The organism is Clostridium neonatale (assembly GCF_900465025.1).
GTDB classification, from domain to species: domain Bacteria; phylum Bacillota; class Clostridia; order Clostridiales; family Clostridiaceae; genus Clostridium; species Clostridium neonatale.
Genome location: NZ_UICR01000002.1, coordinates 346,029 through 403,699 on the forward strand (window position 1 = coordinate 346,029; position 57,671 = coordinate 403,699).

Below are 57,671 nucleotides of genomic sequence, written 5' to 3' on the forward strand. Positions count from 1 at the left end.
TGCAGTGGGCTCATCCATAATAAAAAGTTTTGGATGATGAGCAAAAGCTATTGAAAGTTCAAATTGTTTTTGCTGTCCTTTAGATAAATCCTGATAACATTTATTTTCATTTAATTTGAATTTTGAAATATAAGTTTTATATACTTGTTCATCCCAGTTAGAGTAAAAATTCTGTATGCCTTTTTTAATATTTTTAAGTTTGCCTTCTTCTAAGAATCCTGAAACACCCCCTATATACGCAATATCTTCTTTTATATATGGATTTTGCTTTATATTATATCCTAATACTCTTACTTCACCTTTATCAGTTTTTACCATGTCTAGTATACATTTTATTGTTGTTGTTTTTCCTGCTCCATTTGGTCCTATAAATCCTGTTATATATCCTTCTTTTATTTCCAATTCCTCTATATCTAAAATAAAATTATCATATGATTTTTTAAGTTTCTTAATATGTATAGCTCCCATATATGTTATACCTCCTCATAAATACTCTTGAAAATTTCTATACATTCCTCTAAAGTCAGTCCAAAAGATTTAGCTGTGATTATGATTTCTTCCAATTTACACTCCATTTCAGATAATGCAGCTTCTTTCAATCTATCTGCATTGGCATTTGAAACAAAAGTTCCTTTTCCTACAACCGTTTCTATATATCCTCCCTTTTCAAGCTCTTCATAAGCTCTTTTAGTTGTAATTATGCTTACCTTAAGTTCTTTTGCTAATGTCCTTATTGATGGAAGAGCTTCCCCTGCATTTAGATTTCCATTTAATATCTGAGTTTTAATTTGATTTTCTATTTGCTCATATAATTTAATTGGTGATGAATTATTAATTATTATATCCAAATTTTCACCTCCGTGTATAAAGTGTATATATATTATATATACACATATTATCACCGCTATATACTTAAGTCAATATATTTCCAAAGTTTTTCTTAAAAATTATATCTTAGTTTATATAAAACAAAAGCTTACGTACTATAAAAAATTAGTCGTATGTAAGCTCACATCTATATATAATGACATATTATTCATTAGATCTCCGTCAATAAAGAAATCTAATGTATGACATAACCACTAGAATTCATTTTACGTTTCTATTGATAATTGGCTTAAAGTGGAATATATTTATGTATATACCCTTTCTATACTTTAAAAACTTAATAAGTATTATAAAATAACTGTCTAAGGGGGATTAAAAATGAAAAAGAAATACTTATTCTTTGATATCGATGGAACATTAACTACTGTTAATCCTGGCGGAATAATTCCAGAATCCACATTAAATACAATAAAAAAATTAGAGAAAAATGGACACTTTGTTGCAATTGCTACTGGACGAGCTCAACATTCTTCTCTTACCTTTGCTAATGAAGTAGGCATTAATAATATTGTAAGTGATGGCGGTCATGGATTGACTTTAGATGGTAAACTTATAGATATAGAACCTCTAAATATCGATTCAGCTTTAGAAGTGATTGATATAATGCTCTCTAATAGTATTAAAACTTACGTTTCAATTGATAATAGCAATCATTTATATACCAATATATGTAATTCAACTTTAAACCACTATTCCACTATAATAAGTGATCCAAACTTTGATTTTCACAAGCAAAAAAAGATATTTAAAATATTTTTAGAAATGACAATAGAGCAAGAAAAACAATTCAAAATACTTGATACTGTAAGCTATGTAAGATACCATCCAGACTCTATAATCATAGAACCTGATGATAAATTTAAAGGAATAACAAGCATGATGAATTACTTAAATGCTCCACTTGAAGACATTGTTGTTTTTGGTGATGGAAAAAATGATTATTCCATGTTTCAAAAAGCGCCTTTTTCAATTGCTATGGGTAATGCCATCGATGAACTTAAAGAAATTGCTTCATTTGTTACAAAATGTAGCAATGATGATGGCATTGAATATGCATGTAAGCATTTTGGCTGGATTGATTAATCTCAATCCAGCCAAAATTCAGTTCATGTATATTTTGTTATCTTATCCAAGCACCATTAGATCCTAATTTATATCCACCTATAGTTGTATTTTTAGCCATTGCTCCTGATGATTGTAAATAATACCATCTGCCATCAGTATCTTTAAACCATCCTGTTTTCATTCTTCCAGCTGAATCTAAATAATACCACTCTCCGCCTATATATTGCCAGCCTGTTGCCTTAGTTCCATTTGAATAAGTATAATACCAAGTATTATTTACTAGCTGCCATCCATATTTAGAAGTTGCTGTTGTTGTATTTGATGTAGTTCCTGGAGTAGTATATACAGTTTGTGCTGATCTATTAACTGCTACTGTATAAGTCTTGCTTTCTCCATCTCCATCTTCATCTTGAACTTTTACTGTTACAGTGTTATTTCCGACATTTAAATTTACAGCTTTCTTATAATTTTCAGATGAGCTTACAGTTGTTCCATTTATGGTTACAGTATTATCACTATCAACAGGTATAGCTTGTACAGTTAAAGAGCTTGTAGTATTTCCTACTCCTACATTATATGTAGTAGTATTTTTATTAAAGCTTATACTTGCTCCTGCTAATGAAAGACTTGATAAAGCTACTTCATTATCATCTTCGTCGTCATCATCACCATTATATTCTACTTTTACTTTATATTCTTTATAATCTGAACTTGAATAGTCTTCATCTTCATCATATTCATCATCATATACTCTTATTTTTAACGTAGTATTTCCTGAATCTAATTTAATTTCATCATCAACTTCATATGCAGTGCTTCCTTTAAAGATTCTAACATAATCATCATCAGCATCTACATCTATTTTAACTTTCCTAGTGTCACTTTCTGCATAATATGTTTCATCTTCTTCTGGTTCATCTTCTAGTTCATCATCATAATCATCATCTTCATAAAGATCTATATCGTCACCATCTTCATCTTCCATTTGTATTTCAGTTAATTCATTATCATCATCATCATCTTCGTCATCATCGTCATTATATTCTATTTTTAATTTATATTGATTATACTCAGAGCTTGAATAAGTATCATCTTCATCATATTCATCTTCATATACTCTTATTGTTAAAGTTGTTGTACCACTAGAATCTAAACTGATACTATCACCAACTTCATATTCAGTGCTTCCTTTAAATATTCTAACGTAATCCTCATCAGCACCATCAACATCTATAGTGATTTTTTTTGTATCACTTTCTCCATAATATGTTTCACCTTCTTCTGGTTCATCATATTCATCATCATAGTCTTTATCTTCATAAAGGTCTATTGTATCTCCATCAGCATCTTCCACGTCTATGTCTGATAACTCATCAGCATCATCTGATGATGCATAAGCTTTTGTTGTAAATAAGTTAGAATTTGTTAGTGGCCCACATGTTGCAAAAGTTCCTGTTGCAAGTGAAAAAGCTATTATTTTTTTTATATTTTTATTCATATTATTACTCTCCTCCATCTTTTGATGTTAAAATAAAATTTCTATATAGTTTTAATTTACCAAATTAACCTTAATTTAAGCTGAATAAATTATATATATATTGGAGTATTAATAAAAAGTTAACAATATAAATAAGGGACGTAGAATCAGAGTTTAGAGGATAACACCCGAAATTCAATATATGATATGCTCGATTGTAGGGAAATTTAAGCTAAAACTTCTAAAGAGATAGGCTGTTCCCAAAACAATTTGCTCCAACAGCAAGTGTTGAACAAATTATTTTGGAACAGCCTATCTCTAAGAAGTTAAAAGCTTAAATTTCTTAATACAATACTGCGCCTAAGCAGAGAACCCAAATCTATGATTTGGTGTGAATCGCTTACCCAGCGAATGAATATGAGTCGGGTATTCATATATTGAATTTCTTTGTTTTCCTCTAAAATCATAGATACAATGCCCATTTTAATTATAATTTATGTTTTTAGGAATATTCCATGCCTAAAATATAGTTTTCCATAAATTGTATTAATTTATAAAACTACTTAGAAACGCCCCGTATATCCAAATAAATAAGAAAAGATCCGAATTGCAGCATAGCTGCTCTTTGGCATATAATGCTTGGCGAGGTATGAGCTTAACAGTATAGACCATCTTCATCTACTGATTAAGATGTTTCCTTAAGCAGAGAACCCAAATCTGTGATTTGGTGTGAATCTCTTATACCTACGAATGTATATGCGTAAATATTTCCTTAAACAGAAAAAATATATGAATAAGTGCATCTTTATCTCCATAGAACCCGCATAAAATAAGCAAATTCTTAAGAATTTATATTCTGATATGTATAAATAACTATTCCATAGTTTAAAAATGTATTTATTTACAGCAATAATTTTGATACTATGAGTCTAGATGAAACAAAGAAATGAAGCTCTTATGTTCGGCGGAGACTTGCATTCAAAAACGAAGCTTTAGAATTTTTGTAGCAAGCGAGCCGAACATGAGAGCTTCATTTCGGTTGTCGTCCTCTAAACTTAGTACGTCCTTCATTTATTTTGTACAATAACCCACATATTTCATTTAAAATTTATTTTTGATAATACATAGGTCATGAATCTGTTTAAGGCTATAAAATTTATATAGTATATTGTTAAAATACTGATAACTACACCCAGTATAGCACCAACTAGCACGTCTGATGGATAGTGAACATATAGGTATAATCTAGAAAATGCAATTAATACAGCCACTATAAATGAAATTATCCCCATCTTAAAATTTGCATTAGCAATTATTGTTGCAGCAGCAAATGAAGACATTGTATGTCCTGATGGAAAAGAGTAATCACGTGGTTTTGAAATAAGAAGATTAATTTTATCATTTACATGACAAGGTCGCATTCTTGCACATAATAACTTTATTATTATATTTCCTATTATAACGCAAAATAATAATGAAAATATTATCATTATACCATCATCATGATATTTATTAGTTATCAAAAATGTAAGTGCTACAGCCAGCCATAACATACCACAGTCACCTAACCGTGTGATTATTGGCATTACCTTATCCATCTTCTCATTTTTTATATTTAATCTTATATATTCTAATATTTTTTCATCTATATTTTGTACAACTCTCACTATAAATCAAATTCCCCAATCTTCTAATATATTTCTTTTTTATTCTACAATGTTAACATACATTTAGTCTAGTCATATCTTGTTAAAAATATATATTATGATTAATTTATACTTTCATACTATATTTAAATAAGAATTTTTATAAATAATCTACCTTAATTAAATATTAGTTTCTATTTATTCTATCCATTCTTTTTGATAATTAATCTCAAAAATAGATAGATAATATATAAAACACAAAACACATCTTAATATTATAATTCTTAAAAATAATTATAACATAAGATGTGTTTTTTTAATAAATTAATGTATTTCTATCATTTCACCTATCAAGTACCTTATCAATCAAGCCATATTCTTTTGCTTCATCTGCTGACATAAAATTATCTCTGTCTGTGTCTGTCTCAATTTGCTCAATGCTTTTTCCTGTGTTTTCTGATAAAATTCTATTTAATCTTCTTTTATTGCTCAAAAGCCAATCAACCATAATTTTCATATCAGTTGCCTGCCCTTTTGAACCTCCAGATGGCTGATGTATCATAATGTCTGCATTTTTAAGTGCATATCGCTTTCCTTTTTCTCCACCTGCAAGTAGAAATGCTCCCATACTGGCTGCCATACCAACACAGATAGTTGAAACATCACATTTTATATACTTCATTGTATCATAAATTGCAAATCCAGCTGTTACTGATCCTCCTGGACTGTTTATATATAAATGTATATCTTTATCTGGATCTTGTGATTCTAAATATAAAAGCTGCGCAACTATTAAATTTGCAATATCATCATTAACTTCTCCACCTAAAAATATTATTCTATCATTTAAAAGCTTAGAATAAATGTCATAACTTCGTTCTCCTCTGCTTGTTTGTTCAACTACATATGGTATTAAACTGCTCATGTTATACCTCCAAAAAATATATTAAACCTTAAAAGTTAAGCTGCCATTTTAAGAGAATCTGATTTATATGGACCATTTTTTCTAATAATCTTGTTATCATATAAATTTTCATGTGATTTATATTGATTTTCATAATAATTAAATACTTCTTCAATATCAATACTTAATTGTTTAGGTTCAAAATTCTTTTTAATTCTATACATCTGTGGTGAGCTTTTATACATTTTTTTAAAGGCCAATGTAAAAGCTTGTTGACTTTCATATCCGGAAATTAATGCTATATCAATAATCGACTCATCAGTATAAACCAGTTTTCTTGCTGCTTCTGTAAGTCTTCTCTTTTGAATATATTTATGGATTGTTTCACCAACTATTTTTGAAAAAATTCTATGCAGATGAAATTTTGAATATCCAGCTTTTTCTGCTATTTTATCTAAGTTTAATTCATCATTAAGATTTTCTTCTATATAGTCAACAACTTTTTTTATTGTTTCCAACTCAAAATTCATGTATTCCACTCCTTCCATATATTTAATTATATCCATATGTATAATTGAAGTTTTAATATATATTGCTATTTTTAAGTTTTGATGCTTTTTTAAGAAATATTCAAAATATAGTTAATTTTAAATATTCTTAAAAAGTTCAAAATTTCATAAAAGCTTGTTTTATAAAATAATTTTTAAGAAAATTTTCCAATACTCAATTTTTAATTATTTAAAATTACTCATCTTTTAGATATACATGTTAACTCCATTTTCTTTAAGATAATTATGATATATTTTATAAAATGGCATTACTTCTGCAACTCTTCTCCAAAAATCTTTAGAATGATTTCTAAAATCCATATGACACATTTCATGAACAACTATATAATCTATAACTTCAAGTGGAGCCATGCTTATTCTCCAGTTAAAGAATATTTCATTTTTAATATTAATACTTGCCCAACGTCTCTTTTGCTCCTTAACCTTTATACCAGCTACTTTATCTGTAAATTTATATGAATATAAATCAATTCTTTGAGCAACAATTTCAAACGTTTTTTCTCTGTACCATTTTTCTAAAGTTTTTCTTAAAATTTCTTCATTATATGTATTTGTTTTAATTTCAAAATAAAAACACTCATTTTCTTTTTTATTAATATTTTCAGAATTATTGCTTTTTATATCAATTTCCACTTTTTTAAATTTTTCATCATAAATAAGTTTTATTGGATATTCTCTTCCTAAATACATAAATGTGCTATTATCTTTAAATTCACGCTTTATAATTTTACTTTCTGATTCTTTTATTTCATTTTTTTTAGTTATTATCCAATCTGCCTTTTTTAAAACAAACTCTAAAATATATTCTTTATTTAATTTCATTGGTGATATTACCTTAACATCACCATTCTTTTCTATTCTAATACAAAGGCTTTTTCTTTTTCTCCGTATTAATTCAAATTCTATAATTTCATTTTTAAATTTTATATTCATTTTTAATATCGCTCCTAAATTTAAGCTTTATAATAATTATATCATGGCTATAAATTTTCATAAAATGTGAACCTATCTAAAAATTTCATAATTATATTCAATTATGAATATTATTCTAAATCTAATCCCCTATAAAAGTATAATAAATATTATTTTTTCCAAAAAAATTCACTAACTACTTTTACTTAAAGTATGTTATACTATAACAGGCTTTTAAAAATTAAAATCTTTCATATGTAAAAGTATGGGCCACTTATTCAAACTTTTTACATATACACTTATAGCATTTAAATTTTACAAAAGCTAAAAATCAAAATTATACGAGATTTAAATTTTACAAAAAAACTAGATTATCTAATAGATAGTCTAGTTTTTTTGATTTAAATTAAAAGAATATTCATCTAATTCAAACTTACTTCATATTATAAATTAAGATACTTTTTATATGTGTTGTTTTAATATAATAAAATTATCAAATAATATAAATTAATTATCTTAATCATGTAATAAATAAAATTGCTCACAATCATATCTTAAGCTTTCTAAATTTAATAAAGGAGTTGATTGTTATGGGTTCTGTAATGAAAGTTAAACCCCTTGGCACTGCTTTTGTAGATAGCAGTCATGCTACTGAGAATTTTTCTGATTTAAAAAAGACACTTGCTGGAAGTTTTCATGAGACACCTTCTAATCTAATAATGTACAAGACATTATTAACATTTGATTTATCTATGGTTTATTTTCCAATTGAATTTGCTCATTTATGTTTATATGTAAAGGATATAAACACTGATTCAAGTTATTATTCAAATAATAACTTATGTTTCTACAAAAACATGAATCCTTTCGATATAAATACAGTTACATGGAATACTACACCTGAAACTTCTGATGTAAATCAAGTTTTAGTAGATGAAAATAGTGTTGGAAGCTATATAAAAATAGATGTATCACGATTTGTTAATAGCTGGATAGATACAGGTAATAATTATGGAATGACAATTGAATCCCATAATTACTATACATCATTAATAAAATTTGCTTCTTTAAGCTCAAATAATCCACCTTGGCTTCTTGTTCAATATAAAGATAGTACCTATTCATACACCCAACCAAATAATAAATATCATAGCAATAGATAGTCTAACTTGAACATCCCAACATAAATAAGGGACGTAGAATCAGAGTTTTGTGGATAACAACCGAAATTCAATATATGATAGGCTCGATTGTAGGGAAATTTCAGCTAAAACTTCTAATGGCAGAGGCTGCACCCAAAAATGTTTGCTCCAAAAAACAAGTTTTTGGACAAACAATTTTGGAACAGCCTCTGCCAAAGAATTTAAAAGCTGAAATTTCCAATACAATACTACGCCTATTCATATATTGAATTTCTTTGTTTTTCTCTAAAATCATATATACCCAATTTATTTTAATTATGATTAATGCTTTTTATATTCTATGCCTTAAGGTATATCTTCTAATCAATGGAGGTAACTTATGAAATTACCTATAAAAATCACCTTAACCAGCATAGAATAAGCAAATTCGTAAGAATATATATTCTGATATTTATAAACTGATACCATTTTTTAAATGATAAAATATTAACTTCTTAAATCATTAACATCTATAAACAACTATTCCTTAATTTAAAAATGTATTTATGTATAGCAACAATAATACCGATACTATGAATTTAGATTAAACAAAGAAATAAAGCTCTTATGTGTGCGGTGTCTTGCATTCAAAAATTGAGCTTTAGAATTCTTCATGTAGACTTGTTCCACAATTGTTTGTCCAATTTTACATTGGAGCAAACATTTGTGGGTGCAAGTCTACATGTTTGAATTCTTAGCTTAATTTTTGTAGCAAGCGAGCACCACATAAGAGCTTTATTTCGGTTATTCACACTAAACTCAGTACGTCTTTTATTTATTCTATGATACAGTGCATCTTTTTATCGGCTTCATCCCAAGGCACAGCATAACCAGCACCATGAGAACAAAAAACAGAATTAGATGTATATTCCTTATCTGAATTTTTATCATAAGATATTTCTTCTATTACTTCTTCAGTATTATGGCAAATATCATATCCATCATAAATATAATTTATACTGCCTTTTCCTTTTGTGTATGCTATAACCTCTAAATAATAATCCATGAAGGTTGATACAGGGCCTCTCCCTTCTATAATTACCTTATCTTCATAAGTTTTAGGTGCATAAAATTCACCACTTAATTTTTGAATGTCAGCAATTGCCCTTCCCATATACTCTAATGGTATTTCTAATATGAACTTATAATATGGTTCAAGGAGAATATTTTCTGCTTTTTCTAAACCTTGCCTTATAGCCCTATATGTTGCTTCTCTAAAATCTCCACCACAAGTATGCTTCAAATGTGCACGCCCATTTATTAATGTTATTTTAATATCTGTAATTGGAGATCCTGTTAAAATACCTTTATTATTTCTTTCAAAAACATGTGTCTTAATTAAATTTTGATGTCCTATATTCAAATTATCTACATGACATTTACTTTCAAATGTTATTTTACTATTTCTTTCTGCTGGCTGTATTTTAAAATGAACTTCTGCATAATGTCTAAGAGGTTCAAAATGACCACTTCCAATAACTTCTGTGTTTATGGTTTCTTTATATAATATTTTACATGGACCAAACTCAACATCTATATTGAACCTGCTAGCCATTAACTCTTTAAGAACTTCAAGCTGTATTTTTCCCATTATATGAACTTGTATTTCTTTAAGAAGTTCACTATATTCTACATTAAGTGCAGGATCTTCACCTTCTAATATTCTAAAAAACTTAAGCACATCTTTAGGATTTAAAGTTTCATCAAATAGAACTTTAGATTTTAATGTCGGTACCATTAAGTAATTTACTTTTCCTTTAAATTCACCAATTTTATCTCCTGGTATAGCATTACTTAAACCTGTTAACGTAAAAATGTCTCCAGCTTTTATTATATCTACTGGCTTAAATTTATTTCCATTATAAATCTTTATGTTATTTACCTTTTCTTCAATTATTTCATCATCATTAGATTTGTTTGAAATATAAGAAATTTCATCTTTAACTTTTAAACTTCCTTTTATACACTTAATAAAAGTATTTCTTGTATTATTAGAATCATATCTTACTTTATAAACAACTCCAGAAAATTTTTCATTTTCATACTCATCATAATTTGTTATTGAAAGTTTATCTATTGCATATAAAAATTCTTCTATGCCTTCATTATTTAAGGCTGATCCTCCAAAAGCTAAGAATGCTCTTCTATCTTTTATAAGTTCTTTTAATTCTTTCTCATAAATATTATTATCATATTCACCATTTAAATATTTCTCTAAAAGTTCTTCATCCTGCTCACTTATAAATTCAATTAATTCTTCATTAAAATTAATGTATTTACCATTATCATGCGTTATATCTATATCTTCTTTAGCTATAAAAAAGATATCCTTAGATAATTCTCTATGTATATCTTTTATGATACGTTCTTTATCATATCCTGCTCTATCCATTTTATTTATAAATATAAAAGTAGGAACATTATTTTTTTCTAGCAGATTCCAAACAGTTTTAGTATGCCCCTGAATTCCTTCAACACCACTTAAAATAATCACTGCATAATCCATAACATTTATTGACCTTTCCATTTCACAAGAAAAATCAATATGGCCTGGAGTATCAATAAGATAATATGTTGAATCATTTAAATTAAAAATTGCTTGCTCTGAAAAAACAGTTATTCCTCTTTCTTTTTCAATTTCATGGTTATCTAAAAATGAATTTTTATGATCAACTCTGCCTTTATTTCTAATGCTTTTTGTAAGATATAGTACCTGCTCACAAAATGTAGTTTTACCGGCATCTACATGTGCTAAAATTCCTATTGTCTTTTTCATAAAAATCTCCTCTTTAAGTTATGTTTAAAATCTTTATTTTTAGTATATCATATTTCAAATTATTTTCTTCTACATTCTAATTTCTAAAGAATAAAAAAATTGCCAAGGCGACTATGCCATAATCTATTTATAAAAAATGAACTAAATAGAATACAATAACTTAAATTCAAGAAAATCCTTTAGCCGTCGATTTTTTAGCGCATTCTGGATTTTCTAAGCTTGCCGAAGAAAAGGCCAGGCGCATATAATTTATTTTTTAACGTATTGAACTATATAAGTTACAGAAAAGCTCTATTCTTAAGACTTTCTCTATGATAAAAATTTTATATTTTCCTATACGTTAAAAAGATGCCTCATCATCTTGAGGCATCTAGGGGAAATAAATATTTAAAGGGTATTATGAAGTTTAGTTATGAGATAATTAATATAATATATTATAAAATTTAACTATAAAATAATTAAATAGTATAAACATTGACTACTTCTTCTAATTTTTCTGAGAGCTTTGATTCTTCTTGTACTTGTAAAATAATATCTTCTACCTGAGTTCCAACTTCATCTACATTTTCAATAATAGCCTGAGATTTACTTGATGTTTCAAGGGCTGTCTTACTTACTACTTCTATTCCTTGACTTATTTGATTTATAACTTCATTTATAGATTTACTAACATCCCTTACATTTTGTGACATTGCAGTTATAAGTGTAGAATCTTCTTCATAGCTTTTTGCAGTTTCTATAAGTAATTTATAATCTCTATTAACATCTACCTCTAAAAATGAAAGCAATCCCTTACTTTGTTCACTTAAATTATCAAAAGCCTGCTTTACATCTTCTATTATTATTTGAATTTTCTTTACGTTATCTCCACTTTCTTCAGCTAGTTTTTTGACTTCTTCTGCAACTACTGCAAATCCCTTACCTGCTTCACCAGCTCTGGCAGCTTCAATTGCTGCATTTAAAGCTAAAAGATTAGTTTGCTCTGATACACCTGCAATAGCTTCTGCCATAATTTTAATTTCATCAACTATTTTCCCTTGTTCTATAGCTTTTGTTACATTATTAATTTTTTCTGAATATATATTCTTTGCATTTTCTACTGCTTGTTCACCTTGAATTCTTACTTTAACAGCTTTTTCCTTTATATTTTCTGCTTCCTTTGCATGATTTTCTGCAACATTACTAAGATTTTCCACTTTATCTTTTATTTCAGAAGTAGATGCATTAACTTCCTCTGATACAGCAGTTAATTGTTCAACTTCATTAGCTATTGTTCTTGTTGCGGAATTCACTACTTCCATTTTGTTATCTATAGTATCAACTAATGAACTTACTTTAGTATTGGATTCAAAAAGTGAAAAAGAACTTTTATGAATATCATTAACCATATTTCTATTTGCTTCTATAGCATTATTTAAACTCTCAATAACTTCTGAAATCTCTTTATCATATTTTCCATTAAGTTTTGCAGTTAAATCACCTGCTTTAATTGCATTAGCAAATTTATTTAATTTTTTTAATGGTCCTACAACAGATTTGCTTATAATTATAGCTAATATTATAGCTATTAAAATAGCAACAATTGAAATAGTAATAGCCTTGCTTGTACAATTGCTAACTGTTTCTTCCACCAAGGTAATTGATTTTCTCATATTTTGTTTTGTCATAGTTTGTACTGCTGCATTATTAATTATACTCTGAATTTCAGTTAATTCTTTTGTGACATTTTTCAATTGCAAAACGCAAACGCTTGCAATTGAGAGCATAAAAATTAGTAATATTAAATAACTCGCAATAATCTTACTCCTAATAGTTAATCTTTTATTTTTCATAAACATCACCTCTCAACGAATTATGTTTAACTACTTGTATAAGAACTTTTTGTAAAACGTTATCATAATTATAAATCACTTATCTAATATTTTCTATACTATTTATGAGCAAATTCACTTTTTGTATATTCTTACAAAAAATGAATTATATTTTTAATATTTTTGCTGTATAGAATAATCTTAATTTAATAAAAAAGATTCCAAAACTTGCTTTTGGAATCTTTTTGGGGACTATAATTTTTTTTAACGCATTGGACCTATCTAAATTAAAGTTCTTGACTCAATTTAGATTTTTCTTATTAAAATCTATTATTTTTTATATAGGTACACTATCAAAGCTATCACCTGCAAGTACAAGTGTATCACCTGCTTTTATCATAGTTGCACCTTTAGGGTGTAGAATTTTACCATCACGCTTTATCATTACTACAAGAACTTCGTCTGGAATATTAGCATCCATTATGGTCTTATTTGCACATTTACTCTCTTCTGTAACCTGTTTCTCAAATAATTGAGTGCTCATTTCATCTTGATAATCATTAAAGGTCTTTAACACTATAGTTTCATCATCAACAAGATCTAATTTTCTTGCTATTGTTGCAATCAACGTACCTTGAATAGAAACTGAGAATAATGCTATAAAAAACACTATATGGAATATGTCACTTTCAAGAAATGCTTTATGAGTAACTGCAAGTATAGCGAAAACTATTGATGCTGCCCCTCTTAGCCCTACCCATGATATAAATAATTGTTGTTTGATTGGTACTTTAAATGGTGTCAAAACAGCAAATGTTGAAATTGGTCTTGCAACAACAATAAGAAATATTGAAATTAAAAATCCTGGCACTGCAACATATTTTAACTGAGAAGGAAAACTTAATAATCCAAGCATAAAGAATAAGGTAATCTGCATAAGCCATGATATACCATCAAAGAACTTTACAAGACTCTTTTTATTATGAATCTTGCTATTTCCCATTATTATTCCAGCAATATATACACTTAAGTATTCATTTCCCCCAAGCCATTCACTTAATGAATAAGATAGAATAGCAATAGCAATCACAAATATTGGATACAATCCTTCAATTTCAAATTTTATATTCTTTAAAATATATGCCCCAATCTTTGAAAGTATAAATCCAACTAGTACACCAAATACTATTTGAAATACAACTGTCTTTAATAAAGATCCACTATTCCCACCTGACATAAGAGTAAGAAGCGTAATTGTAATCAGATAAGCACACGGATCATTACTTCCGCTTTCTACCTCTAAAATAGATGCTAATCCTCCCTTTAAATTCAATTTTTGTGAACGTAATATTGAAAATACGGATGCTGCATCAGTAGATGCAACTACTGCGCCCACAAGTAGCCCTTCTAAAATAGTAACTTTAAGAACTAAAGTACAAAATAATCCTGTTACTACAGATGTAATTATTACACCAACTGTTGACATTAATAATGCTTTTGGAAATTCTGGCTTGGCCATTTTCCAATTAGTACAAAATCCGCCATAAAACATTATGAACAATAATGCAAATGAACCTACTTTTCCTGCAAGATTATAGTCACTGAACTGAATTCCTACAATTCCTTCACTGCCAAACAACATGCCTAAAATCATGAATATTAATAGCGATGGAACTCCAAATTTATATAATGCTTTAGTTGAAAAGATACATATAAGAAGCACTAATGACATTAAAATCATCGTTATTGTCATACTCATAGTCATCTTCTTAATCTTCCTTTCTTTGATAAATTAATATTGCATAATAATTGAATTTTTTATTTTAAATTCTTTCATTTATAATTAATATAACATACTATACATTTTTATGTCAATTTATAAAATGTTAATATTTATATTCTATATATGTATTTTTATTTGATTTATTAGCATTATTTAACTTATTTAAGTTCTAAAAGTACTATACTGCTTTTACTCTTTCTTAGTCTGAAAAAATTATAACTTTTTCTTTTCTTAATTGCATTAATATTTTTCAAATAAATATATTTTCAATATATATCTAGTTATAGACATAAAAAAGAGAGATATTTTATATCCCTCAAAACAATTGCAACATTTTCCTTGCACTCCTGCATTTCCATGTAAATCATGAAAAATCTATTAATATTTTTCAACAAATCATACAAAGTTAACAATATCAAAAAACCTGTCATACCCAATAATAGTATGCTTAAATATATTTTTTGCATTTTCTTCGTATATTAAAGGATCATCCATAGCCGTACTAAAATGCGTCAACAGTAGCTTCTTTACATTTCCACACCTCGCCAATGTTGCTGCTTCTTTAAAAGTCATATGTTTATTTTTTATTGCTTTTGGTAAGTCTTCATCTAAGCCATATGTTCCTTCACATATAAAATAATCACTTTCTCGTATAAAATCAACCATCTCTTCTGTTGGCCTGCTATCTGTTATAATGTTAATTTTAATGCCTTTCCTATCATCGCCTTTAACAAGATGTGGTTCATATAAAATGTTATTATGTAATACGCTTTCACCATTTTGGAGAGTATTCCATAGGAATTTAGGCACATTATTTTCTATAGCCTTTTCTACATTAAACTTAGGTTTTCTTTTTATATAAAAATTATATCCTATACATGGTGCAGAATGATCAACTTCCAACGTTGAAATTACTATATCATTTTTTATATGATCATTATATATATATATTTCTTTTTTTGGGTTTTCAATTACTTCTATTTCATAAGGAAGATATGGCACTATTACTCTTAATCCATTTACTGCTTCAGTTATACCTTTTGGACCAATAATTATAATTTTCTCTTGTCTTCCACTATTACCTATTGTTCCAAGAAGTCCTGGAAGACCAATTATATGATCACCGTGAATATGAGTAATACAAATAACATCTATGCTTTTAAAGCCACTATTACACATTCGCATTGACACTTGTGTTCCTTCACCACAATCGACTAGAATTTTTCTTCCTCTATAAGTCAATAATATCGCTGATAAAAACCTATTAGGCATTGGCATTCCACCACCTGTGCCTAGAAGAGTTAAGTCCACCATATACAACCTCTCCCTTTTAATCTATTGAAAATATCTTATTGTCTCTAGTAAATACTAATTCATTACTCTTAGATAATTCTTCATTGTATTCATATCCTTCAACATCAAATTTCTTTATTTCTTCAATTGTTTCAATTTGATTTTTTATTATAAACGAGCTCATAAGCCCTCTTGCTCTTTTAGCTTTAACTGTTACTATTTTATATTTATCATCTTTTAATTCTTTGAAAGCTATATTTATAACTTCAACGTCCTTAAATTCACTTATTTTTTCAATAGACTTAAAATATTCATTTGATGCTAAGTTTATAATTTTCTTTTCCTTATGACTTTTAAGTTCCTCATATAATCTATTTATAATTTTATCATTCCAAAATTCATAAAGATTTTTATACTCATTAAACTTTAATTTTGTTCCCATTTCTAATCTATAAAAATTAATTCCATCAAATGGTCTAAGCACTCCATATAATCCACTTAATATTCTAAGATGATCATTAGCATAAAAATAATCTTCCACATTGTAGCTTCCTATATCAAGGCCTCTATAGGCTTCACCTTTAAATGCTAGTGAACATTGAATAGCATTATCTAAGCTTTCATCCCATTCTTGAAATTTTTCTTTATTTATAAATGCCAATTTGTTACTTATTTTCATAAGCTTTTCTAAAGAAATAACATCATAAGTCTTTAATTCTTCTACTAAACTTCTTGCTTCTTTTATAAAATATGGACTAGTCATTGGTAAATCATTATTTTTTTTATTAAAATCCAGCGTTTTAGCTGGAGAAAGTACTACTAACATCAGTTTCTCCTATTCTCTCTTTTATATAATTAATATTAATAATTTTCTTATTAATATTATACATTATTAATATTTAATATCAATTAACAATATTTTTTCTTAACACAAATTACTATATTATTTGTAGCCATTGAGTGGAATACTAAAAATGAAATATTTTTAAGGAGATGATATGCATGAAAAATAATAACAGTAGAGATTATTCCAAAAAGAGTTATTTAAGAAATGGTAGTAAAACTCAAGGACAATATTCAAAAAGCAGCTTTAACACTACAATTGAAGCGCCTGGTATAAACGAAAGCGGTGCAGAAGCTAAAAAACGTGGTTTTTAAAGCTTAGATTTTTTAACTCATTTTAAATATATTATGTAATATTAGAGTTTGGTGGATAACAATTCAAATCCAATATATCATATGCTATATTTTAGGAAGACTTAATCTATAAAAGATGTTTTTCCTAGCACTTCATTTAATAATATTAACAAATGAGTTTAAATGAAACAAAGAAATAAAGCTCTCACGTGCTGCAGAGTCTTTGCATTTGGTGTAAATTGCTTAACTCAGCAAGAAACTTGAGAGCTTTATTTCGATTATTTCTCAATAAACTCTGATGTTACATTGTTTTAATTTAATTATTTAACATTTTTAGTAAGTCTTCTACAGTATGTTTGGCTTGCTTAGGTAAACTATCTAAAGCCTTTTGTCTTTGAGCTTCATTATTCATTTGCATTATTCTTAGTACTTCCTGTTGAAGTCCTGGAATCCTATTTAAGTCAGCAACCGCTTTGTTAAATCTATTAGCAAAGTTCGGATCTTGCGCTATTCTTCTTTGGAGTTTCATTATTAATTGATAGCCATTCATTTTCTTATTTGGCCTCCCATAAAACAACATTACTATATATTTTATATTATTCATTTATTTAATAAAGGTTCATGTTGTTTATAGAATAATAAAAGGAACTGCTTTAAAGTAATCCTTCCTTTGAATGCAGTTCCTAAATTGAAAATTGCAATATACATTTTAAATGTATGCTATTCCATATTGTTCTAGCCTCTTGCTAATTTTATTTATTTTATGTGGATAAGCCGTACCCACACTATTTCTTAATATATTTACCTTTAAATTAAGTTTTCTAGCCCCTTCTGCAGTCTTAGCTATGCAGCAGCTTCCATCGACACCTACTAATTCTATGTGTGTAATACCTTTTTCATTAATAAACTTAACTAAATTTTTGTTTTTAAATGCATTTTGAGTTTGTTTTTCAAAATAGTTTTCTGAAACTATTTTTATTTTTGCGTCAATTTTAGCGCCAAAGCTGCCTGAGATTCCATATTTAGCAAACTTCCTGTAAAAAAAGTTATTCGGAAAAACTGTTGTCACATAGATAACCTCATAATTGTTTTCTTCATAAAAAGATATTCTTTCATTAATATTGTTTATCAGGTCATCAACATCATCGTAATCAAATTTCTCCTTATTCCGCTGATCTCCAATGAAATCTTCTTGAGCGTCCATAACTAAAAGTGCTTTATTCATTTATTCCCCCATCTTCCTTTTATCAAAATTATAATTTTAGCTATGTCTATATTTTATATTAGTTTAAAAATTTGTCAACACATTTGGAATTTTACCCCAATTGTGCCGGCTTAAAAATTGCAACTAGATTTTGTATAGAATTATTATTACTAATATATACTTTATTTATAGTCTTAATAGGATGAGAATATGACATTCCTTCATTATATATTTGCCTTATTGCATTTACTATATTTATATCTTCACCTGTTATTGCATTTATATCATATCCCTCTAAATAACTCCATATTGCAATTTGTGTAGCAAAATATGCTTCATTTTCATTTTTCACATTTAGCTCTTCTGGATCTTTGCTCGGATATCCAGCTGCAATAATGCTGCTTATTTCTTTTTCTGCATCTCTATCTAATATAAAAGTATGATTTGCTGGATATCCTTTATCAATTTCCAAACAATATAAAATTATATTTTCATTCTCTGCATATATTCTTTTTGCATTAATATCATATCTTCCGTATTTAACTTGAGCTATTTTGCTTTTTTCAGTATTTACTAATATTTTTTCTGGAAGTTTATTTGTATATGCACCTACAAAAATATTTAATAACATTACTCCTAAAGCTATAATAGTTAAATTTTTTATTTTTCTATTTATTTTCATAAATAAGTCCTCCTAACATATTTGAATAATGTTAGTTTGGACTTTATAGTTTCTTTTATTCATAATATAGTATTTTAAAATATTATTTTATTATAAGCTCTACTGGACAGTGGTCTGACCCCATGACTTCTGTATGTATTTTAGCGCTTTCAAGCCTATCTTCTAAGCACTTTGAAGTTAAGAAATAATCAATTCTCCATCCTGCATTGTTTTTACGGGCATTGAATCTATATGACCACCATGAATAAACACCTTCTGTATCAGGGTAAAAATATCTATAAGTATCAATAAAACCTGCATTTAAAAGATCAGTCATCTTTTCTCTTTCTTCATCTGTGAATCCTGCATTTTTTCTGTTTGATTTTGGATTCTTTAAGTCTATTTCCTTATGAGCTACATTTAAGTCTCCACATACTATTACTGGTTTATTTTCTTCTAATGATTTTAAATATTCTCTAAAGACATCTTCCCATACCATTCTATAATCAAGTCTCTCAAGTGCCGCTTTTGAATTTGGTGTATATACTGTTATAACATAATATTCATCAAACTCAAGAGTTATAACTCTTCCTTCTTTATCATGGTCAGCTATTCCAAGACCATATTTTACACTTAAAGGCTCTTTCTTTGTAAAAATAGCTGTTCCAGAATATCCTTTCTTTTCAGCATAGTTCCAATAACTTTTATATCCTGGTAAATCTAAATCTATCTGACCTTCTTGAAGCTTACTTTCTTGTATACAAAATATATCTGCATCTACTTCTTTAAAAAAGTCTAAAAAGCCTTTTGTTACACATGCTCTTAAACCATTAACATTCCATGAAATTAATTTTTTCATAATTATAAAATCCTCCTAAAGTAAAATAATAAAATAAAATTTATCATAATGATTATATTTAATAATAATTATTATATCACATAAATTATCTTCTTAAATATAATAATTAAGAATAAATAATTATGGGCTATCGCACAAAGTTTTCTACATATAGTAATGAATGATTAAATTTAAATATTATATCTTACTATGCATAATAATTAATGCGACAGACCCTTAAAGTTTTTTAAGAATAATTAAAAGCCTCTTCATTTTTATCTTCTAAAGTTTTTATCATATGGTAAAAAAGATTATTTACTGGTGTACTAATACCCAATTTACTTCCAAGGTTCATTATTGTTCCAGAAAACATTTCAACTTCTGTTTTTCTTCCTGCTTCAATATCTTGAAGTAGTGATGTTCTTGCATTTGGATTAATTTTCTTTAAAACTTCTCTTTGATCAAGTATATCATTTATAGATAAATCAATACCGAGTTTTTGTGCAATTTCAAGCACTTCATTCATGGCGCTTCTCTTACATAGTTTGCATATTCATTGCTGTGCCATGCTCCAAATGGAATTCCTAGAATTGCTGAACTTTGATTTTCAGAAACATTACACATAAACTTTCTCCATATTGCTCTAATCATATCTTTAGGAATCTTATATTTAATACCTGATTTATTAAATAAATCACTTATGGCCTTTACCCTTTCGCTTATAACTTCATTTTTCTTTTCTCCAAATTCCAAACAAGAAATTTTAGGATTATACGTTACAACATTGCCCACTTTAGTAACAGCTGCTCTTGTGACAGTATAAAGCATTTTATCTTCGCCGTATACATTTGCAACAATTTCTTCACTTTCAACTCCATTTAATAATGACATGATGATTGTATTATCACCAATTTGATTTTTAATGTCTTTTAATGCACTTTCCAATTGCATCATTTTAGTTATAACAATAACTAAATCAGCTGGATTTGTTTTTTCTTCTGGTGTGACTACCCTAAAATTATTTAATACCCCATTAATAATAATTCCTTCATTTTCTATACGTTCTTTTCTTTTTCCATCAGCAATTACTCTAAAATTATCATATCCTACTGCTTTCACTAAATTTTCTGCCATATAGCATCCAATAGCTCCAAGTCCTATTAAAGATACTGTTTTTATTTCTTTCACAGGAATCTTCCCCCCTTTTAATCGTAAATATTATATCAATTATAACACCTTATTTATAAAACAAACCATAATCAACCAATATATAGAAATATAATTAATTTGCAAATATAAAAGAGTGGATATGTTAAATAATAATCCACTCTTCTATATTTATAATTTATAGTTTATATTAAATTTTATAAAATTATTACAAATAATACATTTATCTATTTAACTAATTATTCTTATAATTTTGTTATTATATCTTAATTATCATTAGAAACATATCTATTTTTTATATTATTATATGCTGCTTTAAAGTCATCCATAGAAACATTTTCTTTTTCAGATTCTAAAGCATTAACAGCTGCCATAAAGACTATATCCTTTATATCCGCTCCACTTATGCCTTCAAATTCATCTGCTAGTACATCAAATGTTACCTCTTCATTTAATGGCATATTTTCAGGAGTATGTAATTTAAATACCTCTTTTCTTCCTTCTTTATCCGGCATTTTAAATTCTATATTGCTTAATATTCTTCTCTTAAAGGCTTCATCATAATTAGCTAAAAGATTAGTTGTAAATATAACTACTCCTTCAAACTTTTCAAGTTCTACAAGCATAACACTCCTTGTTATGTTAACTCCATAATCTGCCGATTGGCTTATATTAGTTAATCTTTTTCCAAGAAATGAATCTGCTTCTTCAAAAACTAATACAGCATTATCCGTTTTTGCCATATCAAATGCTTTTTTAATATTTTTAGGAGTTTGTCCGACATATTTCGATTCAAGATTTGCATAATTTATGGAATATATCTTTTTATCCATATATTTAGCAACAGCTTCTGCCGCCATACTTTTTCCTGTTCCTGGAGGTCCAAAGAAATTAAATACTATAGATTTTGGAAAATTATTTTTATCTCCAAATCCCCATTCTCCATATAATTTTTCTGCATGCTTTTGTATATTTAAAATGTTCATTATTTGCTTTTTTTCTTTTTCACATAAATATATATCATCTAAACTATATTTAGGAAGGTATACATCAACAAATTCTTCTTTTAATGGAGTTTCTTTTAACTCTTCATTCTTAGGAGTTTTATTAAAATTATTAATTAATTCTTCATCATTTGCTATAAGTATTCTTTTTCCAGTTGGATTATATTTTGAACTGTTATTTTCAACTGCTTTATTAATTTCACTAAAAAGCCTATCTACATTATCAACATCAAGCATAACTTCTCTGTCATCTTCCATCTTAAACTTGGCATCTAATATTGTTATTCTTGCATTTTTATATTTTCTTGTAATTGATTTTGTAAATACCTTTTCCTTTGTTAAACCAAACATATCCTTTTCCTTTCTTTAAGTTATTACCTAATTATATAAGAAATTATTTCATATATAATTAATACCTATTATTATTTCATTAATTTTCTTATATATGAATAATATCACGTAATATGTATATTATCCACTTGTATATTTTTGAAATTTAAACTTAGCACTTTAAATAAAGCGCGTACTGAGTTTACGTGGATAACAACTGAAATTCAATAAATAACTATTACTTAATTTAAAAATGCATTATTTAAAGCAATAATGTTAATACTATGAGTTTATATGAAACAAAGAAATACAGCTCTTATGTTCGGCGGAGACTTGCATTGAAAAATGAAGCTTTAGAATTTTTCATCAATGATTGTTCCAAAATTGTTTGTCCAAGGTATATTAAAGGAAACATCTTCATCGTTAGATGAAGATGGGCTATACTGCTAAGTTCGTACCTCACTAAGCATTATATGCCTTGGAGCAAACAGTTTTGGAACAATCATTTATGTTTAAATTCTTGACTTCATTTTTATAGCAAGCGAGCTGAACATGAGAGCTTCATTTCGGTTGTTATCAACCAAATTCTTAATTAACGTGACCTTCTTAATTTATTATTAGATTTTAATGTATTTTTCTTTTTACTTCTGCCAGAATCCAAACCTTTGCTTTTTGATGATTTGCCTGACTCTAAATTTCTGCCTTTAGTTTTTTTATTATTTTCTTGAAGATTTTTTGACTTATTTCTAACATCATTATTGCTATTATTTTTTCTTTTAGCCAAACTCTTCTGACTGTACTTATTATTTGAATCAAATTTATCTCTTATAAGACACTTTGGTCCATCTCCAATTAAATCTGTTCTTCCTGCTTCAGTTAAAGCTTCATAGACAAGATTATAATATTTAGGATTTCTATATTGAAGAAGAGCCCTCTGCATTGATTTTTCATGTTTAGTTTTTGGAACATACACTTCCTTCATTGTAATTGGATCTATTCCAGTGTAATAAATTGTAGTAGATGGTGTTCCTGGCGTTGGATAAAAATCCTGAACCTGCTCTGGATGATAATTTATATCTCTTAAATATTCAGCCAGTTCAATTGCACATTCAAGAGTGCTTCCTGGATGAGAAGACATTAAATATGGAACTATGTACTGTTTCTTACCAAGCTTCTTGGTTATCTTCTCAAACTTTGCAACAAACTTATCATAAGTATCACCACTTGGCTTACCCATATATTTTAGTACTTCTGCACTTACGTGTTCTGGTGCAACTTTAAGCTGACCACTTACATGATGCTCAACAAGCTCTTTAAAGAATGTATCATCTTTATCAGCCATTATGTAATCATATCTAAGCCCAGAACGAACAAACGCCTTTTTAACTCCTGGAACCTTTCTTATACTTCTAAGTAAATCTAAATATTCACTATGATCTACATCCATGTTCTTACATACAGATGGAGATAAACATTCCTTACCTTTACATGCGCCAAAAGCTAACTGTTTGCTGCATGCTGGCTGTCTAAAGTTTGCTGTTGGTCCTCCAACATCATGAATATATCCTTTAAAATCTTTTAGCTTTGTAATTTGCTCTACTTCTTTTAATATTGATTCCTTACTTCTGCTTTGAACTACTCTTCCTTGATGAAGTGTTATTGCACAGAATTTGCAATCACCAAAGCATCCTCTTGAACTTACAGTACTAAATTGTACTTCTTCAATAGCAGGAACTCCTCCCTTACTTTCATATGATGGATGATATGTTTTCATATATGGAAGATCATAAACTGCATCTAATTCTTCTCTATTTAAAGGCGGCTGAGGTATATTTTGAACCATATACTTATTTCCATGCTTTTGAACAATAATCTTGCCTCTTACACTATCCTGTTCTTCATATTCTATTTTGCTTGCTTTAGCATATTTTATTTTATCAGATACAACTTCCTTATATGATGGCACTTCTATGTAACCTTCATGAATGTCATCTAAACTTTCAGTTAAATAACATGTTCCCCTTACATATGTTATATCTTTTGCACGTACTCCATTTTTTAAGCTTTCTGCTACTTCAACTATTGGTTTTTCTCCCATTCCATAAATTAAAAGATCTGCTGTGCTATCAACAAGCATTGATTTTCTAACTTTATTTTCCCAATAATCATAATGTGCAAATCTTCTAAGACTTGCTTCAACTCCGCCAATTACTATATCTATATCCTTATAAGCTTCTCTTATTTTATTACAATAAACGATTGTTGCCCTATCAGGTCTAAGGCCCATTTTCCCGCCTGGAGAATACATATCTTTTTCTCTAAGCTTTTTGGCTACTGTATAATGATTAACCATTGAATCCATATTACCTGCATTTACTAAAAACGCATACTTTGGTCTGCCTAGTCTTTGGAAATCATAAATATTATTCCAGTCTGGCTGAGGTATAATACCAACCTTATATCCATGAGCTTCTAAAACTCTTGATATAATTGCTGTTCCAAAGCTATGATGATCTATATAGCTGTCTCCTGTAACTATAACAAAGTCACATTCATCCCAGCCTCTTTCTTTCATATCTCTTCTACTTATTGGTAAAAACTTTTTTTCAGTTAACATATTTGCACCTACTTAATTTTCTTGTGTTTTTCTTTAAAGATTATAACACAAATACATAAAAAACTAATATATAAAATACACTTCCAATATATTTTTAAATAAAAAAGGTAGTGATATAATTCTATATCATCTACCGCATTATGAAAGATATACATTAATAAAAAACATGTTCTGGCTTTATTTATTCTTTTTATTTCTAACAGGAATAAATTCTGAAGTTTTATCATTTGGATCTATATATGTATAATCTCCCTCCTCAGTTTTTCTAAGTCCTAAAGATGCCATTTTCTTTTTTGTATTCTTATATTTAGTAGTCATATTTCTATTTCTCCTTTTCGTTTTCAAAATATTTCCAAGGAAATACTTAAAATATTAGTTAATCTTCTTTTCAAATTGAGAATTATATAAATTAGTATAGAAGCCATTGGCTGCCATGAGTTCTTCATGATTTCCCTGCTCTATTATATTTCCATCCTTAACAACTAAAATACGATCTGCATTTTTTATTGTAGATAGCCTATGGGCAATAACAAAACTTGTTCTGCCTCTCATAAGGTTATCCATAGCATTTTGAATTTTAAGCTCTGTCCTTGTATCCACTGAACTTGTAGCTTCATCTAAAATTAGTATTTTGGCATCAGCAAGTATTGCCCTTGCTATTGTTAAAAGCTGCTTTTGACCTTGGGAAATATTTGTACCTTCCTCGTTTAATACCATGTCATATTTTTCAGGAAGAGATTCTATATAATCATCAATTTCAGCACTCTTTGCTGCCTTAATAACTTCTTCATCACTTGCATCTAATCTTCCATATCTTATATTTTCTTTTATACTTCCATTAAAAAGCCATGTATCTTGAAGAACCATACCAAATAATTTTCTAAGTTCACGTCTGTTAAAATCTTTAATATTTATTCCATCAATAAGTATTACTCCACTATTTACATCATAAAATCTCATTAAAAGTTTTATAATCGTGCTTTTTCCCGCGCCAGTTGGTCCAACTATAGCAACCTTTTCACCTTTCTTTATTTGGGTCGTAAAGCCTTTAAGTATTATTTTATTTGGAATATACCCAAACTCAATATTTTCAAATGTAACATTTCCCTTTATATTTTCTATAGACCTCGGATTACTTACAATCTGTTCTTCTTCATCTTCATCTAAAAATTCAAATATTCTTTCTGAACATGCTGCAATTGACTGTAAAAGATTAGATACCTGGGCAATCTGACTTATTGGCTGAGTAAAGTTTCTGCTATACTGAATAAAGGATTGAATATCACCAACGGTTATTTTTCCTTTAATAGTTAAATACCCTCCTAAAATTGCTACTGCCACATATGATAAATTTCCTACAAACAGCATTACTGGCTGCATAAGACCCGATAAAAATTGTGATTTCCATGCACTTTTATAAAGCACTTCATTATCTTCATTAAATCTTTTTATTTCTTTTTCTTCTGCATTAAATAGTTTTACTATATTTTGTCCTCCATAAGTCTCTTCAATTTTGCCATTAACATGGCCTAAATATTCTTGTTGGAGTTTAAAATATTTTTGAGACTTTTTAACTATAAATGAAATTAAAAATAAAGAAATGGGTACAACCAGAAGTACGGCAAAAGTCATAGCCACATTTATAGATAACATCATAAAAAATATTCCTATTATTGTGCTTATAGAGGTTATTATCTGAGTCATGCTTTGGTTTAAACTTTGATTTAAAGTGTCTACATCATTAGTTACTATAGATAAAACTTCACCATGAGTACGCCTATCAAAATAACTCATAGGCATTCTATTTATCTTTTCACTCATTTCTTTTCTCAGCTTATATGTAAACTTTTGAGATATTCCGGTCATTATAAATCCTTGTATAAATGAAAATAGTGCGCTTAAAGCATATAAAATTATAAGTGTTAGAAGTATTTTATTTATCTTACTGAAATCAATACCTGCACCTCCAGATATTTTACTCATAAGGCCGTTAAAAAGTTCTGTTGTAGCATTTCCCATAATTTTAGGGCCTAATATAGAAAATATTGTACTGAAAATAGCAAATACAATAACTAATATAATACCTACTTTATATACACTTAGATATTTCATTAAATCTTTCATAGTTTTTTTAAAATCTTTTGCCTTTACACCTGGGGCATTACCTCTTCCCATACCCATAGGTCCCATTCCCGGCATATGTCCTTGTCTTTTGTTATTATTACTCATCTTCAAGTTCCTCCTTTGAAAGTTGTGATAAAGCTATCTGCCTATATGTTTCACAATTTTTCATAAGTTCTTTATGAGTTCCACGTCCTACTATTTTTCCTTTATCTAAAACAAGTATTAAATCTGCATTTAATACAGTACTTATTCTTTGAGCTACTATAATTGAAGTACTTCCTTTAGTTTCTTCTTTTAATGCTTTTCTAAGGGCAACATCAGTCTTGTAATCAAGTGCTGAGAAACTATCATCAAAAATAAATATTTCAGGATTTTTAGCAATTGCTCTTGCTATAGATAATCTCTGCTTTTGACCACCTGATACATTGCTTCCACCTTGTGAAATAAATGCATCATATTTTTCTTCTTTACTTTCCACAAAGTCTGTAGCCTGAGCAATTCTTACAGCTTTCTTCACTTCATCAGCATGTGCTCTTTCATTTCCATATTTAATATTTTCTTTTATGGTTCCTGAAAATAAAATTGCTTTTTGAGGAACAAATCCTATTTTTTCTCTAAGTTCATGCTGACTTACATTTTTAATATTTACACCATCCACTAATATTTGTCCTTTAGTAACATCAAAAAGTCTTGGAATCAAATTTATAAGTGTAGACTTCCCACTACCAGTACTTCCTATTATAGCTATTGTCTGACCTTTCTTTGCAGTAAATGAAATATCACTTAATGTTTCCTTATCTGAACCTGGATATGTAAAACTCACATTTTTAAATTCAACAGATCCTTTTTTGCTTACATGAAAGTTTTCTGGTCTTTCTGGATCTAGAACAGTATTATCTATGCTTAACACTTCACCTATACGTTTTGCACACACCATAGCTCTTGGAAGCAATACAGAAACCATTGAAATAAGCAGAAATGCCATAACTATCTGCATTGTATATTGTATAAATGCCATAAGATCTCCAACCTGCATTAGGCCTTCATTTATGTTGCCTGAACCTGCATAAACAATAAGTACAGTAATACCATTCATGATAAACATAAGTGCAGGCATCATTACAATCATAATTCTATTAACAAAAAGGTTGGTTTTAGTTAAATCTATATTCACGCCATCAAATCGCTTTTCTTCATGTTCTTCAGTCTGAAATGCTCTTATTACTGGGATACCAGTTAGTATTTCACGGGAAACACCATTTAATTTATCAATTAAAATTTGAACTTTTTTAAATCTTGGCATAGCCATTCCAAAAAGACTTCCAACAACCACAAGAATAGCTACGAGTGCTACTCCAATTACCCAGCTCATGCTTTTATTTGTATTTAAAACTTTAATAAATCCACCTACGCCTAGTATTGGTGCATAAAATACCATTCTTAAAAGCATTACTAAAAGAGTTTGAACTTGCTGAATATCATTTGTTGTACGTGTTATTAATGATGCTGTAGAAAATTTATTGAATTCGTTGCTTGAAAAATTCACAACCTTTCTAAATACATCTTTTCTTAATACTTTTCCAAGCTTTGCTGCTATTCTCGAAGCAAGTAATACTACTAAAACTACACTTATCATAGATAAAAATGCAAGACCAAGCATTTTTACACCAGAAGCTAATATATAATCACTCTGCATAGAATCTATATCTATACCAACTGCTATATATTCATTTCTTACATATTCAACTCCAACTTGAGAAATTAAAGAATGTGGAATACTATTTAATGAACTATTTATTTGATCAATAATAATATTCAATTGTTCTTCTGGCAGCATTTGAAGTAACTCATATATGCTTAATGAATTATTCTCAGTATCTGTTAATAAATTTGATGATATATTATTTCCTATACTTTTTGCAAATTCTGAATCACTTTCCAAAGAATAAATCATAACTACTGGTCTGCTAATTATATTACTTAAGTTATTCTCCTCATTTTTATCTAAATTTTTCTTTATATATAATGGTTCATTTTTTAGTGCTGGATACTGAGAAACATAACTATTATATTCCTTCTCTAATAAATTCTCTTTTGATATTTCCTTATAGCTATTTTCTAAAACCACTTTGTCATCATTTTTTAGAAATAACTTTATTTTATAAAATTGACTTTCTCTAATAACTTCTGGGACTAAATTTTCTATTCCACCTTGCTGTATACCTATATTTACTATTTTTGAAGTATACTCTGGAAGAGAAAGATCACAGGTTGCTTGTATTATTAATAATATAACCACTAAAATTATTGCGCCTATTGATTGTTTTAAATATTTTATCACCTTTGACATAACCTTCATCTTTCCTCTCTTGTATTTATGAACAAAGTTTAATATATATACTATCTTGTGTTAATAAATACAAGTTATTCTTAATATGTTGATGAAAATTATTGTATTCATAGTAATATTTATATTAAATTTTAGAGCTATTCTTATAATTTAAAATTTATAGATATCTGCTTTCTAGAAAATATGATAAAAATAAAAAAATGCTAAAATAATTCCTTATTTCAGCATCTTCTCGTATTATTTTAATTATTAAAGACAGGTAAATTTCCTAAAGCAATTACATCACTGTTACTATCATCATTTCCTTCAGTAAGTATAGAAACCTTGCCTACCACTTCAGCCCCAGCTTCTTTTGTAAGCTCTTTGAGTTCATTTATAGATTCACCAGTAGATACAACATCATCAACTAAAAGCACTTTTTTACCTTTTAAGTATTCTACATCAATTCCATCTAAACATAAAATTTGTTCATCTTTAGTAGTTATGGATTTCACTTTTCTAACTATAGGATTTTGCATATATGATTTAATTGACTTTCTTGCAACTATGTATTTTGGCATATCCATAATTCTTGCAAGCTCCTGTGCAAGTGGAATTCCTTTAGCTTCTGCTGTCACAAAAATATCAGCCTCTGGTAGTTTTTCTTTTAGTTCTTTTGCAGCTGCACAAATAAGTTCTGTATCTCCAAGAACTACAAAAGAAGCTATTGATATTTCATCATTTATTTTTATAACTGGCAATTCTCGTTTAACTCCTGCCACTTCAATTGAATAATGCTTCAAATTAATCTCCCCAATCCATATATCTATATATTAATATTATTAAATAAATCTAATATCCACTTTCTAAGTCTTACTACATCTATCTTAGTGCAAAACTCAGCATTTTTTTCTTTACTATACTTGCCATCAAAATCAACTATCATAAATCCTTTTGTGTATTCACCATCAACTTCTATATCTATAAAAGCTTCTTTACTTTCAAACAAATCCGGATTATCTAAGTATGCAATTGTTGTTAAGTCATGCATTTGAAGATCTCCATTTTCTATACTTCCATCTCTATAATGTTTAAATAATGAATAACACATTTCTCCAGCTTTATTCATATTCTTTAATTCATTTATAGTAGGCACATCTAATGTTGCAGTAGATGTTACATCTAATCCACAAACAACTATCTTTATGCCTGCTTTAAAAACAATTTTAGCTGCTTCAGGATCTGCATATATATTAAATTCAGCAGCTGGAGTAACGTTTCCCCTACCTGATGATCCACCCATTACGACTATTTTTTCAATATTTTCTTTCACTTCTGGGTAAGCAAGAAATAGTGTAGCTACATTAGTTAAAGGACCTATTGTAACTAATGTAATTTTTTCATCACTTTCTTGAATTATTTCACGCATAGCTTCTACAGAATTCTTTTCATATACAGACCTTTTTGGACTTTTGAAGTCATAACCATCCATTCCGCTTTCACCATGAATATGCTCTGCATGCTCACATTCTTTTATTAATGGTCTTGAAGCACCTTTTGAAACTTTAATATCCTTATTAAAAAACTCTACTAATTTTAATGCATTGTTTGTTGTATTTTCAATTCCAACATTTCCTGACACTGTAGATATTAATTTTATGTCTAATCTATCACATGCAAAAGCTGCAGCAAGCGCTACTGCATCATCAATTCCTGGATCTGTATCAATTATTACAGGTATTTTTTTAATCATAAATTTCCTCCTAAAAATAAAAAGCCTTTTTCTTAAATCTAATTATACTATTAACCATATAATTAACAATTGACAACGCACACAAAATGAATGTTGTGCATTGTCAATCTAATTATCAGCTATTATATTAACTTTTATATTATTTTATTAAGTTACCTTGTTCTCCTGAAACCTTAATTTCACCTGCTTTAAGTTTTTCTTGAACTTCGCTTACAACTTTTATTGTTTCATCACTAAGATTTGGATTTTCAGCTGGAATTCCTACGCCATCATTTGTTACGTCAAATGTTAAACTTTCTCCCCCTGGGAATTTACCTTCTTTATATGCCTTAGCCATATCGAAAGTTGCTGTATCCACTTTCTTAATTGCTGATGTTAAAACTATTGATTTACCATCCTCATAAACACCATCATTGTATTGGTCAGAATCAACACCAATTACCCAAACTTCTTCTCCACCATTAGCTCTAGTTTTAGCTTCAGTTATAACTCCAGCACTTACTCCACCAGCTGCTGCAAATATTGCTTTAACACCTCTGTCATACATCTGAGCTGCTATTTGAGTACCACCTGCGACATTAGTGAATGTACCCTCATAAACTACATTTTCAGGTTTTATTGTCGTATTAGTTCCTAAATTTTCATTAGCATATGCAACACCTTGTTGGAATCCCCAGTTAAATCTTTGAACATTAGGGTTTTCCATTCCGCCTATAAATCCAAGATTCCCTTCTTTTAATTGTACTGCTGCTGCAACACCAACTAAGAACCCTGCTTCATGCTCTGAAAACATAATAGAAACTGTATTTTCTCCTACCAAGTAATTTCCATTACCATCATTTGGAGCTCCATCTATAAGTACAAATTTAGCGTCTTTATATTTCTCTTGAGCCTTATATATTGCTGTTTCAAATTTAAATCCCGGTGTTACCATAAATTTAACTCCAGCATCATAAAGATTACCAAACTCTTTTAAATAATCTGCTTCTGTCTCACCAACAGGCTTTAAATATTTGATTTCAGCTCCTAATTCTTCTTTAGCTCTTTCAAGGCCTTCCCAAGTTCCTTGGTTAAATGATTTATCATCTATTGAACCTGTATCAGTAACCATACCTAATTTTACAGAATTAGATGTATCTGATGACTTGTCTCCTTGAGAAGTATTACTATTTGTGCTTCCACATCCTGCAAATAAAGATATAGCTAATACTGATGTAGCTATTAGTGATAAAAGTCTTTTTTTCATTGGTTTTCCTCCTAAAAATTAAAAATCTGCTTTAATGTTAACAATGAATTTTCCCTTTGCTTTTCGAACTTTTATTATTTTTTTATTTATATAGTTCGTGTTTCTCGAATTTATTATATTTTATACCAGTTTTTTTGTCAAGTTTTGATAAAATATTTTTATAAAGTATTCATATATTGGTTTTAGTTAATATCTTTTCTATAATTTAACTATATATGTACGAATATTAAATGTAATCTCATTTCTATAATCTAACTATGCGTATACCAATATTAAATGTAATTTTATATATACTACTTTTATCACTTTTATTAAAGAACTATTGGCCATAACAAAACTTTAAAAAGTAATATATAACTATCATATATATCCCTACATCTGCAATTCATAAAAAAAATCTATAAGTTGACTAATTCTTTAGGCATTCTTTTTCTAATTTTAGGAAAAGGATTAAGCAACTTATTATGAAAATTAACCAAGAATATACATTTTTGAATAACAAAAATAAGCATAAACTGTACACATATACAATTTATGCTTATTCATAATTTAATTAATGCTATATTTAATGTTTATATCTATGTAATATATACTACATTTTAGTTTTTAAATGAATGTATTGGAGCTGGAATTCTTCCACCTCTTGCTGTAAATAATTCTGACGACTTACCATTTACCTTCATAACAGGTGCTCTACCTAAAAGTCCTCCAAATTCAACCATATCTCCAATAACACATCCTGGAGCTGGTATAATTCTTACAGCTGTAGTTTTATTGTTTATAACTCCTATTGCAGCTTCATCTGCAATCATTGCTGAAATTGTAGATGCTGGTGTATCTCCTGGAATTGCAATCATATCAAGTCCAACTGAACATACACAAGTCATCCCTTCTAACTTTTCTAAGTTTAATGATCCACTTATAACTGCATCTATCATACCGGCATCTTCTGATACTGGAATGAATGCACCACTAAGACCACCAACATGGCTACAAGCCATAACACCACCTTTTTTAACTGCATCATTAAGCATAGCAAGGGCTGCTATAGTACCATGTGTTCCAACTTGTTCAAGTCCTATCTCTTCTAATATTTCTGCAACAGAATCTCCAACTGCTGGTGTTGGTGCCAGTGATAGATCAACTATCCCAAAAGGAACTCCAAGTCTTCTTGAAGCTTCATTTGCAACAAGTTCTCCCATTCTAGTAACCTTAAATGCTGTCTTTTTAATCATTTCTGCAACAGCATCAAAAGATTGTCCTCTAACTTGTTCAAGGGCTCTTTTAACAACTCCTGGTCCACTAACCCCAACGTTTATTATTTTTTCTGCTTCTCCTACACCGTGGAAAGCTCCTGCCATAAATGGATTATCTTCAACAGCATTTGCAAATACGACTAGCTTTGCACATCCAAAACCATGCTGATCTTTAGTAAGTTCTGCTGTTCTTTTAATAATTTCTCCCATGTCTCTTACAGCATTCATATTTATTCCTGATTTTGTGCAGCCTACATTTACAGATGCACATACTTTATTTGTAGTAACTAATGCTTCAGGAATTGAATCAATTAAAATCTTATCACCTTTAGTACATCCTTTTTGAACTAAAGCTGAAAATCCCCCCAAAAAGTCTATTCCAAGTGTTTCTGCTGCCCTATCTAAAGTTTGAGCAAATTTAACATAACTTGTATCATTACTTGCTCCTGCAACTATTGACATAGGTGTTATTGAAACTCTTTTATTTACTATTGGAATACCAAATTCAGTTTCAATTTCACGCCCTACTTTAACTAAGTTTTCAGCAGACTTAGTAATTTTATCATATATCTTCGTTCTAGCTTTTTCTCCATCACTGTCTATACAATCAAGTAATGATATACCCATTGTTATAGTTCTTACGTCAAGCTTTTCTTCCTCAATCATTTTTATTGTTTCTAATATGTTGTTAGTATTCATTATAGCCCTCCTATTATAGTGAATGCATTGATTTAAAGATTTCTTCTTTTTGAACCTTTACTTCAACCCCAAGTCTTTCACCCTCAGCATTTAATCCTGCCTTAACTTCTTCGAAGCTTACATTCATTTCCTTAATATCAAGTACCATAATCATTGTAAAGAATCCTTGCATTATAGTTTGATTAACATCTAGAATATTTATTTTATATTCTAACATTTTATTGCTGATACCTGCTATAATACCAACTTTATCTTCTCCAATTACTGTTAATATTGCCTTCATGCCTATCGCTCCATTTCTTTATTTATTATGTAATAATACATTTATTCTATAATTTATATGTTATTTTGTCAATTTTCACCTTATATTATAAAGACTATTCTTTATTGTATTTTTCATGTAATATTTCTTCATAGTGTGATTATTATAATATATGTAATAAAACTTTATTAAAATGTACATAATAAAATATATCTTTCAATTAAAAAGGTAGTGATAATTTTGGCATACAATGCTGACATTTTAGAATCAATAACTAAATTATCAATAGAATTTAATAATAAATTAGATAATTTATATTTTGAATTAAATAGTGTTAAACAAAGCATCTCAGTTTTAAATAATAAACTTTCAGATACAGCTGCATCCATAGATAACACCATAAATAAAATTAACAATATTATAAAAGATACAGACGAATTTAATAAATCAAATCTTTCTCCACAAGAACTTTATATGCTCTCTAGCGATTTAAAATTTTTAGTTCATAAAATGCAAGAAAGTGAAAAATATTTATTTGATCTAAAATATTTTAATGAACACCATAAATAAATTGCGTAAAATCAGAATTTAGTGAGAAATAATCGAAATTGAATATAATTTAAAAAGTCCTGTGATTCCCAATAAATAAGCAAATTCTTAAGAATTTATATTCCGATATTTATAAATTCATAAAATTATACCTTTTAAAAAATGATAAAATATGAACTTTTAAATCTTTAACATGTATAAATAATTGCTTCTTAATTTAAAAATATATTTATTTACAACAATAATGTTGATACTATAAATTTAGATAAAATAAAGAAATAAAGCTCTTATGTGTAGCAAGCGAGCCACACATAAGAGCTTTATTTCAGTTTTTATCCACCAAACTCAGTACGTCCTTTATTTATGTTAATCCCATTCTATAATTAATATTTTTAATTCGCCCTCTTTTAAAGATACTTTATATCCATTTGTAATAAGCCAAGCTGCTAAATCAGTAATCATATTCTTTCTTACTTCATCCCTTTTGCTTATTGCAAAGACTGCGGAAACTTTATTTAAACCTGCTTGTTTACTTTGTTCTATGTTTCTTAAAATAATGTTTTTATTTTCATTTAGGTTCTCTTCATATTCCCCCACCAAATTACCTCCTGTTAAATTTCTAACACTAAATATATCTATTCATTAGTTTAATTACTATATATTATGATTTAGAAATTTAACATATAACTAAAAAAATTATTTTTTATTGGATTAATCTTTATTTTACAAAGTATTCTTCATCTTTACTTAAGTTAATTCCTCTGTGTTCTACTGCCGTTGAAAATACAATTTGTGTTTCTGTGTTTCCGAACTTTTGTATTTCATTAATAAATGCATCTAGTTCTTCTGTTGTATGATATGCCACCTTAATAAGCATAGAATATTTTCCTGTAACGCAGTTACATTCCAGTACATTTGGACATGATTTTATAAATGGATAGAAATCTGTTTTTTGTTTCGGTGACACTTCTAAATTAATAAATGCTTTTATATTATATCCTAGTTTAATTGGATTAATATTCGCTGTATATCCAGTTATAATTCCAGCTTCTTGTAGCTTTTCTATACGTGATGACACTGCTGGTGTAGATAAGAATACCTCTTCTGCTAAGTGTTTGAGCGGAAAACGTGCATTCTTTTGTAATAATTCAATAATCTTTAAATCAATTTTGTCCATGATTAATTCCCCCCTTTTTAATAAAAAAAGCGCATCAATATAAACTATTGATACGCGTCTTTGCGAAATATAAAATTGTGTTTAATGTTCAGATTTAATTTTATAAATAACTTTTCAAAACTTATTTATAAAAATTAACTTTGACACTGTTCTATATTTATATAATAAAGTCTTTACACATTTTTTTCAAGTTTTTTTTACTTATTTATAAAAAAATTAACAGCAATGATTTTTATATAATCCATAACAAATCTATCAAATCTTTATTTTATTAAATGAAATTCCTTAGTTACCATATATATCAGATATATTTTATTTCTATTTTTAAGCAATATCGAATATTAACTATTATTTTAGTATCAATATTCGTTTTTATATTCTAAAGTTATTTTATTTTTTATTTAAAATTATTAAAGTTTATTAAATTATTTTTATGGTTTTATTCATAATTACCTTGAATATATTTACATCAATTTCAAACAATGCTAATCTTCAATTGTCAGATGAAAACAAAATAAATTATTAATTTTTATTTAGATTTAAGAAAATATAAATATTAGTTAGAAAAGAGGATTTATTATGAAAATAAGAAAAGAATATGATTCAATAGGTAGTTTGAATGTCCCAGAAAATGCTTATTATGGAGTTCAATCATTAAGAGCAAGTAAAAATTTTTCTATAACCAATAAAAGACTGCATCCAAAATTTATAATAAGCCTTGCAGAAATAAAAAAAGCTTGTGCCATAACAAACAGAAATGCTAGTCTTCTAGACTCCTCATTAGCAACTGCAATTATAAATGCATGTGATGAAATAATAAGCGGAAAACTTCATGATGAATTTATTGTAGATGCAATTCAAGGAGGTGCCGGAACATCTTCAAACATGAATGCAAATGAAGTTATAGCAAATCGTGCAATTGAACTCCTTGGCGGCTGCAAAGGTGATTATTCAATTATTCATCCAAATGATCATGTGAATATGGCTCAATCTACTAATGATGTTTTTCCAACGGCTGGTAAACTCACAGTTTTAAAATTACTTCCAGATGCAATAAATGAACTTCAACGTTTATATAATGCTTTAGAATTAAAATCCTTGGAATTTAATAATATAATTAAAATGGGGCGTACTCAACTTCAAGATGCTGTTCCAATAAGACTTGGTCAATCATTTCATGCTTTTGCATCAGTTATCAAGCGTGATATTAACAGGCTTACAAAAGCCAAAGAAGAAATGCTTATAGTTAATATTGGTGCTACAGCCATTGGAACTTCAATAAATGTAAGTTCTGAATATTTATATAATATAGAAAATAACTTGAAGAAAGTAACTAGTTTAGATATAAGACAAGCATCTGATTTAATTGATGCAACTCAAAATCTTGATGGATTTGTAAGTGTCTCAGGAATATTAAAGACTTGCGCTGTTGATCTTTCTAAAATAGCCAATGATTTAAGATTATTATCAAGCGGTCCTAAGACTGGAATTGGCGAAATTTCTTTGCCAGCAATGCAAAATGGTTCATCAATTATGCCAGGTAAAATAAATCCTGTTATTCCAGAGGTAGTATCACAAGTTGCTTTCAATATAATAGGAAACGACTTTACAATTACAATGGCAGCTGAATCTGGACAATTAGAATTAAATGCATTTGAACCAGTATTATTCTACAACTTATTTGAATCAATAGAAACATTAACAAATGCTGTAATGACTTTTGTAGATAATTGCGTTTCTGGAATTACCGCTAATGAAGATCGATGTAAGGAACTTTTAGAAATCAGTGTTGGAATTACTACTGCACTTTGTCCTTACATTGGTTATAAGGAATCTTCTCATATTGCAAAAACTGCATTAAAAACTGGAAAGACAGTTAAAGAAATTGTTCTTGAAGAGGAGCTTTTAACAAAAGATCAAATTGAAGAAATATTAGATCCAGTGTCAATGACACAAGTAAAAATATCTTCTGCAGAAAAAGCTATTACAGTAGAAGAAAAATACGCCATATAATGAAGTTGTATTTTAAAGTATTTAGTTACTTTAAAATACCCCTCTAATTAATAAATTGAGGCTATATTAAAACTGACTAATCATTTTAATATAGCCTCAAATTAATATAACTTCAAAAATTTATAAATCAACTTAATTTATTTTACTTTGTATCATATTATATAAATAAATTGATAGTGTTCCTAATATGATCCCTATAATAGCCCCACTTGCCACATCTGACGGATAATGTACATATAAGTATAATCTTGAGAATCCTATTAATGTACTTAAAATAACTGCACATATTCCAGCCTTTTTATTCATATAGTAAAGAACTACAGCAGGCGCAAAAGAACACATGGTGTGTCCAGATGGAAACGAATAATCTAAAGGTTCTTTTATAAGAAGTCCATCAATTAATGGCTTAGAATTAAACGGTCTTATTCTTGCAACTAATGGCTTTAATGTTAAATTACCAACTATAGCGCATAACAATAATGCTATAAACAACATTATTCCATACTTTCTATATCTTTTACTTATCAAAAGACATATACCTATAATAATCCATATTATTGACATGTTTCCAAGAGAAGTTATAAAAACCATGATCTTATCTAATAATGTATTCTTAATGTTTTCCTGTATAAAATTTAAAATAGAAAAATCTATTCGCGTTATGGCATCAAACAAACAATATCACTCTTTCTTATATTCTAGTATGCATAAGTCTAATTTCCATTAACCTCTGTAAGACTTATAAATTTTTCTATGTCATTTTCAATTGTTTTTAATGAAGATCTCCAGAAATCTATATTATTTATATTAATATTCATAGATTTCGCTACATCTTCTAAATTATTCTTTCCAGTAATTGAAAGTAACTTTTCATAATCTGAAGAAAAACTACTTCCTTTTTTTAAGTATTCTGCATATAATCCTCTAGCAAATAATAATCCAAATGCATACGGAAAATTATAATAATTATAATCAGCATCATAATAATGCGGTTTCCATGCCCACATATATGGATGTAAATAATTATTATCAAGACCATCTCCATAAGCTTCTTTTTGAGCTTTAATCATAAGTTCTTTTATTTCTTCAACAGTTAAAGAACTTTCCTTTCTCTTATGAAAAACTGACTTTTCAAATAAAAATCTTGAATATATATCTACTATAACTTGCGTACAATCACTTATTTCTGTTTCCAAAATTGTAAGCGCTTCTTCTTTAGTTGCCTCTTTTAATGCTGCTTTTTTTATTATTGTTTCGCAAAATGTTGAAGCTGTTTCAGCTATTGGCATTGGGTAATCGGAGTTTAATGTACTTTCATCATTTAAACATTCCCCATGAAAACCATGACCAAGCTCATGAGCAAGCGTAACAACATCACCAAAATTTCCTCCAAAGTTAAGTAAAAATCTGCTTTCCTTTAAGAAATGTATGTTTTCACAAAAAGCACCACCAACTTTTCCTTCCTTCGGCATAACATCTATCCAGCTATTATAAATAGCTTTATGTGCAAAATCTCCCAAATTATCACTAAAGGTTCTAAAATTCTTTTCTACAAATTTACATGCTTCTTCATAACTAAACTTCATATCAGCTTTACTAACTGGTGCATATAAATCATAAAAAGGTAATCCATTCTTATATCCTAAAACTTCACCTTTTCTTCTTAAATACTTTCTAAATATAGGTAGATTTTCTTTAATGGCATCAAGCATTGCATTTAATGATTGTTCACTTAAACGAGATTGTTTTAAAGTCATGTAAAGTGGTGATTCATATCCACGTAAATTAGAAATTGCGATTACTTCTCCTTTTATACCATTTAAAGCAGCTGCAACACCTTCTTCAACTTTTTTATATGATGCTATTTCAGCTTCATATGCTTTTTTTCTAATTTCTTCATTATCATCATAAGCCATGTTTAAAACAACTGTTAAAGGAAGACTTTCCTTTTTTCCGTCTTTATCAATATCCACCATTAAATTAGATATTAAATTATCCTTTAGCTTTGACCACGCATTAGATCCAGTGTTTTTCATACTTGCAATTATTTTTTCTTCTCTATTGGTAAGTAAATACTTACTTTCTTCAACTATTTCCTTTAAAATATATTCATGTTCTTTAAGTAATTCTGATTTGTTAATAAGGTCATCTATATTTTTTATATTACTAATATATCTCTTTATCTTTGTCTCACTTTCAACAATTTCAGTTAATTCATTATCTAATATATCACTATACTTTAATGCTTCGGTGTTCTTTGTATTTACGCTTAAGCTCAAGTTTATATATATGCTTAATTTATATGATAAATCTTTAAATGTAGTAAACTTCTTTATATAACTTTCAAGATTATCTATATCACTGTACTTTTCTAATTCACAGCTATAATCATTTATTTCATTTATCATATCCTTTAATTTTAGTATATCTTTTTTGAACTCATCACATTCAAATGATGTATAAAGTTCTTTTAAACTCCAATTTAAATTCATTTTTATTCCTCCAATTTTATATTTTTTAAATTATTTGATTACTATAATTTGCTTACAAAAATTTTCTATATTGTATATTTATTATTATAATTATATAATATAGAAAACACTGTTAAAGAGGGGGCTTATTCTATGTATGAAATGAAAGATGAATTTAAAACAAATATTGAAATTATTGATCAGCAACACGAAAAACTATTTGAAATAACTAATGAAGCTTACATGCTACTAACTAATAATTTTAAACTCGATAAATATGACGAAATATTGGGCATCCTTGAATCTTTAAAGGATTATACACAATTTCATTTTGAAACTGAAGAAAAATATATGGCGAGTATAAATTATAAAAGGCTATTTAGTCATAAAATAGAGCATGATTCTTTCATAAATAAACTAGAGAATCTTGACTTAACTCATATTGATTCAAATCAAGATGTCTCAATTAAAGAACTATTGCAATTTCTTAATGACTGGCTAATAGATCATATACTTCAAAATGATAAACTTATTGGGGAATCTTAGTTTTATATTCTTTATGCTATACGTAGCAAATCAATAAGTAAATTTAAACTATTACTATTTCTTAACTTTTTTATTTTTAACCCTTTACTTTTACAATATACCAGATAAAATGTTTTAAAGAACAAACTTCATAAAAGAACTGGGATTTATAAATCTCAAATCCTTGATGTTTTAAATACCAGTTTCGATCAAAATATAATAATTACATCAAATCCTTATATAAGAGTTACATAAACAACTAAATAAATCCTAGTAACTCTAATATCTTCTCACCTATATTTCTCTCTTTCCCTTTGTAAGGATAACAATGAATATGAATTGCAGGATTAAAATTTAATTCTATTATCCCATAATTAGAATCTTCTTTTCTATAATCTTCGATTATCATATCAACACCACATATTTTTGCTCCTACTTTTTGTGCTGCCTGAACTGCTATTTTCTTATATTTATCTAAAATATCATCTGTAAAATCTATGCTATCTCCACCTGTGCTTATATTAGAATTTTCTCTCAAGTATACAATTTCCTCTTTCTTAGGAATATAGTCAAAGTTTTTATTTTGCAGTCTTAAAAAGGTCTTTTCAATATCACCTAAATTTATTTTTTCAAGCGGTGTTCTGTATTTATATCCCCTCAAAGAATCTTTATTTTTTTCTTCAACTAGTTCTTTTATATTATGAATTCCATCACCTTTAACATTAGCTGGCACTCTATGAAGTATTCCACAGACTTCATCACCTATCACTAAAAATCTAAATTCCATTCCCTTTATAAATTCTTCTACAAGAACAGTATTATCACTAGAAAATGCTATTTTTAAAGCTTTAATTATATCATCTTTATTACTGCCTTCTTTGAAAATACTTATTCCAATACCAAAATTAGTTGACTTAGGTTTTATAACTATAGGTTTATTTATAAAGTTATCTAAATTGTCTAATGCCTCATTCATAGAATGGAATTCATATCCACTTGGCACTTCTATATTATTATCTTTTAGAACCTTTTTGGTTACACTTTTATTTTCCATAATAAGAACTGTAACATAATTATCCTTTGAGGTTTTTGTAGCTTGTTTTACATACTCTCTTCTTCCATCAAACTCTAAAGATATAAAATTTTCAGCCCTATCAATAACCCGAGCCAAAATCCCCTTCTTTATTGCTTCCTTCATTAATATCTGAGTAGACAACTCTAAATCTTCATATCCCTCTAAGTTAAATCTTTTTTCAAAAGCTTCATGTTTATACATTTCTGATAATATCATGTTTGAATTTATATATCCTTTTTCTTTAATGTTTTGCTTTATTTTATAAGCTGTAGTATTTTTATGGTTTAAAATTTTATTATATATTTCTTTTAATACTTGCTCTTTACCTAAACCTAAAATTGAATTCATATTTGATATTTCATCTAATATCTCTAATGCATAATTCTCTTTAGTAATGTCTTTTCCGTTCTTTTTAAGAATTATATTGTTCATTCCAAACAAACTTATCTTATCAGCATTTTCCAATGCCTCTTCCTGCCAAAGATCATATTGTTCTTCATCTTTTATAAGTACAAACAAATTAAATAATTGTAGAAAATATAAATCATCTAGACTTATTCCACTCTTTTCAAATGGATTTATATCTATACTTCTAAATTCCAAATAATTTATTCCATCATGTTCCAATGAATTTAATAAATTCTTTTCATCCTTTGCCTTAAGCCTTATAGACGAATATAATTCCTTATAACTGCGAATATATTGATCATTTATATATGATTTTAAACTATTTACATACGCATTAACACTATCATAACTTGGATATAAATTTTCTTTATTTCTATATCCATATTTACTATTTCTATAAGATATTATGCTATCGCAATATTCTTCTTTTATACATGCTTCATCATCTATACTGTTTCCAAGCAAATAAATTAAGAGCCACCTATATCTTATAAAATTTCTTGCAACCTTTAAATAAATTTCATCTCTAAATTTTTTATAGTCACCGTTTATATTTAGCTTTTTTGACTCATATAATTTTTTTATTATATTTTCATCAAAAGAAAAATTATAATGAATTCCACAAATAAGCTGTTTTCTTCCTCCATATGTTTTTATAAGACTCTTTCTATATTCAGCGGCTCTCTTTCCTTCCTCACTGTCATCATAAGTTCCTATTGGTATTTCATCATTATTTTCTATTAAGCAAGGCATAGATTGTGGCCATAAATATTCATCACCAATTTCCACTGAAACAATATCATATAACATATTTAAAAAATTATGAACTTCCTTCATATTATCTAAAGGAGGAGTTACCATTTCTATCTGGCTTTCCGAAAAATCAATTGTTATATATTTATTTTTCAGTTTATTACCAAACCCTTTGGGATGTGTCTTTTTTGAAAGCTTTCCATCCTTATTTACTCTTAATGTTTCCCTTTCTATGCCATACTTTCCTTTTAATAATTCCCCACTTTTAAATAAATCTTTTAATATTTCTATCATTAAATTTACACCTCCTCAATTCTTTAATAATTTCTAGATTAATTATCATATTTTTTTATTCTTCTTTGCATATAGGCTCCTTCACATTCTTTTTATTATTGTCGCAAAATAATTGTTTTAATGACTCTATTAATTCTATACATTTTTTTGAACTTAATTTATAATAATTCCAAGTTCCTTTTTTGTTACATTCAACTAAACCACAATCCATTAACACCTTCATATGGTGTGATAATGTTGGCTGAGTAATATCAAAATTTTTTAATATTTCACATGCACATTTTTCATTACATGATAAAATCTCTATTATCTCAAGTCTGTTTTGATCACTTAAAGCTTTAAAAATTCTCATTTTATCTTCATAATCTAAACTCATTAAATATCCCTCCTAAATATAGATGATTATCTATATTCAATATAAGTATAGATAATCATCTATATTGTGTCAAGAATCTTTTTCCATTATTCATTTATTTAATAATTTTTTATTCTTTAGGAAATTATATTCAGGGATAATCTGTGGATAAGTTATTTTTAAAAATATTGCAATAAACTAAATGCATAGTTCCTAAAGAATAAAAAATAAATTATATGCGCCTGGCCTTTTCTTCGGCAAGCTCAGAAAATCCAGAGTGCGCTGAAAAAAATCGACGGCTTAAAGAATTACGTTTTATAAAAACTATGTATTCTATTGGATTTGTATTTTTATAGAAGACTATATCATAGTCGCCTTGGCGATTTTTTTATAATTGTATTTTTATAAATGAAATATTATACTAAAATAATACTTACTACATGACTTTAGGAGGACATTAAAATGCGGAAATTACTTAGCCAAATGCGTCAAGCAATAAATGATTATAACTTAATAGAAAATGGTGATAAGATTGCTGTTGGTTTATCTGGTGGTAAAGATAGTCTAACACTCCTTCATCTTTTAAATGAATATAAAAAATTTTCACCAGAGGATTTTGAACTTATAGCAATTACTTTAAATCCTGGTAAAGTCGATAATTCACCACTTCATAAATTATGTAAAGATTTAAATATAGAATTTCATGAAATTCAAACAGATATACAAGAAATTGTATTTGACATAAAAAAAGAAAAGAATCCATGCTCTCTTTGTGCCAAACTTCGTCGTGGAATTTTACATAGCACAGCAAAAGAACTTGGCTGTAATAAAGTTGCTTTAGGTCATCATAAAGATGATGCAATAGAAACCCTTATGCTTTCATTATGTTATGAAGGCAGGATTAACTGTTTTTCACCTAAAACATTAATGGATAAAGATACAATAACATTAATTCGTCCTATGGTTTATATTGCAGAAGCCAGCATAAAAAATGTAGCAAAAAAATATAATTTTCCTATAATAACAAACCCATGTCCTGCTGATAAAAAAACTAAACGAGAAGATATAAAAAATTTAATTCATGAGCTAGATGGAAGAATGCCTGGCTTTAAGAAAAACTTATTTGGTGCATTAACTAACTCAAAAGAACTTTTTATTTGGGATAAAGAAGAAATCAAAAAGCAATAATAAATTTGAAAGGCTTGGTGGCTATCTATTATGAAAGTTTTATTCTTAAAAATCACTTTAAGGGCTTCATATGTTCATTCTTTAAAAGAAAAGAGAATGATAATAAGAAGTATAACTCAGCGATTGAAAAATAAATTTAATATATCCATAGCAGAATGTGATACTCAAGATATTCATACAATAATAAACATAGGTATTGTAAGCTTATGTGAATCTTCATCACAAGTTGATTCAAAAGCTGAAGATATAATTAACTTTATTGAATGTAATACAGATGCCGAAATCATAAATATAGAAAAAGATGAAGATATATTTTAAAATGATTATTAAAATTTAATAATGGACGTACTATCAGAGTTTAGTGGATAACAACCAAAATTCAATATATGATATGCTCGATTGTATGGAAATTTTATTTCGATTATTTCACCTTAAACTCAGTACGTCCCTATATTATTTACTATCATTATTATACATTTTAAACAAGTAATATATATTGGTAAATGATATTATTAAGTTTACTATTGCTACAGGATATGATTTTATTATAAATCCATATACAGTGAACAATATTGCTCCAGATAAATTAATAAGCCTAAGTTTGACTATATCTTTCATAAACATTGATATTCCAATTAATATGGAGGCCAGATATCCCACATATTCAATCCATGCTACATTATTCATAAATACACCTCTTCTTTATTTATTATCTTTAGTTTGTGATTTTAAGATGATTTTATCCTAAGTGTAAATATATAATATATTCATCACATGAAATATCTTTATTCATATATTAATATATAATAATATCTTGGAGCTCAAACTATGAAATATATAAATGGAGTACTTTCAAAATTTAGAGGAGAAAAAACAAAACCACTCTTTACAACATCTGAAGCACGTGAAATAGCACATAAATTAAACATTGACTTTTCTAAAGAGAAATTTGATTTGAACCAATTTACAATGGGACTTAATGTTGAATTAGAACATGGAACTAAATTTCCTAATACTAATGTAACTAATGATGATCCAATATTAACTGGTAAAATCGCTTTGGCACATTTAATGGAATTTCCTGACTATTATACTAGATTAAAAAAATTAGAAAGCGAAGCATCTGCTTATTGGAAAACAAAATAAGAAGTTTTTAATAATATAAAAGTAAATACAATAAATAATATAGATATCTAGTTGTTTATAATTAAATATTTGTGTCTATAATCTAAACAGACATAATATATTCTAAACCTCAAAAAGGAGATAACTAAATTAATAGTTGTCTCCATTTTATTATGTAATAAATTATACCTCATTATTACTATCTCCTTAAAATTATTTCAATTCAGATAATTTAAGTAAATTTTACTTTTATGTTATATAATTTCTTTTAATTTATAATCTTTAACTATAAAATAAAAGTCGGCTAAAGAAATTAATCTCTAACCGGCTTTTATTGTCTTCTAAGATTCTATAGGTTGTATTAAAGTTAAATTTTGAGTAATTTTTGTAATTACATTATATATCAAATTTATACAATATAACATATTTTTGAACACATTTTAACATTTTTAACAAATTGTTCATTACTATATTTTAAATTATATACTTTTGGAAATTGAGGCTTTTGAATTTCATTATAATAATATTTCCAATAAATCTTCAGGTTTACTAACTATGTACGAAGCCCTAGCCTGTGTAAGTTCAACAACATCGCCATATCCATAAAGAACACCTATAGCTTTAATATTATTTTCCTTAGCCCCTATAATGTCGTGTTCTCTATCCCCTATCATTATAACTTGTGATAAATTTAAAACTTCATTATCATTTAATGTGTTTCTAAAATTATCTAATGCATATTTAATTACATCACCTTTTTTTACTCTTGTTTCTTCAAAATCAGCTCCTGCAATTATAGTAAAATATTTGTCCACATTAAAATGTTCTAATATTTTCTTTGCATGAACTTCTGGCTTTGATGTTGCCACAATTAATTCTTTACCACTCTTCTTTAGAGCCTTTAATACATCAACAATACCATCATATAGTGAGTTTTCAAACATTCCTTTTTCTTCATAGTATTCTCTAAATACTTTAATGCCTTCTGTTGCCTTTTCTTCATCAAAATTATAAAACTTCATATAAGAATCCCTTAGTGGAGGACCAACAAACTTCTTTAATTCATTAATATCTTCTACATTTATTCCAAAATGCTTTAATGCATATTGAACAGCTTTTGTTATTCCTTCTCCTGAATCAGTTATTGTTCCATCTAAATCAAATAATATATACTTAAAATTATTCATGATATATTCCTCCATAAACTTATGTCTTTAAGTATTATATCATGAATTTCCTATTTATTAATATCATATATTAAACTACTTTTGATTCTTAAACAAACTAATCCCACTTAAAATGCAAATTAATATTAAACAAAATAATTCAATCCAATTCATTACATTCAAAAAATCTCCTCCAAGTACTATGCTTGGAGAAGTATTAAATTCATCTACATATATGCCAAGATTCCAAAATAGTTTTAATGAAATTATCAAAGAAAAAATGCCTAATATAAATATAATCATATTAAAAAACTTATCCTTCAAGATTATAATTCTCCTTCTCTTACTGAAAATAAATCCACTTTAATTTTTTTCTATACTTTTATATGCATTATATTTAGCAATATTAAAGCTCTGCCATTTATTATTATTTTCTAATCTTTTTTCATATTTATATAACATATAATCTGCATCTGAATCATATTTTCCCATTTCTAACAATGGTTTAACAGCTGATACACTAAGGCTATCAAATGAACTTATGGTATCTACATTTTTTTCTATATATAAATTAGCATTATATCTACCTATTACATAATCTATATTGCAGTAATTTAATCCAATAAACATAGCAACAAAAATAATAAATACATTTTTTAATAAGTTAAATTTTTTTGAATATATTTTTATACAAATACATACCAAAATAACTGAAAGTAATATTAAAAACCACGCTGTATATATTCTTAAAATTGTTAAACCATAAGCACTAATATATAATATCATTTTGGAAAGTGCAGAAATAACAAGAAACAAAGTGAATATCGTAATAAAAGTCATATATATATTCAAGACCTTTTTCTTTTTTATACTTTTTTTATCTTTTACAAACAAATCTAATAAAACCACAAAAGCCACATTAATCATTGTTAAAGGAATGCATTCAAAAAATCCTCTTCGCGCATATTCAGAGAATGTATAATCTTTAGGTAATATTCCTTGAAAAGCAGAAATAAAATATGTCAATTGTGAAAAGCAAAATAAAATATATATAGCACATATTATTGATATAACTGTAATTGCAATTGTAAAATCTAATATCTCTAAATTATAATTATCACTTTTCAATATTTTTTCTTTTTCATAATGAGTAATTCCATAAATAAAACTATACATAGGGAAAAATATCATAAATAATGTTATTAATCTTCGTAATATTTTTGTAAATACTTTAAAGTTTATATTCATAAAAATGTTCTCTATTATTCCTGTAAATGCAGCATCACTTCTCATTAATAGCGGAACAATTATTATAGTCATGAACAATCCAATGAACAGCCCTAAAGATACCTTAAAAATACGATTCGCTTTTTCTTTAGATATGCTTTTAAAATCTTTTATAACATTCATACACTTAAAAATATTTACAAATGGATACAACATCCCTACTTCATATATATTAATGAACCATTTTAATGAATATTTTTCACATGAATTTATACTATAAATATCTGCTGTATTTAATATAATTAAGATCCATAAAAATAAAATATTTAATATTTTTAAAACTAAATTGTCAAATAATAGAAAACAGAAACCTGCCATTATTATAGGAAGAAATAACATATTTTCTTTTATATCAATTTTTATATTTTTCCTTTTAGCCTGAAGAAAAATAAATACATAATAAATAACTATATATAAAGGAACTGCTATTCCAAATCCACCAAATAAAAATAACTCGTTTATTGACACTGCTAATATCAATGTCCAAAATAATACAGTCTTTTCATTATATTCCACCACCATCACTCCTCTTTCACATATTCAAGCAAGTCTCCTGGCTGACACTCTAACGTTTCGCATAATGCTTCAAGTGTTGAAAATCTTATTGCCTTACCTTTGTTATTTTTTAATATAGAAAGATTTGCTAGTGTTATTCCAACTTTTTCAGATAATTCATTCATGCTCATTTTTCTTTTTGCTAGCATTACATCCAAATTAACTATTATCGCCACATCCATCACCCTCTCTATATTGTCAATTCATTTTCTGTCTGTATTTCAACTGCAAGTTCTACCAATTTGAACAATATTGCTGACACAAGTGATATCATAAATGCTCCAATTGTAATTGTAAAAACGCCTAATGTTAATGCCATAAAGATGCACATGTATATATAACATATAAAAATCCCAAGTGAACATATGCTTATAACCTTTAAACTTGATACGCTACTTTGCGAAAATGGAGTTCTATTAATAATATTCTTACATAGCTTAAGTGTCATAAATAAAATTGCCAATGCTAATATTCCTGTAATATATAAAATTATTAATAATTCCGTATGATTTACTAGTGAATAGAATGTACTACCCTTAAATATTATAGGAATTATTTTAGGAAGTCCTATAATAAGAATTAACATTATGATAATTCCAATAAAAACTACCCCATATAGTGCTTTACTCAATATATTTGCTTTCATATCCATTAAAAATCACCTCTTCCACATTATAGTTTATGTAATTATGTTTTTCAATAGTTTTTTATCGAAAAACAATAAATTTTTATTGAAGTATGATATTTCATATAGGTGACATACAATTTAAATAAGTGATGTATAATAGAAGCTTAGTGGGAAATAACCAAAATAAAGCTCTCAAATTTGGCTCGCTTGCTGCAAAAATGAAGCTAAAAATTTAAACATCAATGATTGTGCCCAAAAACGTTTGCTCCAATGCAAAAAGGAAACATCTTCATAAGTATGTGAAGATCGGCTATACTGCTAGGCTCATGCCTCACCAAGCATTATATGCAAAAGAGCAGCAATGTTGCAATACGGTCTTTTCTTATTTATTGTGGCACAGCTAAAAAGATATTTCTATAACTAATTAAAATTTATATTTTAAGGAATTTACAATTATTGGTATATAAATTATAATCAAGAAAAATCATACACCATTATTTTAGAGAAAAACAAAGAAATTCAATATATGAATATGCGTAGTATTGTATTGAAAATTTGAGTTATTAAATTCTTAGAGAGAGGCTGTTCCAAAATTGTTTGTCAAACACTTGTTGTTGGAGCAAACATTTTTGGGCACAGCCTCTGTCTGTAGAATTTTTAACTCAAATTTTCCTACAATACGAGCATATCATATATTGAATTTCGGTTGTTATCCACTAAACTCTGATTCTACGTCCCTTATTTATGTTGTACAGAATCACCTTATTATAATTTATTAATATTTTATTGCCTTCTTTAATAAATTAGTTGAATCTTCTATTGATAATTCTTTTGCATAAGAAATTTCTTCAATTAGAGAATCTTTAACATTTTTTAAAACCTGCTTTTCTGCTGCATTTAATTTACTATTTATTTTAACTTGAGTTAAATCATATATAACCTCTAGAGTACCTCTTAGCGATCCTGATTTTACCCTTTCTGAATTAGCAGCCATTCGCTCTTTTGATGTATATTCCTTATATTCATTCTTCTCTGACATAGCATTATTAATACTTTCCAATCCTCTATCTATAGCCTCTGAATCACTTACTAATCTAAGGTTTGATACATAAGCTCTACTAACTGGTAAACTTAATATCATAGTATTATTAAAAATTTTTATTTTATAATAATCTTGCTTTTCACCTTTAAATTCTCTTTTTTCAATGTCACTTATTACCCCTATTCCTTGGCTTGGATAAACCACCTTATCTCCAATGTTAAACAAAAAAATCTCCTCCTAAATTGCATGATATATCTATTATATCATATTTAGATTTTTTTTGCTAATTTTTAATTTTATCACGCTGATTTATTATAGTCAATATTTTTTATTATATATTTACTATTCAATTTAAACTGAATAATTATTGTATATATTTAAACTTAGGTCTACACAAAAATACTAATTCTCTTATTAAATTTCAATATATATATTCCAATAAATAATCTGTATGCAATTTAAGAAATCTTAAAAATATTTCAACAGTAGTTGCCAATTATATATTGTAAATTGTTAATTAGAACTTATATATTATATAAACTTAAAATCTATAATTATATATATATGTTGCAATTACTTTTCTACATTTTATATGCTGGTATTTACTTATCCTGTAAACATCTTAAACGAAATTTTATTATCTCAACATATATAAAAAGAAATATGAATATTTCGAAACTAATATAAATATTCATATTTCTTAAAATAATTTTTAAAAGCACTTTTTAAAAATATTCTTAGAATTATACTATAAACACATTTCTAAAATTTTGCGTACGTCACCTTCATTTAATGGAACATAAGCATAAGCTAAACCACCATGCGAAACAGCAGCTTTTGCCATATTATCAAAATATGTTTCATCTATGTTAAGTTCTTCTAATGTCATAGGAATACCACAGTCTTTAAAGAATTTTTCTGTTGCATCTATTGCTTCATTAGCAAGAGCAAACTTATCTTCTTTAACAGGCATATGCCATACATTTATTGCATATTCAACAAATTTATCCACCGTATTTTCACTTAAAATATATCTCATCCATCTTGGAGTTACTATGGCAAGACCAACACCATGTGTTATGTCATAAAATGCACTTAATTCATGTTCTATAGGATGACAGCTCCAAGCCCCTTCTTTTCCACTTCCACAAAGTCCATTAAGTGCCATTGAACTAGCCCACATTAAATTTGCACGTGCTTCGTAATTTTCAGGATCTTTCAAAGCTATAGTACAATACTTAATACAAGTTTGTAATAATCCTTCTGCAAATTTATCTTGAACGAAAGCATCAGTTGTTTTACTAAAATATTCTTCAAATACGTGTGACATAATATCAGCAGTTCCAGCTGCTGTTTGAATACTTGGTAATGTGTATAAATATTCTGGATCACAAATAGAAGTTTTAGGTATCATATTCCATGAAGATGTACCTAATTTTTCATTGGTATCCATTTTAGATATAACAGCAAATTGATCCATTTCTGAACCTGTTGCTGCCATTGTTAAAACTGTTACTATTGGAAGTACCTTATCTATTTTTGATGGTTCTTTCACTAAGTCCCAAGTATCACCTTCATAACTTACTCCTGCTGCAACGACTTTTGAACAATCAATTGTGCTACCACCACCTACTGCTAATACAACATCTATATTGTTTTCTCTGCAGAGCTCAACACCACGTCTTACTGTTTCAATTCTTGGGTTTGGTTCAATACCATCTAGCTCTACTATATTAAAGTCCTTTAATAGCTCCTTTATTGTGTTATAAATGCCATTTCTTTTTATACTTCCACCACCATAAGCTAAAAGCACATTTTTACCATATCCTTTTAATACCTCTGGAAGATTGGAGATTTGTCCTTTACCAAATAGCATCTCAGTATAAGCATTAAATTTAAAATTAACCATTTCTATTCCTCCCATTTTATATAATAATATTCTTTATAAATATAGTATAACTCTTAAAGGTATATCCAGGTCAATATAAATATGCTATATATTTGAAATTTATTGTAAATCACTAATATTTTCTTGCATTTTAAGAGTTGATTCAATAATATAATATTTTTTCGAATGCTATCCTTTTGCTTCTATCTTCTAGATAAATTACCCCACAATATTTAAAACCATTTTTTTTAAGAAATTTTTGCATTGATAAATTTTCTTCATGTGTATCGATCTTTATACTCATTATATTTTTATTTTTGCACATCTCTTCTACACTTTTTAAAATTAGACTTGATAAACCCAAACCTTTATATTCGTTATCAATAGCTATTCTATGAATTACAGCATATTTATCATTACTTATCCAATTCCCCTCATATATAAAATCATATGTTCTTTCTTTATCAAAAGATATTGCCGCTGTTCCAACAATACTATTGTCTTTTACTAAAACATAACTTATTTTATTATTAATATCAGCAAGTATGGTATCTTCATTGGGATAGTTATTTTGCCATTGATCTATACCTTTTTTCTTAAAATAATTTTGTGCTTGATGTATTATGTTCATTATACTTTCAATATCACTTTTTGATGATTTTCTTAATTCCATGCTATTCACCACTTAACTTTTGTTATTTAATTTGTACCTTAACATATTACTACATTTTTAATATTCATTATAGTAATTATACAAAATTCTTAAGCATTTACTCTTCGTTCTTCTTCCTATTTTGGAAGTTTATTTTCTGCAACTGTATAATTCCCTGGCATAAGAATATTATAACTACCATCTAATTGGAATTTGCTATAGATTTTTTGACAAACTCCTTTAAAAACTAATTCAATAATACTTCATTTTCAAAAATCAATAACCCCAACAAAAATACTATAGATTTTGTGGGGTTATTGTGAAAACTAATATTATTTTTTATTAAATATTGATTTTATTGATCGCTTCAGCACATCAAAGAAACTTAATGAAGAAACTATATGATCTGGATCTACATAATTTCTAACAGTCCTAAGTACTCTTTTTGCATCTTTAGAAGCAAAGGTATAAGTACCATTTTTCTTTGTGCGGACTGCATATCGTGGAATCCACTTGCCTTTAAACAATATCGATACAATTACATAATCAACCTCTTCCCATGGAATCTGAATGAATTTACGAGGATCACGAGAATTATAAAACTCAAACCCTTTATCGCCAATCATTATTTTCCCATAGTCTGTAAGCCCCGCAAAAGATGTTGCATCAATTGTAAGGTCCACTTTTGTATTAAGTGATTGAACCATCTATCCTACCTCTTTTCTGATTATAAGTACTTTTATTTATATTATACATTTTATATCAATGATCAGAAAGCTGATTAATAGCAACTATATTTTACTGATTCATTTAATTGATATTCCAAAGATTATTTTTTTATTTTATATTAACAAAGCCTGAGCTAAAAGCCCAGGCAAAACAAAAATGTTACATTAATCCAATTAAGTGGAATACAATACCAATTAAGAATAATCCAAGGATAATAATAATTGGAGATACTTTCTTCTTAAGTAACCACATACAAATTAGTGTGATTAATAATCCTGCAAGACCAGGAATTAATGAATCTAAGTTATTTTGTAATGTTGTAACTTTTTCCGGAGTTAATGACATACCAGATGCTTGTTGCATTAGAGCTTGTTTTATACCTTCTGCTCCAGCTGGTAGACTACTCCAGTCAATGTAAGCACCCTCACTTAACTTAACTGATGATACTACTGGAGCAAAGCTTACAGATACCCATCTGTTAACCAATGATCCTAATATGAACATACCAAGGATGGATGCTCCTTTTGTAATATCTTGTAATATACCACCAGATAAATCCTCGGTAATACGAGATCCTGCTTTGTAACCAAACTCTTGTGTATACCACATAAATGCCATACGGATAATATTCCAAGCGAAAAAGTAAATAAATGGTCCAAGTATATTACCACTCATAGCAAGGGAAGCAGCTAATGCCCCTAAAATCGGCTTAACAGTAAACCAGAAAACTGGATCTCCAATACCAGCTAAAGGTCCCATCATACCAACTTTAACACCTTGAATAGTTATGTCATCGATTGGTGCACCATTTGCACGTTCTTCTTCTAAAGCTAATGTTACACCAATGATTGGTGAAGCTACATATGGGTGAGTGTTAAAGAATTCTAAATGACGTTTTAATGCATCTGCTCTTTCTTCTTTAGTCTTGTATAATTTTTTGATTGCAGGAATCATTGCAAATGCCCATCCACCGTTTTGCATTCTTTCATAGTTCCAAGAACCTTGAAGGAAAGTTGAACGCAACCAAACAGAAATACGATCTTTTTTTGTTAATTTTAATTCTTTTGCCATTTTATGTCCTCTCCCTTCTTAGTATCTATCAATGAGATCCCCGACTGGATCTCCTGTATTTGAGCTTCCGCCATTACCTGAACCACCTTGTTTAGAAAGTGCCAAGTAAACAAGAGCTAAAGCAACACCTATTGCACCAAGTCCGATAAGTGTAATTTGTGAAACAGTTGCTAATACAAAACCGATTGCAAAGAATGGCCATACTTCTTTTGTAGCCATCATGTTAATTACCATTGCGTAACCAACAGCTACAACCATTCCACCACCGATTGCTAAACCATCTGTTAACCAAGCAGGCATAGAATTAAGTAATGAACTAATTGGAGCAGCTCCAATTGCTAAAATCAAGGCTGCTGGAATTGCAATACGTACACCTTGCATACAAATAGCAATAACATGCCATATTTCAACTTTTCTCATATTTCCTTGTTTAGCGGCAGCATCCATGAAATGTACAAACGCTGTAGCAATAGTACGACAAATAATTGTTAATAATAAACCTGCAACTGCTAGAGGAACAGCAAGAGCGATTGCTGAAGCAACTCCTGCTTCACCTTGTCCTCCAAGAACTAGAATGATTGCCGATGCAACTGATGCAAGCGCTGCATCTGGTGCTACAGCAGCACCGATATTTGCCCAACCTAAAGCAATCATTTGAAGAGTACCACCTAAGATTAGGCATGGTACTAAATTACCTGTAACTAAGCCAATTAATGTACAAGCAACTACTGGTTGATGAAAATGGAATTCATCCAAGATACCTTCTACACCAGCTAGAAATGCTACAATAATGACTAATATAATTTGAACTATATTCAAATCCATAATTGTTATCCTCCTTCTTTATCTAACTTTATCTAACTAAATTATTTTTGTTTATTTAATTCTTCTTGTGCCTTTTTCATAATTTCATTCATATTACCTTTTGAATCACTTGGCACTTTACGAACATCAAAATCAAGGCCAGATTTTTCTAACTTCTTGAATGTATCAATGTCGTTCTGATCAAAAGCAAGCACTTTGTTTGGTTGAACCTTACCAATAGAGTGAGCCATTGAACCAACATTAATTGTCTTTAAAGGTACTCCACCTTCTACAACTCTAAGTACATCTTGTGGGTTTTCAAAAAGAAGCATTGCACGTTGCCCACCAAAATGCTGATCATCTTTTGCCAGTTTAATCATATGATCAACTGGTACAACATGAGCTTTAACTCCTGGAGGAGCTGCTTGTTGAATTAGATTTTTACGAAGCTTGTCCCTTGCTACTCCATCAGAAACAACAATGATTCTTGTAGGATGCATAGCCTTTGTCCAAGCTGTTGCTACTTGACCATGAAGTAGACGTGAATCAATACGAGCCAAAACATACTCAAATGATCCAGGTGCACCTGAATTAGACTGTGCCGCTGAATCTCCAGAAGCATTGCCAGCATCAGCTGGTTCTAATTCTTCAGGCTTAACTTTGACTCCTTCTTTAGCGGAGTTTGTGATATAAGCCGCAATTTCGTGTGCAGATTCCATTGAAATACGTGCACCATAAGCTTCAATAAGCATTGGTAAATTTAATCCAGCTACAATTGCCCACTTGTCTTTATGTTCTTCAAATAGACCATTAGCCTGATTAAATGGTGTACCTCCCCAGAGATCAACTAAGAATAAGACTTCATCTTGGTTGTCCAAGGATGCTATTGCATCTTTCATTTTTGCTTTAAGATCATCAGGTCCTTCACTTGGCATTAATGTAACAGCTCTAACATTTTCTTGTTCTCCGAAAATCATTGAACCA

General features: G+C 28.1%; 56 protein-coding genes (2 of these 56 cut by a window edge). 9 read left to right on the plus strand and 47 right to left on the minus strand.

Annotated features, from left to right (window positions below):
• Together CNEONATNEC86_RS13215 and CNEONATNEC86_RS13220 are read right to left on the minus strand one after the other, a co-directional pair.
• Positions 1-468, minus strand: partial view of an ABC transporter ATP-binding protein gene (locus CNEONATNEC86_RS13215; protein ID WP_125149891.1) — the 5' portion only. It extends 405 nt beyond the left edge of the window; the window shows 468 of its 873 coding nt (coding positions 1-468); its start codon is at positions 466-468; its stop codon lies off the left edge, out of view.
• Between the two features lie 5 nt (positions 469-473).
• On the minus strand, positions 474-848 hold the full coding sequence (locus tag CNEONATNEC86_RS13220; RefSeq protein ID WP_058295648.1) for a GntR family transcriptional regulator: 375 nt from the start codon (positions 846-848) through the stop codon (positions 474-476).
• A 358-nt stretch (positions 849-1,206) separates the two neighbouring features.
• On the opposite strand from CNEONATNEC86_RS13220, the gene CNEONATNEC86_RS13225 reads away from it, so the two are divergent.
• On the plus strand, positions 1,207-1,971 hold the full coding sequence (locus tag CNEONATNEC86_RS13225; RefSeq protein WP_125149893.1) for an HAD hydrolase family protein: 765 nt from the start codon (positions 1,207-1,209) through the stop codon (positions 1,969-1,971).
• Positions 1,972-2,008: 37 nt separating this feature from the next.
• Here the strand turns inward: CNEONATNEC86_RS13225 and CNEONATNEC86_RS13230 are convergent, their stop codons facing one another.
• The 5 genes from CNEONATNEC86_RS13230 to CNEONATNEC86_RS13250 form a co-directional block, all read right to left on the minus strand.
• Complete coding sequence (locus CNEONATNEC86_RS13230; RefSeq protein WP_159116485.1) at positions 2,009-3,451, minus strand: N-acetylmuramoyl-L-alanine amidase family protein; 1,443 nt, start codon at positions 3,449-3,451, stop codon at positions 2,009-2,011.
• 1,076 nt (positions 3,452-4,527) lie between these two features.
• Positions 4,528-5,097, minus strand: coding sequence for a phosphatase PAP2 family protein (locus CNEONATNEC86_RS13235; RefSeq protein WP_058295651.1), 570 nt, complete (start codon positions 5,095-5,097; stop codon positions 4,528-4,530).
• A 322-nt stretch (positions 5,098-5,419) separates the two neighbouring features.
• Positions 5,420-6,001 carry an ATP-dependent Clp endopeptidase proteolytic subunit ClpP gene (gene clpP, locus CNEONATNEC86_RS13240; RefSeq protein ID WP_058295652.1) on the minus strand — a complete coding sequence of 194 codons (582 nt, stop codon included), beginning with the start codon at positions 5,999-6,001 and terminating at the stop codon, positions 5,420-5,422.
• Between the two features lie 35 nt (positions 6,002-6,036).
• Positions 6,037-6,510, minus strand: coding sequence for a helix-turn-helix domain-containing protein (locus tag CNEONATNEC86_RS13245; protein WP_083498818.1), 474 nt, complete (start codon positions 6,508-6,510; stop codon positions 6,037-6,039).
• Positions 6,511-6,735: 225 nt separating this feature from the next.
• Positions 6,736-7,482, minus strand: a complete 747-nt coding sequence (locus CNEONATNEC86_RS13250; RefSeq protein ID WP_159136177.1) for a M48 family metallopeptidase — start codon at positions 7,480-7,482, stop codon at positions 6,736-6,738.
• Between the two features lie 569 nt (positions 7,483-8,051).
• Between CNEONATNEC86_RS13250 and CNEONATNEC86_RS13255 the strand changes: the two genes are divergently transcribed.
• Positions 8,052-8,624, plus strand: a complete 573-nt coding sequence (locus CNEONATNEC86_RS13255) for a DNRLRE domain-containing protein (RefSeq protein WP_058295654.1) — start codon at positions 8,052-8,054, stop codon at positions 8,622-8,624.
• Positions 8,625-9,417: 793 nt separating this feature from the next.
• Here CNEONATNEC86_RS13255 and CNEONATNEC86_RS13260 read toward each other — a convergent pair.
• The 5 genes from CNEONATNEC86_RS13260 to yaaA all read right to left on the minus strand — a co-directional run bounded on the left by CNEONATNEC86_RS13260 (position 9,418) and on the right by yaaA (position 17,131).
• The gene (locus tag CNEONATNEC86_RS13260; RefSeq protein ID WP_159136178.1) at positions 9,418-11,418 is read right to left on the minus strand and encodes a GTP-binding protein; all 2,001 of its coding nucleotides are present in this window, start codon (positions 11,416-11,418) and stop codon (positions 9,418-9,420) included.
• A 458-nt stretch (positions 11,419-11,876) separates the two neighbouring features.
• Positions 11,877-13,250 (minus strand): methyl-accepting chemotaxis protein, encoded by a 1,374-nt coding sequence (locus CNEONATNEC86_RS13265; protein ID WP_230132134.1) that lies wholly within the window; start codon positions 13,248-13,250, stop codon positions 11,877-11,879.
• A gap of 316 nt (positions 13,251-13,566) precedes the next feature.
• Positions 13,567-14,982, minus strand: a complete 1,416-nt coding sequence (locus CNEONATNEC86_RS13270) for a potassium/proton antiporter (protein WP_058296926.1) — start codon at positions 14,980-14,982, stop codon at positions 13,567-13,569.
• Positions 14,983-15,408: 426 nt separating this feature from the next.
• Positions 15,409-16,326, minus strand: coding sequence for a ribonuclease Z (locus tag CNEONATNEC86_RS13275; protein ID WP_159136179.1), 918 nt, complete (start codon positions 16,324-16,326; stop codon positions 15,409-15,411).
• Positions 16,327-16,342: 16 nt separating this feature from the next.
• Complete coding sequence (yaaA, locus tag CNEONATNEC86_RS13280; protein WP_159136180.1) at positions 16,343-17,131, minus strand: peroxide stress protein YaaA; 789 nt, start codon at positions 17,129-17,131, stop codon at positions 16,343-16,345.
• A 176-nt stretch (positions 17,132-17,307) separates the two neighbouring features.
• Here yaaA and CNEONATNEC86_RS21300 point away from each other — a divergent pair, with 176 nt between their 5' ends.
• The gene (locus CNEONATNEC86_RS21300) at positions 17,308-17,463 is read left to right on the plus strand and encodes a hypothetical protein (RefSeq protein ID WP_097919300.1); all 156 of its coding nucleotides are present in this window, start codon (positions 17,308-17,310) and stop codon (positions 17,461-17,463) included.
• Between the two features lie 295 nt (positions 17,464-17,758).
• Here CNEONATNEC86_RS21300 and CNEONATNEC86_RS13285 read toward each other — a convergent pair whose 3' ends face one another.
• The 16 genes from CNEONATNEC86_RS13285 to CNEONATNEC86_RS13350 form a co-directional block, all read right to left on the minus strand.
• On the minus strand, positions 17,759-17,992 hold the full coding sequence (locus CNEONATNEC86_RS13285; protein WP_058295660.1) for a hypothetical protein: 234 nt from the start codon (positions 17,990-17,992) through the stop codon (positions 17,759-17,761).
• A gap of 159 nt (positions 17,993-18,151) precedes the next feature.
• The gene (locus CNEONATNEC86_RS13290) at positions 18,152-18,667 is read right to left on the minus strand and encodes a cysteine hydrolase family protein (protein WP_058295661.1); all 516 of its coding nucleotides are present in this window, start codon (positions 18,665-18,667) and stop codon (positions 18,152-18,154) included.
• Between the two features lie 91 nt (positions 18,668-18,758).
• The gene (locus tag CNEONATNEC86_RS13295) at positions 18,759-19,328 is read right to left on the minus strand and encodes a thioester domain-containing protein (RefSeq protein ID WP_159136181.1); all 570 of its coding nucleotides are present in this window, start codon (positions 19,326-19,328) and stop codon (positions 18,759-18,761) included.
• 82 nt (positions 19,329-19,410) lie between these two features.
• Entirely contained in the window at positions 19,411-20,166 is a 756-nt protein-coding gene (locus CNEONATNEC86_RS13300) for an exodeoxyribonuclease III (protein ID WP_159136182.1), read from the minus strand.
• Positions 20,167-20,392: 226 nt separating this feature from the next.
• A complete protein-coding gene (locus CNEONATNEC86_RS21945) occupies positions 20,393-20,671 on the minus strand; it encodes a ketopantoate reductase family protein (protein WP_321023838.1) in 279 nt (92 codons plus the stop codon).
• Positions 20,668-21,333 carry a ketopantoate reductase family protein gene (locus CNEONATNEC86_RS21950; protein WP_321023837.1) on the minus strand — a complete coding sequence of 222 codons (666 nt, stop codon included), beginning with the start codon at positions 21,331-21,333 and terminating at the stop codon, positions 20,668-20,670. The genes CNEONATNEC86_RS21945 and CNEONATNEC86_RS21950 overlap by 4 nt, the downstream gene beginning before the upstream one ends.
• Before the next feature lie 245 nt (positions 21,334-21,578).
• Positions 21,579-22,667 carry an ATP-binding protein gene (locus CNEONATNEC86_RS13310; protein WP_125149903.1) on the minus strand — a complete coding sequence of 363 codons (1,089 nt, stop codon included), beginning with the start codon at positions 22,665-22,667 and terminating at the stop codon, positions 21,579-21,581.
• Between the two features lie 571 nt (positions 22,668-23,238).
• Entirely contained in the window at positions 23,239-25,263 is a 2,025-nt protein-coding gene (locus CNEONATNEC86_RS13315; RefSeq protein ID WP_159136183.1) for a YgiQ family radical SAM protein, read from the minus strand.
• 177 nt (positions 25,264-25,440) lie between these two features.
• Positions 25,441-25,581 carry a hypothetical protein gene (locus CNEONATNEC86_RS21305; RefSeq protein ID WP_172437812.1) on the minus strand — a complete coding sequence of 47 codons (141 nt, stop codon included), beginning with the start codon at positions 25,579-25,581 and terminating at the stop codon, positions 25,441-25,443.
• Positions 25,582-25,635: 54 nt separating this feature from the next.
• Positions 25,636-27,492, minus strand: coding sequence for an ABC transporter ATP-binding protein (locus CNEONATNEC86_RS13320; RefSeq protein WP_159136184.1), 1,857 nt, complete (start codon positions 27,490-27,492; stop codon positions 25,636-25,638).
• Complete coding sequence (locus CNEONATNEC86_RS13325) at positions 27,485-29,737, minus strand: ABC transporter ATP-binding protein (RefSeq protein ID WP_159136576.1); 2,253 nt, start codon at positions 29,735-29,737, stop codon at positions 27,485-27,487. The genes CNEONATNEC86_RS13320 and CNEONATNEC86_RS13325 overlap by 8 nt, the downstream gene beginning before the upstream one ends.
• A gap of 242 nt (positions 29,738-29,979) precedes the next feature.
• Positions 29,980-30,519 (minus strand): phosphoribosyltransferase family protein, encoded by a 540-nt coding sequence (locus tag CNEONATNEC86_RS13330; RefSeq protein WP_058295668.1) that lies wholly within the window; start codon positions 30,517-30,519, stop codon positions 29,980-29,982.
• A gap of 23 nt (positions 30,520-30,542) precedes the next feature.
• Positions 30,543-31,469, minus strand: coding sequence for a ribonucleoside hydrolase RihC (gene rihC / locus CNEONATNEC86_RS13335; protein ID WP_159136185.1), 927 nt, complete (start codon positions 31,467-31,469; stop codon positions 30,543-30,545).
• Between the two features lie 139 nt (positions 31,470-31,608).
• Positions 31,609-32,715, minus strand: a complete 1,107-nt coding sequence (locus tag CNEONATNEC86_RS13340; protein ID WP_159136186.1) for a BMP family lipoprotein — start codon at positions 32,713-32,715, stop codon at positions 31,609-31,611.
• A gap of 599 nt (positions 32,716-33,314) precedes the next feature.
• A complete protein-coding gene (locus CNEONATNEC86_RS13345; protein ID WP_159136187.1) occupies positions 33,315-34,670 on the minus strand; it encodes a PFL family protein in 1,356 nt (451 codons plus the stop codon).
• Positions 34,671-34,683: 13 nt separating this feature from the next.
• Entirely contained in the window at positions 34,684-34,953 is a 270-nt protein-coding gene (locus CNEONATNEC86_RS13350) for an ACT domain-containing protein (protein ID WP_058295672.1), read from the minus strand.
• 219 nt (positions 34,954-35,172) lie between these two features.
• Here CNEONATNEC86_RS13350 and CNEONATNEC86_RS13355 point away from each other — a divergent pair, with 219 nt between their 5' ends.
• On the plus strand, positions 35,173-35,502 hold the full coding sequence (locus CNEONATNEC86_RS13355) for a hypothetical protein (RefSeq protein ID WP_125149908.1): 330 nt from the start codon (positions 35,173-35,175) through the stop codon (positions 35,500-35,502).
• 345 nt (positions 35,503-35,847) lie between these two features.
• Here CNEONATNEC86_RS13355 and CNEONATNEC86_RS13360 read toward each other — a convergent pair whose 3' ends face one another.
• Both CNEONATNEC86_RS13360 and CNEONATNEC86_RS13365 read right to left on the minus strand, forming a co-directional pair.
• The gene (locus CNEONATNEC86_RS13360) at positions 35,848-36,078 is read right to left on the minus strand and encodes a hypothetical protein (RefSeq protein WP_125149909.1); all 231 of its coding nucleotides are present in this window, start codon (positions 36,076-36,078) and stop codon (positions 35,848-35,850) included.
• Between the two features lie 121 nt (positions 36,079-36,199).
• Entirely contained in the window at positions 36,200-36,658 is a 459-nt protein-coding gene (locus tag CNEONATNEC86_RS13365) for an Lrp/AsnC family transcriptional regulator (protein ID WP_125149910.1), read from the minus strand.
• A gap of 579 nt (positions 36,659-37,237) precedes the next feature.
• Between CNEONATNEC86_RS13365 and CNEONATNEC86_RS13370 the strand changes: the two genes are divergently transcribed.
• Entirely contained in the window at positions 37,238-38,671 is a 1,434-nt protein-coding gene (locus CNEONATNEC86_RS13370; protein WP_159136188.1) for an aspartate ammonia-lyase, read from the plus strand.
• Positions 38,672-38,803: 132 nt separating this feature from the next.
• On the opposite strand, the gene CNEONATNEC86_RS13375 is transcribed toward CNEONATNEC86_RS13370, so the two are convergent.
• Both CNEONATNEC86_RS13375 and CNEONATNEC86_RS13380 read right to left on the minus strand, forming a co-directional pair.
• Positions 38,804-39,346 (minus strand): phosphatase PAP2 family protein, encoded by a 543-nt coding sequence (locus CNEONATNEC86_RS13375; RefSeq protein ID WP_230132135.1) that lies wholly within the window; start codon positions 39,344-39,346, stop codon positions 38,804-38,806.
• Positions 39,347-39,384: 38 nt separating this feature from the next.
• Positions 39,385-41,163: a M3 family oligoendopeptidase gene (locus CNEONATNEC86_RS13380; RefSeq protein ID WP_159136189.1), complete on the minus strand. Its 1,779-nt coding sequence runs from the start codon at positions 41,161-41,163 to the stop codon at positions 39,385-39,387.
• Positions 41,164-41,295: 132 nt separating this feature from the next.
• Here CNEONATNEC86_RS13380 and CNEONATNEC86_RS13385 point away from each other — a divergent pair, with 132 nt between their 5' ends.
• Positions 41,296-41,688, plus strand: coding sequence for a bacteriohemerythrin (locus CNEONATNEC86_RS13385; RefSeq protein WP_159136190.1), 393 nt, complete (start codon positions 41,296-41,298; stop codon positions 41,686-41,688).
• Positions 41,689-41,926: 238 nt separating this feature from the next.
• On the opposite strand, the gene gshAB is transcribed toward CNEONATNEC86_RS13385, so the two are convergent.
• Both gshAB and CNEONATNEC86_RS13395 read right to left on the minus strand, forming a co-directional pair.
• Positions 41,927-44,197 (minus strand): bifunctional glutamate--cysteine ligase GshA/glutathione synthetase GshB, encoded by a 2,271-nt coding sequence (gene gshAB / locus CNEONATNEC86_RS13390; protein ID WP_159136191.1) that lies wholly within the window; start codon positions 44,195-44,197, stop codon positions 41,927-41,929.
• A 55-nt stretch (positions 44,198-44,252) separates the two neighbouring features.
• The gene (locus CNEONATNEC86_RS13395) at positions 44,253-44,573 is read right to left on the minus strand and encodes an ArsR/SmtB family transcription factor (RefSeq protein ID WP_058295695.1); all 321 of its coding nucleotides are present in this window, start codon (positions 44,571-44,573) and stop codon (positions 44,253-44,255) included.
• 441 nt (positions 44,574-45,014) lie between these two features.
• Here CNEONATNEC86_RS13395 and CNEONATNEC86_RS13400 point away from each other — a divergent pair, with 441 nt between their 5' ends.
• Positions 45,015-45,740: a tRNA 2-thiocytidine biosynthesis TtcA family protein gene (locus CNEONATNEC86_RS13400; RefSeq protein WP_159136192.1), complete on the plus strand. Its 726-nt coding sequence runs from the start codon at positions 45,015-45,017 to the stop codon at positions 45,738-45,740.
• 30 nt (positions 45,741-45,770) lie between these two features.
• Entirely contained in the window at positions 45,771-46,058 is a 288-nt protein-coding gene (locus tag CNEONATNEC86_RS13405; RefSeq protein ID WP_058295697.1) for a DUF503 domain-containing protein, read from the plus strand.
• Between the two features lie 135 nt (positions 46,059-46,193).
• Here the strand turns inward: CNEONATNEC86_RS13405 and CNEONATNEC86_RS13410 are convergent, their stop codons facing one another.
• Complete coding sequence (locus tag CNEONATNEC86_RS13410) at positions 46,194-46,427, minus strand: YgjV family protein (RefSeq protein WP_058295698.1); 234 nt, start codon at positions 46,425-46,427, stop codon at positions 46,194-46,196.
• 141 nt (positions 46,428-46,568) lie between these two features.
• Here CNEONATNEC86_RS13410 and CNEONATNEC86_RS13415 point away from each other — a divergent pair, with 141 nt between their 5' ends.
• Positions 46,569-46,886 carry a DUF5661 family protein gene (locus CNEONATNEC86_RS13415; protein ID WP_125148516.1) on the plus strand — a complete coding sequence of 106 codons (318 nt, stop codon included), beginning with the start codon at positions 46,569-46,571 and terminating at the stop codon, positions 46,884-46,886.
• 494 nt (positions 46,887-47,380) lie between these two features.
• Here CNEONATNEC86_RS13415 and CNEONATNEC86_RS13420 read toward each other — a convergent pair whose 3' ends face one another.
• The 12 genes from CNEONATNEC86_RS13420 to CNEONATNEC86_RS13475 all read right to left on the minus strand — a co-directional run.
• Positions 47,381-48,055: an HAD family hydrolase gene (locus CNEONATNEC86_RS13420; RefSeq protein ID WP_058296928.1), complete on the minus strand. Its 675-nt coding sequence runs from the start codon at positions 48,053-48,055 to the stop codon at positions 47,381-47,383.
• Between the two features lie 72 nt (positions 48,056-48,127).
• On the minus strand, positions 48,128-48,355 hold the full coding sequence (locus CNEONATNEC86_RS13425) for a hypothetical protein (RefSeq protein WP_230132136.1): 228 nt from the start codon (positions 48,353-48,355) through the stop codon (positions 48,128-48,130).
• Positions 48,356-48,394: 39 nt separating this feature from the next.
• Positions 48,395-49,834, minus strand: coding sequence for a DUF4153 domain-containing protein (locus tag CNEONATNEC86_RS13430; protein WP_159136193.1), 1,440 nt, complete (start codon positions 49,832-49,834; stop codon positions 48,395-48,397).
• A gap of 5 nt (positions 49,835-49,839) precedes the next feature.
• The gene (locus CNEONATNEC86_RS13435) at positions 49,840-50,049 is read right to left on the minus strand and encodes a helix-turn-helix domain-containing protein (RefSeq protein ID WP_058295702.1); all 210 of its coding nucleotides are present in this window, start codon (positions 50,047-50,049) and stop codon (positions 49,840-49,842) included.
• A gap of 14 nt (positions 50,050-50,063) precedes the next feature.
• Positions 50,064-50,525: a DUF2975 domain-containing protein gene (locus CNEONATNEC86_RS13440; protein WP_125148518.1), complete on the minus strand. Its 462-nt coding sequence runs from the start codon at positions 50,523-50,525 to the stop codon at positions 50,064-50,066.
• A 751-nt stretch (positions 50,526-51,276) separates the two neighbouring features.
• Positions 51,277-51,768, minus strand: a complete 492-nt coding sequence (locus CNEONATNEC86_RS13445) for a CarD family transcriptional regulator (protein WP_058295704.1) — start codon at positions 51,766-51,768, stop codon at positions 51,277-51,279.
• Positions 51,769-52,291: 523 nt separating this feature from the next.
• Positions 52,292-53,452: an iron-containing alcohol dehydrogenase gene (locus tag CNEONATNEC86_RS13450; RefSeq protein ID WP_159136194.1), complete on the minus strand. Its 1,161-nt coding sequence runs from the start codon at positions 53,450-53,452 to the stop codon at positions 52,292-52,294.
• Positions 53,453-53,594: 142 nt separating this feature from the next.
• Positions 53,595-54,104: a GNAT family N-acetyltransferase gene (locus CNEONATNEC86_RS13455; protein ID WP_159116500.1), complete on the minus strand. Its 510-nt coding sequence runs from the start codon at positions 54,102-54,104 to the stop codon at positions 53,595-53,597.
• 311 nt (positions 54,105-54,415) lie between these two features.
• The gene (locus CNEONATNEC86_RS13460; protein WP_125148521.1) at positions 54,416-54,790 is read right to left on the minus strand and encodes a DUF956 family protein; all 375 of its coding nucleotides are present in this window, start codon (positions 54,788-54,790) and stop codon (positions 54,416-54,418) included.
• Between the two features lie 181 nt (positions 54,791-54,971).
• Entirely contained in the window at positions 54,972-55,883 is a 912-nt protein-coding gene (locus CNEONATNEC86_RS13465) for a PTS system mannose/fructose/sorbose family transporter subunit IID (protein WP_058295711.1), read from the minus strand.
• Positions 55,884-55,901: 18 nt separating this feature from the next.
• Complete coding sequence (locus tag CNEONATNEC86_RS13470; protein WP_058295712.1) at positions 55,902-56,708, minus strand: PTS mannose/fructose/sorbose transporter subunit IIC; 807 nt, start codon at positions 56,706-56,708, stop codon at positions 55,902-55,904.
• A gap of 41 nt (positions 56,709-56,749) precedes the next feature.
• Positions 56,750-57,671, minus strand: partial view of a mannose/fructose/sorbose PTS transporter subunit IIA gene (locus CNEONATNEC86_RS13475; protein WP_125148522.1) — the 3' portion only. 56 nt of this gene lie beyond the right edge of the window; the window shows 922 of its 978 coding nt (coding positions 57-978); its start codon lies beyond the right edge, outside the window; it ends in the stop codon at positions 56,750-56,752.

Bases quoted from the DNA above. Each gene is read 5' to 3' on its own strand.
- CNEONATNEC86_RS13225 (WP_125149893.1), top strand. From the start codon at position 1,207: ATGAAAAAGAAATACTTATTCTTTGATATCGATGGAACATTAACTACT.
- CNEONATNEC86_RS13230 (WP_159116485.1), bottom strand. From the start codon at position 3,451: ATGAATAAAAATATAAAAAAAATAATAGCTTTTTCACTTGCAACAGGA.
- clpP (WP_058295652.1), bottom strand. From the start codon at position 6,001: ATGAGCAGTTTAATACCATATGTAGTTGAACAAACAAGCAGAGGAGAA.
- CNEONATNEC86_RS13245 (WP_083498818.1), bottom strand. From the start codon at position 6,510: ATGAATTTTGAGTTGGAAACAATAAAAAAAGTTGTTGACTATATAGAA.
- CNEONATNEC86_RS13250 (WP_159136177.1), bottom strand. From the start codon at position 7,482: ATGAATATAAAATTTAAAAATGAAATTATAGAATTTGAATTAATACGG.
- CNEONATNEC86_RS13255 (WP_058295654.1), top strand. From the start codon at position 8,052: ATGGGTTCTGTAATGAAAGTTAAACCCCTTGGCACTGCTTTTGTAGAT.
- CNEONATNEC86_RS13260 (WP_159136178.1), bottom strand. From the start codon at position 11,418: ATGAAAAAGACAATAGGAATTTTAGCACATGTAGATGCCGGTAAAACT.
- CNEONATNEC86_RS13265 (WP_230132134.1), bottom strand. From the start codon at position 13,250: ATGAAAAATAAAAGATTAACTATTAGGAGTAAGATTATTGCGAGTTAT.
- CNEONATNEC86_RS13270 (WP_058296926.1), bottom strand. From the start codon at position 14,982: ATGACAATAACGATGATTTTAATGTCATTAGTGCTTCTTATATGTATC.
- CNEONATNEC86_RS13275 (WP_159136179.1), bottom strand. From the start codon at position 16,326: ATGGTGGACTTAACTCTTCTAGGCACAGGTGGTGGAATGCCAATGCCT.
- yaaA (WP_159136180.1), bottom strand. From the start codon at position 17,131: ATGTTAGTAGTACTTTCTCCAGCTAAAACGCTGGATTTTAATAAAAAA.
- CNEONATNEC86_RS21300 (WP_097919300.1), top strand. From the start codon at position 17,308: ATGAAAAATAATAACAGTAGAGATTATTCCAAAAAGAGTTATTTAAGA.
- CNEONATNEC86_RS13285 (WP_058295660.1), bottom strand. From the start codon at position 17,992: ATGAATGGCTATCAATTAATAATGAAACTCCAAAGAAGAATAGCGCAA.
- CNEONATNEC86_RS13290 (WP_058295661.1), bottom strand. From the start codon at position 18,667: ATGAATAAAGCACTTTTAGTTATGGACGCTCAAGAAGATTTCATTGGA.
- CNEONATNEC86_RS13295 (WP_159136181.1), bottom strand. From the start codon at position 19,328: ATGAAAATAAATAGAAAAATAAAAAATTTAACTATTATAGCTTTAGGA.
- CNEONATNEC86_RS13300 (WP_159136182.1), bottom strand. From the start codon at position 20,166: ATGAAAAAATTAATTTCATGGAATGTTAATGGTTTAAGAGCATGTGTA.
- CNEONATNEC86_RS21945 (WP_321023838.1), bottom strand. From the start codon at position 20,671: ATGAATGAAGTGCTTGAAATTGCACAAAAACTCGGTATTGATTTATCT.
- CNEONATNEC86_RS13310 (WP_125149903.1), bottom strand. From the start codon at position 22,667: ATGTTTGGTTTAACAAAGGAAAAGGTATTTACAAAATCAATTACAAGA.
- CNEONATNEC86_RS13315 (WP_159136183.1), bottom strand. From the start codon at position 25,263: ATGTTAACTGAAAAAAAGTTTTTACCAATAAGTAGAAGAGATATGAAA.
- CNEONATNEC86_RS21305 (WP_172437812.1), bottom strand. From the start codon at position 25,581: ATGACTACTAAATATAAGAATACAAAAAAGAAAATGGCATCTTTAGGA.
- CNEONATNEC86_RS13320 (WP_159136184.1), bottom strand. From the start codon at position 27,492: ATGAGTAATAATAACAAAAGACAAGGACATATGCCGGGAATGGGACCT.
- CNEONATNEC86_RS13325 (WP_159136576.1), bottom strand. From the start codon at position 29,737: ATGTCAAAGGTGATAAAATATTTAAAACAATCAATAGGCGCAATAATT.
- rihC (WP_159136185.1), bottom strand. From the start codon at position 31,469: ATGATTAAAAAAATACCTGTAATAATTGATACAGATCCAGGAATTGAT.
- CNEONATNEC86_RS13340 (WP_159136186.1), bottom strand. From the start codon at position 32,715: ATGAAAAAAAGACTTTTATCACTAATAGCTACATCAGTATTAGCTATA.
- CNEONATNEC86_RS13345 (WP_159136187.1), bottom strand. From the start codon at position 34,670: ATGAATACTAACAACATATTAGAAACAATAAAAATGATTGAGGAAGAA.
- CNEONATNEC86_RS13350 (WP_058295672.1), bottom strand. From the start codon at position 34,953: ATGAAGGCAATATTAACAGTAATTGGAGAAGATAAAGTTGGTATTATA.
- CNEONATNEC86_RS13365 (WP_125149910.1), bottom strand. From the start codon at position 36,658: ATGGACAAAATTGATTTAAAGATTATTGAATTATTACAAAAGAATGCA.
- CNEONATNEC86_RS13370 (WP_159136188.1), top strand. From the start codon at position 37,238: ATGAAAATAAGAAAAGAATATGATTCAATAGGTAGTTTGAATGTCCCA.
- CNEONATNEC86_RS13380 (WP_159136189.1), bottom strand. From the start codon at position 41,163: ATGAATTTAAATTGGAGTTTAAAAGAACTTTATACATCATTTGAATGT.
- CNEONATNEC86_RS13385 (WP_159136190.1), top strand. From the start codon at position 41,296: ATGTATGAAATGAAAGATGAATTTAAAACAAATATTGAAATTATTGAT.
- gshAB (WP_159136191.1), bottom strand. From the start codon at position 44,197: ATGATAGAAATATTAAAAGATTTATTTAAAAGTGGGGAATTATTAAAA.
- CNEONATNEC86_RS13395 (WP_058295695.1), bottom strand. From the start codon at position 44,573: ATGAGTTTAGATTATGAAGATAAAATGAGAATTTTTAAAGCTTTAAGT.
- CNEONATNEC86_RS13400 (WP_159136192.1), top strand. From the start codon at position 45,015: ATGCGGAAATTACTTAGCCAAATGCGTCAAGCAATAAATGATTATAAC.
- CNEONATNEC86_RS13405 (WP_058295697.1), top strand. From the start codon at position 45,771: ATGAAAGTTTTATTCTTAAAAATCACTTTAAGGGCTTCATATGTTCAT.
- CNEONATNEC86_RS13410 (WP_058295698.1), bottom strand. From the start codon at position 46,427: ATGAATAATGTAGCATGGATTGAATATGTGGGATATCTGGCCTCCATA.
- CNEONATNEC86_RS13415 (WP_125148516.1), top strand. From the start codon at position 46,569: ATGAAATATATAAATGGAGTACTTTCAAAATTTAGAGGAGAAAAAACA.
- CNEONATNEC86_RS13440 (WP_125148518.1), bottom strand. From the start codon at position 50,525: ATGGATATGAAAGCAAATATATTGAGTAAAGCACTATATGGGGTAGTT.
- CNEONATNEC86_RS13450 (WP_159136194.1), bottom strand. From the start codon at position 53,452: ATGGTTAATTTTAAATTTAATGCTTATACTGAGATGCTATTTGGTAAA.
- CNEONATNEC86_RS13455 (WP_159116500.1), bottom strand. From the start codon at position 54,104: ATGGAATTAAGAAAATCATCAAAAAGTGATATTGAAAGTATAATGAAC.
- CNEONATNEC86_RS13460 (WP_125148521.1), bottom strand. From the start codon at position 54,790: ATGGTTCAATCACTTAATACAAAAGTGGACCTTACAATTGATGCAACA.
- CNEONATNEC86_RS13465 (WP_058295711.1), bottom strand. From the start codon at position 55,883: ATGGCAAAAGAATTAAAATTAACAAAAAAAGATCGTATTTCTGTTTGG.
- CNEONATNEC86_RS13470 (WP_058295712.1), bottom strand. From the start codon at position 56,708: ATGGATTTGAATATAGTTCAAATTATATTAGTCATTATTGTAGCATTT.